Below are 57,671 nucleotides of genomic sequence, written 5' to 3'. Positions count from 1 at the left end.
TATAGAGGCTCTGATTTGTGCCATTCATTTAAAACTGCTTCTGATAGTTTCCTTTGTTAATTCTTTTGACAGTTGTTTTAAAGTCTGCTTGCCGTAATCTGCCCGATCGTTGTTTCCTTGTTCGTGCTCCACAATAATTTTTCCTATATTCCAGTAAGTAGATAGTAATTCAGTATAACACAAAAATAAAGTTAAAAATAATGATACGTATTTCTCTTCCGCACAATAAATGTCACAGTAACGCACAGTGTCAGCAGTTCCGCAACGGTAATGGAATACCAGATTCCGTTGATGCCAAAGATCAGCGGCAGAATCAGAATGGCTGCCATCTGGAATACCAGTGTCCGCAGGAAAGAGATTAATGCGGATAGCAGACCATTGTTCAATGCGGTAAAGAACGCAGAACCGTAGATGTTAAATCCGTTGATCAGGAAAGCAAAGCAGTAGATTCGGAATCCCATGCGTGTCAACTCGAAGAGTGCCGGATCATAGCCAACGAACAGGGATGCCAGTGGTGATGCGATCAGCTGAGCCAGTACAAATAGCGATATTGCCCAGGTGCTGATCAGACGGACACTTTTGTGGAACAGATTCTTCAATTCATCGTGGTTTGCAGCACCGTGATGATAGCTGACCAACGGTGCACTTCCGATAGAGTAACCAAAATAAATGGCGGCGAAGATGAAATTAACATACATGATCGTACCATAGGCAGCAACGCCGTCCTCACCTGCGAATTTCATAAGCTGTAGATTATACAGCGAGTTGACTAGCGAACTTGACAGGTTAGTCATAAGCTCGGAAGAACCATTGGTACAGGTCTTTAATAAAACTTTTGGGTAAAAATGTGTTTTTCCAAGCTTCAGCAGGCTGGAATTTTTGTGCCCAAAGTAGAAAATCGGAAAGATACCTCCGATCAATTCGCCACAGACAGTAGCAATCGCGGCACCTGCAAGTCCCCAATGCAACACGGCTACGAACAGAAAATCCAGAAGCATGTTGGTAACACCGGCAATTACAACAACGCGCAGACCGAGGTGCGGCTTTTCGGCAGCTACAAAGAAGCTCTGGAATACATTCTGCAGCATGAAACAGGTCAGTGAGATGCAGAGAATTCTTCCGTACAGAACACAGTTTTTCAGTAGCTCACCGCGGGCTCCAAGGATAATTGCGACAGGACGCATTGCAAATGCACTGAGTATGGCGATGATCAGCCCGCCGGCCAGTGTAATATAGACCAGCATGGAAAAATATTCATTGGCTTTTTCTTTTTTACCTTCTCCAAGAGTTTTCGCAACGAGAGCACTGCCTCCGGTACCGATCATGAATCCAAGCGCACTGATACCCATAAGAAACGGCATCATCAGATTGATTGCCGCAAAGGCACTTTTCCCAACAAAGTTGGATACAAACAGACCATCCACAACGCTGTAAATGGATGTAAAGATCATCATTACGATGGATGGCAATACAAAGCGTAATAATTTGCGATAAGTGAAATGTTCCGACAATTGGATGTTCATAATTATAAATCCTCCGAATATGAAGATAATCCCTGGCGTAAATACTGTAAATTATAGTCCGAAATCGTATTCGCGTCAATGGAAAAATAATAAAAGTGAAATTGAAAATGGTTTTCACATTTAGTTGACAAAAGTAATTGTTGTGATAAAATAAGGACTGTTTTCAAGAAAAAGCTATATGAGGAGCGGATATGAAGAAGAAATATTATATATTTGGCATTTTGTATTTGGTAGCGATTGTTTTTATAATGAATGATACCTGGCTGTATACTACTCCAATTGCAAAGTTGACGAAAGTTGAGACAACCAGAGAAGTAGAAGGAAAAAGCACCCGGGGAACAGCAGAGAAGAAATATAGCCAAAAGATGCAGGGGATTATTTTAAATGGTGAAAAAAAGGGAAAAACAGTGCATTTTTCCAATGAGTATACATATACAGAAATGTTAAAGCAGAAATATCACAAAGGAGATAAAGTATTTGTAAGTGGTTCTGGAATCAAGGGAGTAAAACGGGATACAGAGCTTGTAATGCTGTTGGGAATTTTGATTTTCGTACTTGTGGAAGCGGCAGGACGAAAAGGGATATTAACGATAATAACAGTTGGAATCAATATTATGATATTTGCGGTGTTTTTCCTGAAAGCAGATAATACATCAAATGTGGTGGCAATCTGTAATAAAATCGTTATTCTATTTGCCATAGTGACATTAGTTGGTTTGAATGGCGTGAATAAGAAGACGTGGGCGGCATTGTTGTCAACCTTATGTGTGCTTGTATTGATCATGGGGATGTTTGATTTGGTTATCAGACATGTACAGGAACTGGATTACTCAACGATGGAATATCTGGGAAGCATTGATAATCCGGATGATATGTTCCATGCGGAAATATTGTTATCCGGATTGGGTGCCATTATGGATGTTGCCGTCGCTATAGCAGCGGCGTTAGGTGAAATCGTAAAACAGAAACCGGATGTCACATTTCTTGAACTTTTTAAATCAGGAAGAAAAATAGGCTATGATATTATGGGGACGATGATTAATGTGTTGCTATTTGTATTTGGCAGTGGTTTGATTCCCACTTTTCTGATTCGAATGAATAATGATATCCGGTTTGTAACGATTGTTAAATTGTATATTCCCTGTGAGTTGTGTCGCTTTTTGGTTGAAAGTATAGGAATTGTATGGACGATCCCGGTTTCGATATTTATTACAGCCATTTTTATGAAACTGTCTGTGAAAAAAAGGAGAAAATCATGATAGGTATACTTGGTTTGATTTTATTGTTTTCTGTTATAATTGTTGGAGGCGAGAGAGGTGCGATATCATTGATTGCTCTATGTGGTAATCTCCTGCTTCTTAGCTTGAGCATTTTTCTTATGGCAATTGGTGTACCTTCACTGTTGGTTACAATCGGAGCGAGTGGAGCCGTTTCTTGTATTACCTTATTTTACCAAAATGGTTCGAATATAAAAACGTGGAGTGCATTTGTTGCTGTTGTGGTCACAATGAGCGTGTTATTTGTTTTTATTTATGGTGTTGTGTGGAGAACGGAAATTGGAGGTCTGAATGAGATACAGGCGGTAGGAGAAGATGTGCTTTATTATTACAATGTAAATTTAGGTATTAGCATGAAAAATGTTATGGCATCTATCATCATATTAAGTACATTGGGAGCGGTACTGGATATGTCTCTTACAGTTACGGTATCTGTATATGAGGTGAAGAACCATAAACCGGATATTACGATTACAGAAATGATTAAAAGTGGCATGCATATTGGTAGTGAAGTGATTGGAACGACGGTGAATACGTTACTTTTTGCATATCTTGGTGAATCATTACTTCTTTTTTCATATCTGAAGATGCAAAAGTACTCAATGGAGCTGCTGTTGAATTCGAAAATTTTGTTTCAGAATTGCGTATCTATGTTTTTCGGAGCGATTGCGTGTGTGCTTGTGATGCCAATTTCCGCAATATTACTTGCTAAAATGGCATGGTTAGAAGAGTTAGAATAGAAGTTTAAAGTGTGACAGGAGGTCGTGGTTTATGATAGACGGACATATTCATTATATAGAATACATGGGAGCAGACCGGTTAAACCAGATTGTGGAAGAATATCATTATGACGGAATCGCATTGCAATGCATTCCGGACAGTGCGGGACGTGAGACACTGGATGATGCATTCCGTTATCGGGAACAGTGTCCGATGCCGGTCTATATATTTGGAGGAATCAGAAGAGAACTATACCGACTGCCTGAAGATGAACTTAAGACAGCACTTGTGTCGGAAGCGCGAAATCTTATGACAAAGGGCTGTACAGGAATCAAGATGTTAGAAGGTAAGCCAAATATTCGCAAATATTATCCAATTCCGGATTTTGATCAGTCGGTGTGGGAGGATTACTGGGCATATCTGGAACAGGAGCAGATACCGGTGTATATGCATGTGAATGATCCGGAAGAATTCTGGGATGCGTCGCAGGTAACAGAATTTGCGAAGAAGGCGGGTTGGTTTTACGATGAGACCTATGTGAATAATGAAGATCAATACCGGCAAATGCAGAACGTATTGGAGCGGCATCCAAAGCTTCGTATCTTATTCCCGCATTTTTATTTTATGTCCAGGCAGTTACCGAGATTATCAGAGTTATTGGATCAATTTGAGAATGTAAGGATTGATATTACACCGGGAAGTGAACTGTTCTATAACCTGTCGGAGGACAGAGAGCATGCAACCCGATTTTTTGAAAAATATCAGGACAGGATCTGCTACGGATCTGATATCGGAGCCAGGGTACTGGTAGCAGAAGAACCGAAGCTGTTATCTATGGAAGAAAGCCGGTCAAGAATACGGCTGATCACGGAATTTCTGGAGACTAAGGGTGACTATCCGCTGAGACCAGACGGCTACTATATCAGTGCAACAGACCGCACCATGCATGGACTGGGACTGGATAACAAGATGTTGGATAAGATTTATAATGAGAATTTTTTACACTTTATCAAGGTAGAATAAGGCAGAAAACATTGGATAAAATAGCTGCTGCGAAAGAGGCAGATGTATAAAAATAGAAAATCATTCCATACTAAGCCATAACACAAGGCTTAAGCTATGGAAGGTGGACAGATATGATTCAGAGAACAAAGGGAGCCCAGAGCATAGTATTTGCCGAGGCTCCTTATATTATGAGCAGTGCATCAGTAGTGGGAAAGAAAGAGAGTGAAGGGCCATTAGGAGAGTTATTTGATACATTTGATGAGACCAACCTTTTTGGGGAGGAGACCTGGGAACTGGCAGAAGGCGTTATGCAGAGGGAAGCGTGTGTGCGCGCACTTCATAAGGCTAATGTAACACCAGAGCAGGTACGCTATCTTTTTGGCGGTGATCTGCTGCGTCAGGGGATTGCTACATCGATGGGAGCAGAAAGTTTGCAGATTCCGTTGTTTGGATTGTTCGGAGCCTGTTCTACATCCGGCGAGGCACTGGCACTTGCGGCTATGTGCGTGGCAGCTGGATATGGAGAACGGATGCTCGCTGTGACATCCAGTCATTTTGGAACGGCAGAGAAGGAATTTCGGTTTCCATTAAGCTATGCAAACCAGAGACCCTTGTCTGCACAGTGGACGGTGACCGGAAGCGGTGCATTTCTGGTCGGCAATAAGAAAAGCAATGTGAAAATCGCAGGACTTACGATAGGGAAAATCGTGGACTATGGGTTAAAAGATTCCCAGAATATGGGAGCCTGTATGGCTCCGGCAGCTGCGGATACGATTGCAGTGAATCTGAAAGATATGGGACGCAGTCCAGAAGATTATGACCGGATTATAACAGGAGATCTGGGATACGTAGGGCAGAGCATTCTGCTGGATCTGATGCGGAAGCGGAAGATTGATCTGACGCAGAATCATATGGACTGTGGCATGACAATCTTTAATCAGCAGACCCAGGATACGCATTCCGGCGGCAGTGGATGTGGCTGCGCAGCAACGACGCTTGCAGCATATATTTTACCAAAGCTCAGAACCGGAGAATGGAAACGTGTATTATTTGTTCCGACAGGTGCGCTCATGTCAACTGTCAGTTACAATGAAGGCGAGAGCGTGCCGGGAATCGCTCATGGAATTGTACTGGAACACGAGCCGTCCGGTAAGAAACAGGAGGTGGAGTAAATGGATTATGTAAATGCATTCTGGGTGGGTGGACTGATCTGCGCATTCGTTCAGATTCTGCTGGATCGAACCAAGCTGATGCCGGGACGCATTATGGTACTGTTAGTGTGCAGTGGAGCAGTACTCGGATTCTTTGGCGTATATGAACCATTTCAGAAATATGCGGGAGCAGGTGCAAGCGTACCGTTGCTGGGATTTGGCAATACGCTGTTTTGTGGTGTAAAAGAAGCGGTAGAAAAAGATGGCGTGATCGGGATCTTCACAGGAGGATTCAAAGCCAGCGCAGCCGGAATCGCAGCCGCGCTGATCTTTGGGTATCTGGCATCCTGGGTATTCGAGCCACAGATGAAGAAATAAAAACGACCCTAATCCATGATCAGATGTCCTTTTTTCATGAGTGAAAAGGTCAGATCTAACAGAGCTTTTGCAGAAACGAGTGCTGAATCGGCACCTTCTGTGAGGGCTTCTTTTATTTTACTCGCAAATGTATCCCGCATATCTCCGGAAATATCCGATGGAATGCATTGTCCCTGTTCCAGCAGGAGCCACAGAAAAGCAGTGTCTGCGGAAACAGGCTTCTGATACAGGATATCAACCTGTAGTTCAGCATTCAGCCCCGGAATAGCAGACTGGTGAGGCATGAAATAAGTCCTGCCATTAAAAATGCCGAGCTTTGCGCGAGTAATCAGTTTCTGCTTCTCAAGCACCAGTCCGATTTCGTTGGAAAGTGCATTCAGATGTCGGTCTGACCAGCTACTGCAATAATCCTGCAGAAGTGAGGAGAGGTCGTTTGGTTCCATTTCCCTGATGTGTTCATAGAGCGGCTGAAACCATGCTCTGGTAAAATGGTCGACATCGTTTAGCCGGATCCGGCTATCGGTGATCGTGAGCAGTCCATTCTGTGTCATTTCCCAGAGGGCGGCTGTGAGCAGTCCGGTTACTTTTCGACAGTCATTGCCTGAAAGTTTACCTTTGCCCCGGACACTGTATACAAAATAAGCTTCGGTTATGGAAATATCATTCATAAGAGCATCTCCGTTCGTTTTTTGATTACTTTCATCATAACAGTTAGGTGAAGGATTGACAATCGGGAAAAATTCATAGAATATTAAGAAAATACTACCAATATTCTTTGGTATTTATCTGTATACTGGTGATATTCAATGGGGAGAGGAGGAAGTTATGAGGAAGGTTATAGAAGTGAAGCATCTGTATAAGCTGTACCGACTGGGTAATGAAGTAGTCCGTGCGCTGGATGGCGTGGATTTTAGCATATATGAAGGAGAGTTTTGTGCAATCGTCGGAACTTCCGGTTCCGGCAAATCCACATTATTAAATATGCTTGCAGGTCTGGAGAGACCCACAAAAGGAGAAGTGATCATCAGTGGTCATCATATTGAGAAGCTGAACGAAGAGCAGCTGGTTACATTTCGACGGGAGCATGTTGGCTTTATCTTTCAGTCCTTTCATCTGTTAGGAACGATGGATGCGCTGGAAAATGTAGCATTACCGCTTAGCTTTCGAGGGGAATCGAAAGAAAAAAGGCTGAAAAAGGCAGAAAAGATGCTGCGGTTAGTAGGACTTGAGAAGCATGCGAAGCATTTGCCGAAGCAGATGTCCGGCGGACAGCAGCAGCGAGTAGGTGTTGCAAGGGCATTGGTTGTAGAACCGGATATTATCTTTGCGGATGAGCCAACGGGAAATTTGGATTCTCATACATCAGAAGAAGTACTGCAGCTTATGCAAAAGGTGGTAAGAGAACAGCATATGACGCTTGTCATGGTGACTCATGATAATCATCTGGCGTCTTACGCGGACCGGGTATTTCATATTATAGATGGTAAGATTGTGAAGGTGGAGGACAATCGGGAATTGGCCGAAGCCGGGGGAGAAAAAGAAACGGAGGGTAAAGAGTAATGAAGAGAGTAAGCAGATGGCTGATGAGTTTGTGTATTGCAGCAATGCTTGTGGGGACAGTGGGGATACTGCCGGCAAAAGCAGCAGATGCAGTACTTAAAGTAACTACACCGGGGAATAAAGTACAGACCTATCAATATCAGAAAGCGCAGGATTTTGTACTGAATGTAGCGAACAACAGTGATCAGACACTGAAGAATATCAAGGTAGAACCGGTATTGAAAAAGAATACAGATAAATGGCCGTTCAAGACAGAGTATCAGAGCTATGAGGCATCCATCCCGGAGCTGAATGCAGGTGATAGCGGAAGCGTAAAGTTTAATTTCACGCAACGTGATGATGCGGGAGATAAGACATACCGTCTGACATTTGCAGTGACAGCGGAAAATGAAAGCGGCGAAAAAGTCTATGATGATAAAGTAACCTACAGTGTGAATACCAGTGCAAAACCGGAATCTCAGAAGGAGGATTCGAAGAGCGATAATTCAGGACAGTCAGCAGGTGGTTCCAATGATGGCGGAAACATGGATGCATATGCCGGCGGCGTAGACAATGGAGATGCGGTGTACAGTGGCGGCGGAGGCGGCGAAGCTTCCGGCAATGGTTCTGTTCCGAGAGTTATCGTGACCGGATTTACTACCAATCCTGCTGATGTAAAGGCAGGAAGTGATTTTACACTGACACTTCATCTGAAAAACACATCCAAATCCAGCAGAGTCGGCAATATGCTGTTTGAGCTGGAAGCACCGACAGAAGGCAGTGATGAGCAGACTACTGCACCTGCATTTTTACCATCGTCTGGTTCGAATTCCATTTATCTGGATGGAATTGCTGCAAATGGCACCGCAGATATATCAATCGATCTGAATGCGAAGGCAGATCTGGTACAGAAGCCATACAGCATTAATGTGAGTATGAAATACGAAGATTCCAATGCATCACAGATCGAGGCTTCTTCGAGCATATCCATTCCGGTGAAACAGGATGCAAGATTCGAATTCAGCGAATTTGAGATTACTCCGGAGAGCATAGCTATAGGTGAAGAGGCAAATGTATCCTGCAATCTGTATAATCTGGGACGAATTAAGCTGTATAATGCAAAAGCTATTTTCGAAGGCGAGGATATCAAGAAAAATGAAACATTTCTCGGCAATCTGGAGCCGGGTTCCAGTACTTCAATTGATGTGATGCTTGAGGGAATACAGGCAACACAGGGAGATGGACAGGTGAAGATGACACTTTCTTATGAAGATGAAGCAGGAACAGTGTCTACAACGGAACAGACATTTAATCTTACTGTAACTGAGGCGACAGATGATGCGGTGGTAGACGAGATGCCGGAAGAGAATACAACCGGTGGACTTCCGATTGTTCCGATCATTCTTGTGATTTTGATCATTGCAGGCATTGTGGCAGCAGTAGTGATCAAAAAGAAAAAGAAATCTCAGAAATTAGCAGAGGAAGAGGAGGATTTGCTGGATGAACTGGATGGACCTTCTGAGGATGAGCATCAATAATCTGAAGCGGAGAAAGCTCCGGACATTTCTGACCGTTCTCGGAGTCATGATCGGTACAACTTCTATTGTCGTTATGATCTCACTGGGGCTTGGGCTTCAACAGGCTATGCTGCAGGAAATTGAAGATGCCGGAGGGATGAATACGATTAATGTAACTGGTATCGCAAGCGGTGAAAGCATGTTTTATTCCGGTGATTCTTCCGATGAAGCCTCTGAAAAAAGGTTGAATGACAGTGCGGTTGCAGAACTAGCCAAATTGGATCATGTGACAAGTGTTTCACCGGAATATGATATGTCTGTGCTGCTGCTCAAAGGCGGCTATGAAGGATGGGCAGAACTGGTTGCTATGAAACCGGAGGATTTAAAGGCTTTGAAGCTGGATCTGAAAGAAGGCGGTCGACTGCCGAAATCGAACAGCGGCAATTTAGAGTTGATATATGGAAATGGAGTCATTACGAATTTTACAGATAAAAGTGGCACCAACAGCTATTATGAAACAGGAGAACTAGCAGATATTGATCTGGAAAAAGACAGCGTATTTCTGGTGTTAGATCAGGACGGATATTATGCAGCGCAGAATACACAGGCTTTTGGGACGACAGACGGTTCTGCTGACAGTGGCAGCAGTGATGGCAGTCAGACACAGAAGGCTGTCCAGAAACATGCGGTGAGAGCCTGTGGCGTGATAGCAGGAGATCCGGAGAACTATAAAACAGGTTATCAGAATATTTATTGTGATCTGGATACCTTGAAACAGGTACTGAAAAAAGAATTTAACGGTCGTGCAATTCCTGGTCAGCCAACGACGAAAAATGGGAAACCTTATAAAGATTTCTGCTACAGTTCGGCGAAAGTTAAGGTTGATGATCAGGATAAGCTTGACGAGGTTGTGTCCGGCATCCGGTCAATGGGATATAATGCAAGTACCAATGCAGAGTATATGGAGAGTGCCAAGAAGCAGATGGGCATGATCCAGGCTGTGCTTGGCGGCATCGGCGCAGTATCACTGTTAGTGGCTGCTATCGGTATTGCCAACACTATGATGATGTCCATTTACGAACGTACCAAAGAAATCGGAATCATCAAGGTACTGGGATGCAGTCTGAAAAATATCCGGGAAATGTTTCTGATAGAAGCTGCTTCTATCGGACTGATCGGTGGGGTGGCAGGTATGGTACTGAGTTATATTCTGTCAGCGATCATTAACTTTCTGACAGGTCATGGAGCGGCTATGGGAATAGAAGGCAATCTGTCGTATATTCCGATATGGCTGGTGCTGGTAGCGATTGCATTTGCTACATTGATCGGTACGCTGGCCGGATTCTTTCCGGCACTCCGGGCGATGAAGTTAAGTCCGTTAGCAGCAATAAAAACAGAATAAAGATAAAAGCGGGAAGAAACTCCAATAAATGCGGAAGCTCTTCCCGTTTGTTGTTTAATCTTCTTCAATTACCTGAATCTCCAGATAATCAAAATCAATGGAATCTACAAAATTATCCTGATAGAATCTTGCCTTGGCGTGGCGCTTGAATTCCTGGATGGTGCTGTCCAGCCAGATCGGCTTACTCAGGTCAAACTCATAACAGACCTCGTCCAATGCATGAAATACCTTATGTGTGCGGGTGTCCTCAGATTCATCACAGATTGTGGTGTCACGGAGCATTCGGTTGTCTTTAAATTCTTTCGCCCATAATCGAAACATATGTCCATCCTCCCTGTTCGTATCATAAGAGGAGATTCTGTAAATGTCAAGACTTGCATTTATGGATAGGAGTGTGTAACAATGTAGCAAGAGGTGAAAAATATGGACGGAGATAAGAGAAGAAAAGAAATCATGGAACTCTTGAATACAGAAAAAGATCCATTGTCCGGTACAAGCCTTGCAAAGAGACTTGGTGTCAGCAGACAGGTAATCGTGCAAGATATCGCACTTCTGCGTGCAACGAATAAGAATATCTTATCTACTAACAGAGGCTACATTTTATATGGTAAGCAGGAGGATAAGATGACCTGTAAGCGGGTGGTAGCAGTGAAGCATACGGATGAGCAGATGCGGGATGAGCTTTACTGTATTGTGGATGCCGGGGCGAAGGTGCTGGATGTGATTGTTGAGCATGAATTATATGGTCAGATATCGGTGGATCTGTTTATCAATAGTAGACGGGATGTGGATGAATTTATGGAGAAGCTTCTTGGCAATACAGCCAGACCGTTAAAAGAACTGACCGGGGATATTCATTTTCATACGATTGAAGCGGAATCGGATCGGATCCTGGATCTGGTAGAAGAAGGGTTAAAAGAAAAACAATTCTTGATTTCATAAAGTTCATATGTTAGACTTTCCACGTGACAAGACAACTGTAATTTGCTGTAAATGCAAATATAGAGAGTAGATATGAGGAGATTTTGTTATGGGAAAGTGCAGAAAAATATTTGACAGAATATTTATTGACGGTCTGAGCGGTATGGCGCAGGGATTATTCGCGACGCTGATCATCGGAACCATCATTCAGCAGATTGGCACGCTGATTGGCGGTTCTATCGGAGATATGATCTTTGTGATCGGAAAGGTAGCTGCGTCGTTGACAGGAGCGGGCATCGGTATCGGTGTGGCTTATAAGTTCGGATGTAGTCAGCTTGTAGTGGTATCTTCAGCAACAGCCGGAATGGTTGGAGCATTTGCAAGTAAACTGCTGGCTGGTACCGTATTAGTGGAAGGTACGATGGTCTATGCAGGACCGGGAGAGCCGCTCGGTGCATTTCTTGCTGCGTATGTCGGCATTGAACTCGGACAGTTAGTAACAGGTAAGACAAAGGTAGACATTCTGGTGACACCGTTAGTGACGATTGGTGCAGGCTCACTGGTAGGACTGATCCTGGGACCACCGATTACAGGATTTATGACGTGGCTTGGATCGCTCATTAACTGGGGAACTGAACAGCAGCCATTCATTATGGGGATCGTAGTATCAGTACTGATGGGAATGATCCTGACGCTGCCAATCAGTTCAGCGGCACTCGGTATTATCCTGAATCTGTCCGGTCTGGCAGCTGGAGCTGCAACTGTAGGCTGCTGCTGCAATATGGTAGGATTTGCAGTAGCAAGTTATCGTGAGAATAAAGTAGGGGGACTTCTGGCACAGGGAATCGGTACTTCTATGCTGCAGGTTCCGAATATCGTACGTAAGCCGGTGATCTGGCTTCCGGCCATTTTGTCCAGTGCAATACTTGGACCGGTAGGAACTATGCTGCTTCACATGACAAGTAATGCAACTGGTTCCGGAATGGGAACAGCAGGGTTAGTCGGTCAGATCATGACATGGCAGACAATGATTGCCACAGAGGCACCGATGGTAGTACTGATCAAGATTCTGGTGATCCAGATTGTACTGCCGGCAATTGTGACTCTGGCAATCTCAGAATTCATGCGCAAGAAAGAATGGATCAAGTATGGCGATATGAAGCTTGACTTATAAGAAATAACCCCCTAAGATATATGATGCTAGGGTTAAACGTTCCAAATCCATATGAGTCTGCTCATCAGTGGAGAAAAGGCGTTGAATAATCCGAAAAATCAGATAAGTAAGAAAGAGCAACATAGAGAAAGTAGGGGGAAATATGCTGGGAACAGGACTCGTTCACATTTATTACGGAGACGGAAAAGGAAAGACAACAGCTGCCATGGGACAGGCAATACGTGCTGCAGGAAGCGGACTCAAGGTACTTGTATTCCAATTTATGAAAGATAATTCATCCAGCGAGCGTAAAGCACTGGAGATGATTCCGAATATCACATTACTTCCGGGCAAACGCCATACCAAGTTTTATAATCAGATGAACAGCGAAGAGAAAGCAGAGTACAGACATTACAACACCAAGGCACTCGATGAGATTGCCAAATTCTGCATCAACTTCGATGTATTGGTTATGGACGAAGCAGTCTGTGCAGTAGATCTTGGACTGTTAAGCGAAGAAAAACTGGTAAAATTCGTAAAACACAAACCACGCGGACTCGAGATCGTCATGACAGGTCATCACATGACCGACGCACTCTTCGAATGCGCCGACTACGTCACCGAAATGACCAAAGTAAAACATCCATACGACACAGGAAGATCCGCCAGAGAAGGAATAGAGTTTTAGCGTTAAAAGAAGAGGAAAAGGTTAGATACCGGGGTGCTTGCACACCAAGGTATCTAACCTTTTTCGATTCTCACGGAAATGAGCATGAAGCAACGTAGTTGCGGAATGCGAATTGCCGTGACAGAGCGCGAAGCGATCTGTTTTAACGCGAAGCGTACAAAAAACGGTGTCCACGGAAATCAAGCTATAGCTGCACTTAATGTTTTTTCAATATAGCTGTTTAATGACATATTATTGGCAATAGCTTGTATTGCCAGTTTTTTGTGTAAATCTGGTGAAATCCGAATGTTGAAACTTCCTTTATATGCTTTTTCAGGCTTCACTTTTTTTTCTTTGCACATCGCAAGGTAATCATCAATTACACCGTGGAAATCATTGATTAATTCTTCTCCGGTTGTGCCTTCATAGGATAGTAATGAACGGATTCCCAATACTTTTCCGAAAAATACCCGATCTTCTTCTGAAAATTCTACTGTACCAACATATCCTTGATATTCCATTGTGTTTTTCAAATTAATCCCTCCTGTTCCAGATAATCGGCTAATTGCTTGATTTGATAAGTTTTTAAATCTTTTTGTAGATGCGGTTTATGTAATAAGATGGAATCATGAGTTTTGCTGACAAACATTATACGTGAACCGCTGGTTCTCCCTTTGTCGGAACGTACAAAATCTAAATAATTTAATAGGCTCTCGGCATCTGCAAAAGCAAATGTTTTTGGACGTTTTTTTAGTTCTTTAATTAATTTTTCTTTTCTCCCCATTTGTACTCCTAATTATAATAATATATGTGTATAGAATGTTTTGCAACTAAAAATAGTCGCAATTATATAGATTATTATAATGTTAACATATAAAAGATAATATGTAAATAAAATGAACAGAATAAATACGAAAAACAAAAATAAATCAAACTTTTCCGTCGGAGCATATTCATAATATTCCTGAAAAGCTTTATAAAAATTACTTGGATTAATGTAGACAAACATATATGAGATTTCATCAATGGAAAGAGTGCTAACTGACGTGTATCCTGCATTAAAAACGAGCACAGTGTTTACTTTAACTGTGCCCGTTCGGGTTGCTTTATGCCATAAGCTTTTCGGAAAAGCGTATGATTAGATAGACTGAAACTGAATATGTTTGTGTGCAGAATCATTCTTCACGTCCTTTCTTTTCTCTTTTGCTTCCTTTGCCTCTCTGTCTTCTCTGATTGCAAGGGCAATATACATAACTGCCTGTAATATGGTATATCCTATAAGTAAAACGTTGATAAATTCTGTCATGGTGAGTTCCTCCTGTTCTGTAGTTAAGTGTGTTAATAAGGGTTACTTTTTTGTGTTAGGCACAGTATATACCGTTGTAACGGATTCGCCAATTAATGAAAAATTATAGATAAAATTCAAAATTCTTATAATAAAAAAATCCCCTGTAAAAATAACGGTAATATTCGTTATTTTTATAGAGGTAATAAAAATTACTTATTAAGTTACAGCGATTTCTTCCCAGTTTCTTACATATTCCAGTAATTTTTGAACGGCTGGGGAGATGTCAGTGTCATTACGGAATGCCACTCCCAGTGTCCGTTTAAAATGTTCTGTAAATGGGCGGACACAGATATCAAATGGCGTATGATAGAGTAATAGCTGTGGTAAAATGGAAATTCCAAATCCGGCTTCTACCATTTTCTGAACGGCAAAATCATCATTCATATAGAAACGGATCTGTGGCTGTATTCCATATTTATCTAATATTTCTCCTGCTTCAAAGTCCAGTTTATCCACATCTGATATATATTCTTCGTTTGCAATATCCTGAATGGACACAGACAGGTGTTCAGAGAGTGGATGGGTTCTGGAGGTCAGAACCATCAGTTCGTCAGACCCAAGGGGATAAAAAGACACATTCGATGCGAGCTTATAATCTGACGAGAATATGATATCAAGTTTGTTTTGTTGTAGCTTGTCTTGAATTTTTTTAGAACCACCTACAGTTATTTCAAAAGTAATATTCGGATATTCTTCAGAAAATTCCTGCAGGATGTCCGGAAGCCAGTGATAAGAGATACTTTGGAGTGTACCAATCCGGATATGACCATTTTCCAGACTGGTCAGACGAGAAGCAATTAGTTTGATATTGTCTTCTTCATAGCAGATTTTACGGAGAGAAGAAATGATACCTTCTGTTCCGGGGAGAAGCTGCATACCACCTTTGGTTCTGGTAAAGAGCTGCATGCCAAGTTCCTTTTCAAAATTTTTTACGATCTGGCTGACTGCCGGTTGGGAATAACTGTATTTTTCAGCAGTAGCTGAAAGACTGTGTGTGTTGCAGATGTCCAGTATAATATCATATTTTAACAATGTATATCACTCCTGTAGATGAATATGGAAATTATTGAGTTTTGTGGATATTATAAACATAATGGAAGTAAAAGGCAAATACTTTTCTGAGAAATGACAGGAAATGACATTCTTAAAAAAGTGTGAATTTTATGACAAACTCCAACAATTGTGCTATACTAAAACCAAGTAAGTACGTTAAGACTCTTCCATAGAGAGGAGAGGATTATTACAGTATGGAGACAGCGATTCGTAATTATGAGGATGTAGACAGCTGGAAGACGGTGATGTTTTTATATACGTCAGCGTTGAAGGAAGTGGGTACAAAGCTGGAGATTTTAAATGATGAATTTCAGCATGTACATAGTTACAATCCAATAGAACACATCAAGACAAGAATTAAGACCCCGGAGAGTATTGTTAAGAAGTTAAAGCGCAACGGACACGAGACATCAATTGAGAACATGGTGAAGTATGTGAATGACATTGCAGGTGTGCGTCTGATCTGTTCTTTTACTTCTGATATATATAAGTTGGCAGAGATGATAGGTAATCAGACAGATCTCAAGGTGTTGTCAATCAAGGACTACATTAAGAATCCGAAGGAAAGCGGATATAAGAGCTATCATATGCTGGTGTCAGTGCCGATTTTCCTGTCAGACAGTGTTGTCGATACGAAAGTAGAGATCCAGATACGGACGATTGCAATGGATTTCTGGGCAAGTCTGGAACATAAGATATATTATAAGTTTGAAGGCAACGCGCCGGATTATATCAGCAGAGATTTGAAAGAGTGTGCTGATATGGTAGCAACATTGGACGATAAGATGCTTCAGTTAAATGAAGCAATCCTTGCGTGTGTCGCCAACCAGGAGACGCAGGAAAAAGTGGCTTATAATAAGCTGAAAGAGCAGGAAGAGTTATTAAAACGTACAGAAAGTGTCTAAGGGCATAGGCTCCCGTTTTACATTTTGTAGAGCGGGAGTCTATTTTTACTTTCATTTAACATTTCTTAGATTTCAGATTTAACATAGCACCTGTATGATTCTAAATGTGAAGTGAAGAACACAAAAACACAGAACAAAAGGAGTATGGAAAAGATGAAATTGAAAAAAGTTATAGCAGTAGCTGGCGTATGCGCCATGGTGACAGGAATGATCGCAGGATGCGGAAATAATAGTAGTGATACATCGTCTGACAGCAGCTCAGACAGTAAAACAGAAGCTTCTTCTGACTGGGATGCATCAAATGACATCAGTGTAGTATCCAGAGAAGATGGATCAGGAACAAGAGGAGCGTTCATTGAACTGTTCGGTATTGAAGAAAAAAACGGAGATGAGAAGGTTGACAATACTACCGATGAGGCTCAGATCACTAACAGTACATCTGTTATGCTGACAACAGTAGCCGGTGATGATTATGCAATCGGTTATGTATCACTCGGAGCTCTGGATGACAGCGTAAAGGCAGTTAAGATCGATGGAGCTGAAGCAACTGCTGATAATGTAAAGAGTGGAGATTACAAAGTGTCAAGACCATTCAACATTGCAACAAAAGAAGGAAGCGAAAGCGAACTTGCAAAAGACTTTATCTCATTTATCCTCAGCAAAGAAGGCCAGGCTGTTGTAGCTGAGAACGGATATATTTCTGATGACAATGCAGAGCCATTTTCAGGATCTAACCCTTCAGGAAAAATCGTAGTTGGCGGATCTTCTTCTGTATCACCTCTGATGGAGAAACTGATTGAGGCATACAAAGAGAACAATCCGGATGCAGAGATTGAACTTCAGACAACTGATTCTACAACAGGTATGACATCAGCAATCGATGGAACCTATGACATCGGTATGGCATCAAGAGAACTGAAAGATACAGAACTTTCTGAAGGACTGAAAGCGCAGGTAATTGCTACAGACGGTATTGCAGTCATCGTAAACAAGAATAACACGATCGATGAGCTGAGCAGCGATCAGGTAAAGAGCATCTACACTGGTGAAACACTTACATGGGATGAGGTAGCTAAATAAATGAAACATAATGCATGGAAAGAATCTTTCATGCGGGGCGTATTCTTCATTGCCGCCTGCGCTTCGGTGCTGGCGGTAGCGCTTATTTGTATATTTCTTTTTGCAAATGGGTTCCCGGCAATGAAAGAGATCGGATTTGGAAAATTTTTAAGCGGAACGCTATGGAGACCGAAAAACAATATCTTCGGTATCCTGCCAATGATCGTAGGAAGTCTGTATGTGACCGCCGGAGCGATTATTTTTGGGGTGCCGATCGGTATCCTGACATCCGTATATATGGCACATTATTGTCCGAAGCAGATCTATCGTCCACTGAAGATGGCAACAGAACTTCTGGCAGGTATTCCTTCCGTAGTATATGGATTTTTTGGATTGGTCGTCCTGGTGCCGTGGATAAGGAACATTGCCAAATCCCTGCAGCATGCAGGCATTATCAGACAATCAGGAAATGGTAACAGTATTCTGACAGCATCCTTGCTTTTGGGAATGATGATTCTGCCGACGATCATCGGAGTTACAGAGTCTGCAATCCGTGCTGTGCCACCACAGTATTATGAAGGTTCACTTGCGCTTGGTGCAACACACGAAAGAAGTATATTTCGCACAGTACTGCCGGCAGCCAAGTCAGGTATTCTGGCAGGAGTTGTATTAGGTATCGGACGTGCGATCGGAGAGACCATGGCAGTTATCATGGTTGCCGGTAACCAGCCAAGACTTACAGGAAGTATATTCAAAGGTGTGCGAACCCTGACAGCCAACATTGTCATTGAAATGGGATATGCGGCAGATCTTCACAGAGAAGCATTGATCGCGACAGGAGTTGTACTTTTTGTATTTATTCTGATTATTAATGCAGCGGTAGCAATATTAAAGAGGAGGGCAGATCATGAATAAGAAAAATGATTTTTCACAGAAGATGCATTCTTATCTGCGCCATCCGGCTTCGCTTATTATGATGATTCTGGTAAAACTGGCGGCATTTATTACATTTACGGTATTGATTTTTTTAATTGTATATATTCTGGTACATGGTGTGCCGTACCTGAAACCGTCGTTATTCTCTTTACACTATAATTCAGAGAATGCATCATTGATGCCGGCACTGATCAATACTGTCATTATGACATTGCTGTCATTGCTTCTGGCAGTACCGATCGGTATTTTCTCAGCGATTTTCCTGGCTGAATATGCTGGGAAGGGCAATAAATTTGTGGATATTATCAGACTTACTACAGAGACTTTGTCAGGAATTCCGTCTATCGTATATGGGTTATTCGGAATGCTGTTCTTTGTAAGCACATGCCATTGGGGATTTTCGCTTCTGGCCGGAGCATTTACGCTGGCAATCATGATTCTTCCTCTGATTATGCGTACAACGGAAGAAGCGCTTCTGTCTGTTCCGGATTCTTACCGGGAAGGAAGCTTTGGACTTGGAGCAGGTAAATTGCGTACCGTATTTTATATTGTTCTGCCGTCTGCCGTGCCTGGTATTCTGGCGGGCGTGATCCTCGCAATCGGACGTATAGTCGGAGAGACAGCAGCACTTATTTATACGGCCGGTTCGGTAGCCCAGGTACCTTCAAGTGTACTGGGATCAGGAAGGACACTGGCAGTGCATATGTATCTGCTTGCGAGCGAAGGTCTTTATATGGATCAGGCGTATGCAACAGCAGTCATTTTGCTGGTGCTGGTAGTAGTGATCAATACATTATCAGGTATGGTGGCGAAGAAGCTGACAAAAGCATAGAAAGGAAAGTATAATTTCGAAATGGGAAAGATAGAGATTAAGGATCTGGATTTATATTACGGTGATTTTCATGCGCTGAAGAACATTAATCTGGATATCGAAGCAAATAAAATCACAGCATTTATCGGACCGTCAGGATGTGGTAAATCTACACTTTTGAAATCATTAAACAGAATGAATGATCTGGTAGAAGGATGTAGAATTGAAGGAGAAGTAACACTGGACGGTGAGGATATTTTTCATAATATGGATGTGAATCTTTTGAGAAAACGTGTAGGAATGGTGTTTCAGAAGCCGAATCCATTTCCGATGAGCATCTATGATAATATTGCGTATGGACCAAGAACACACGGTATCCATTCAAAGGCAAAGCTTGATGATATCGTGGAGAAGTCTCTCCGTGATGCGGCAATCTGGGATGAATGCAAAGATCGTCTGAAGAAGAGCGCGCTTGGTATGTCAGGCGGACAGCAGCAGCGACTCTGCATCGCGAGAGCATTGGCAGTGCAGCCGGAAGTACTTCTGATGGATGAACCAACTTCTGCACTGGATCCTATTTCTACTTCTAAGATTGAAGACCTTGCGGCAGAACTGAAAAAAGACTATACTATTGTCATGGTAACACACAATATGCAGCAGGCAGTCCGCATATCTGACAATACTGCATTTTTCCTGCTTGGAGAGGTTATTGAATACAACGACACAGAGAAATTATTCTCAATTCCTTCTGACAAGAGAACGGAAGATTATATCACAGGGAGGTTCGGATAAGATGCGGAACAGATTTGACAGACAGATGGAGTCATTGAACAGCCAGCTGACCCACATGGGTGAATTGTGTGAGGTCGCAATCAGCAGAGCAGCGATGGCACTGCGTAACGGAGACTCGAATCAGGCGATGAATGTGGTTGAGGCAGACCAGGAGATCGATCATATGGAGAAAGACATCGAACGTCTTTGCCTGCGTTTATTATTACAGCAGCAGCCGGTAGCGAGAGATCTGAGACAGATCTCAGCGGCACTCAAAATGATTACTGATATGGAGAGAATTGGAGATCAGGCATCTGATATTGCAGAGATTATTATTTCTGCAGGAATGAATGAGACCAATGAGATTCCTGAGATTGACAAGATGGCATCGGCTGTTTCGAAGATGGTGCATGACAGCGTAGCATCTTATGTTCAGCGGGATCTGGAACTAGCACGTGAAGTTATTGAGCAGGATGATGCGGTAGATGAGTTGTTTGAGACAGTGAAGAGGAAGCTGATGCGCCTGATCAGTGCCGGGGACGAAGATGGAAGTACGGCAATTGACCTGATCATGGTATCCAAGTATCTGGAGCGAATCGGAGATCATGCGACCAACATTGCAGAATGGGTAGAATTTTCAATTACAGGAGTGCATAAGGAGAGTCATATATGATCTATTGTGTAGAGGACGACGCGAATATCAGAGAATTGGTAGCATACACCCTTCAGACGATGGGATTTGAAGCAAAAGAGATTGAGGATGGTAAAGCATTAAAGAAAGCTTTGGCAGTTGAACTGCCAGAGCTTATTTTGCTAGATATCATGCTGCCAGGTGAGGATGGATTGACGCTTTTAAAGCAGTTAAAGGCAGATACATTGACCCGGAATATTCCGGTGATCATGGTGACAGCTAAAGGAGCAGAATACGATAAAGTAATCGGTCTGGATCTGGGGGCCGATGACTATGTAAGTAAGCCTTTCGGTATGATGGAACTGATTTCCAGAGTAAAGGCGGTACTCAGACGTGTAGAGAGACAGAGGGATGAACGCCCACAGAAAGTCGTACATGGCGCGATTGAGATGGACGTGAAGAAGCATGAGATTCTGGTAAATGGAGAGCCGGTGCAGCTTACATTAAAGGAATTTGAATTACTGCGGAGATTATTGGAGCATCCGAATATTGTACTTACCAGAAGTCAGCTGCTGGAAGAGATCTGGGGGTATGATTTTGATGGTGAGACACGTACCGTAGACGTACATATCCGTACATTGCGCCAGAAGCTTGGTACAGCAGGAGATATGATTGAGACAGTCCGGGGTGTAGGTTACCGGATCAGCGAATAAAGGAAGAGTTTTATGACACAGAAAATACAGCCTATGAGACAGAAGATGCAGCACAGTATGGTATTTGTTCTCACTGCGACACTGGTTATTGCATATATATTTTTAACAGGAATTATGTACCGTCAGACGGTTACCACGGTAGAAGAAGAGATTCACCGTGAGGCGGATTATATTAGCAAGGCAGTGCAGATTTCCGGTACGGAATATCTGAATCAAATGGATGAAGTGCGGGCCAATACGAGAATTACATGGATCAGTGCAGAGGGAACTGTACTGTATGATTCAACAGAAGATGAGCACACATTTGAGAATCATAAGAATCGTCCGGAGGTAAAGAAAGCATTTGCAAAAGGAGAGGGAGAGGATATCCGTAAGTCGGATACGATCGGAGAAGAGATGTGCTATTATGCGGAAAAGATGCCAGACGGCACCGTACTTCGTGTATCGAGGACGATGAATTCAGCTATGAAATCAGCGTTTCATATTCTTCCATTTATGATATTTCTGGCATTGATTATGATTGTAACAGCATGGCTTCTGTCTAAATGGCAGATAGAACGTCTGATTCGTCCAATCAATACACTGGATCTGGAGAATCCGCTGGAACAGGAAATGTATCCGGAACTTCAGCCACTTCTTGAGAGAATCGAACAGTCCAACAAGGAGAAGGAAGCAATGGCAGCAATGCGTCGCGAATTTTCAGCGAATGTATCTCACGAACTTAAGACACCACTGACTTCTATATCCGGTTATGCAGAGATTATGAAAGATGGTCTGGTAAGACCGGAAGATATGCAGCATTTTTCAGAAAAGATCTATCAGGAAGCAAGCCGTCTGATTACGCTGGTAGAAGATATCATCAAGTTATCCAGACTGGATGAGGGGCGTGTGGAACTGGAGAAAGAAGAGGTAGATCTGTACGAACTTTCACGTGAGATCATCAGTCGTCTGGCACCGCAGGCGGCAAAGAATCAGGTGCGTCTGGAGCTGACAGGAGAAAGTGTAAAATACACAGGTATCCGTCAGATATTGGATGAGATGATCTATAATATTACTGAGAATGCGATCAAGTATAATAATCCCGGCGGTAAAGTAAGTGTCTGGGCGGGCAATACCCTACAGGGGAAAAAGGTCGTTGTCACAGATGATGGTATTGGCATTCCCGAGGATCAGATAGACCGGATTTTTGAAAGATTCTATCGGGTGGACAAGAGCCATTCAAAAGAACGAGGTGGTACGGGACTTGGACTTTCTATTGTAAAACACGGAGTGATGCTTCATCATGGCGAGGTACATGTAGAGAGTAAATTAGGTGAAGGAACCAGGATAGAATTGGTATTTCCATAATATTATTATAGCGAGTACGTTCTATAAGGTTAAAACGTTGACACATAAGGATCGGCACTGTATAGTAACAGTGTCGATTTTTTACTATGTAAGAGCATAGTAATTAACTAATAAAGGAGCAAACAAATGGTTAAGAAGATAGCAGTAATACAGGATTTATCCGGATTTGGGAAATGCTCACTGACCGCAGCAATTCCGGTGATATCCGTAATGGGAGTGCAGCCGTGTCCTTTGCCGACAGCGATATTGAGTGCACAGACCGGTTATCCGAGTTATTATCTGGATGATTATACTGATAAGATGGAATATATACGCAGCGAGTGGGAGAAGCTTGGTGCACATTTTGATGGAATCTATACTGGATTTGTGGCGAGCGAGGCTCAGATAGATCGGATTTTTGATTTCTTAGATACCTTTCGTAAGGAAGATACATTCCTACTGGTAGATCCGGTTATGGGTGATGATGGAGTGAAGTATGATATGTTTACGGATGGGTTGCTGGAGAAGATGAAAGAACTTGCCTGTCAGGCAGATGTGCTCACGCCAAATCTGACAGAACTCTGTCTGCTGACAGAAGCAGATTATGAGACAGTATGCAGCCTGCCGGGAGAATTAAAGATTGAGATTATTCATCAGATGGCAAACAGTCTGGTGGAAAAAGGAGTAAAAAATATCCTTGTAACGGGGATCCATCTAACCGAAAATGGTGAACAAAAGATTGGAAATCTGATCATTGCGGAAGAGCAATGCGAACTGACCGCATTTCCGTATATCGGAGGAAGCTATTCAGGAACCGGGGATATCTTTGCTTCGATCATTGCCGGAGGCATGGTGCGTGGAGATAGCTTAAGAGATCTGTGTGTGTTGGCAGGAAGATTTGTGGAGGCAGCCATGCGGGATTCTGCAGCAGATCAGGTGGAAACGGTTGCCGGAACAGAATTTGAGAGGCATCTGGGAATGCTGCTCCCGAAAAATATTACATCAGGTTAAGATTGACAGAAAGTCCACATATCTCTATAATAATATCATATAAAACAAGGGCGTTTTTCTTAGGTGAAGAATGCCCTTATTTGGTATTTGGAAATATTCTTAATATATCACGTTATAAAATCACGGCAACATGAGTAAAAATCAATATAGGAGGTATCCATTATGAATAATTATACGAGAGAAGATATCCTTCGTCTGGTAGAAGAAGAGGATGTGGAGTTTATCCGTCTCCAGTTTACGGATATTTTCGGAACTATGAAGAATGTGGCGGTTACTACCAGCCAGCTGGAAAAAGCATTGAATAATAAGTGCATGTTTGACGGTTCATCTATTGAAGGATTTGCAAGAATTGAGCAGTCTGATATGTATCTGTACCCCGATCTGAATACATTTGAAATCTTTCCATGGAGACCGCAGCAGGGCAAGGTTGCACGTATGATCTGTGATGTACACCGCCCGGATGGAACACCGTTTGACAGTGATCCGAGATATGTACTTAAGAGAGTGTTGGAGGATGCCAGGTCAGACGGTTATGAATTTAATGTAGGCCCGGAGTGCGAATTTTTTCTGTTTGAAACAGATGAGGACGGACAGCCGACAACCAGGACACATGAGAATGCCAGCTATTTTGATCTGGGACCTCTGGACTTTGGCGAAAATGCAAGACGTGACATGGTGCTGACTCTGGAAGATATGGGATTTGAGATTGAGGCATCTCACCATGAGGCTGCACCGGGACAGCACGAAATCGTGTTCCGCTATGACGAAGGACTTGCTACAGCAGATAATATCATGACATTTAAGCTGGTAGTTAAGACCATCGCCAAGAGGCATGGACTTCATGCAACATTTATGCCAAAGCCGAATCTGGGAGCCAATGGTTCCGGTATGCATCTGAATATGACTTTGAACCGAGACGGAGTGAATGTGTTTACCGATAACTTCGATGAGAAGGGACTCAGTAAAGAGGCATATTACTTCATCGGCGGTATCATGAAGCATATGAAAGCGATTACATTTATTACCAATCCAACGGTAAATTCATATAAGAGACTGATTCCGGGTTATGAGGCACCGGTATATATTGCATGGTCCGAGACCAACCGTACACCGCTGATCCGGATTCCGGCAGCTGGCGAGGAGAGCAGAATTGAACTCAGAAGTCCGGATCCGTCAGCGAATCCATATCTGGCACTGGCAGTGTGTCTGGCAGCAGGACTGGACGGCATCCGCAATGAGATTATGCCGCCGGAGAGTGTGGATACTAACATTTACAAACTGACACAGAAGGAACGTGAGAGGATGGGAATTGACTCATTGCCGGGAAGTCTCCTGGAAGCGGCCAGAGAATTTGAGAAGGATACATTTATTAAAGACGTGCTTGGAAAAGAGCTGGCTGAGAAATATATTGCGGCGAAGAAAGAAGAGTACAGACAATACCGCGCTCAGATTACAGAATGGGAAATTCAGAAATATCTCCGTGTGATCTAATCTGCCCTTATCAGATAATAATGAGGACAGCAGAGTAGATCGACAGGGGGTGTAAGTGTGGCAGATGTTATTGTTGTATTTCCAAATAAAGATAATGCAATCAATATTCGTAATATTCTGACCCGTGGCGGCTGTGAAGTCATCGGAGTATGTACTACGGGCGCTCAGGTACTGCACTATACGGAACTTCTGGATGAGGGAATTGTGGTATGCGGCTATAAGCTGGCAGATATGCTGTATACCGAATTACGGGAATACCTTCCGAAGGAATTTGAGATGCTTCTGGTAGCGTCACCGGAAAAATGGCAGGGAGATAATATGGAAGGTGTAGTAGGATTGAATATGCCGATTAAGGTGTATGATCTTCTTAACACTATGAATATGATGCTTCAGGCGATGGATCGCAGACGAAGGAAACGAAAGAAAGAGCGACCACAGAGAGATCCGAAGCAGCAGAAACTGATCAAAGATGCGAAGGAACTTCTGATGGCCCGTAACAATATGACTGAAGAGGAAGCACACAGATATCTGCAGAAGTGCAGTATGGACAGTGGTAATAATATCGTAGAGACGGCTGAGATGGTACTCAGCATCATGTCAGAATAAGTATATAATATAGAAGGAATGTGCTGCGGATGTATTTTACGAAGATGCATGGACTTGGTAATGATTACATCTATGTAAATGGAATCACAGAGCACATCAGAGAACCGGAAAGGCTTGCGGTAAGGCTTAGTGACAGGCATTTTGGCGTTGGGGCAGATGGGCTGATCCTTATTCTGCCATCAAGAAGAGCAGATTTTCGAATGGAGATTTATAATGCAGATGGATCCAGAGCTGAAATGTGCGGCAATGGAATCCGTTGCCTTGCAAAGTATGTCTATGACAGAGGACTGATGAAGAAGAAAGAACTTATCATTGAGACAGATGCAGGTATGCGCAGACTGCGGTTGGAGACGGATGAAGAAGATAAAATTTCTCAGGTAACCGTAGATATGGGATATCCCATTTTCCAGGCAGATAAGATTCCTATTATATCGGAACACACCAGAGTGGTGCAGGAGCCAATCTCAATCCGGCATATGGAATATCGGATGACGGGGGTATCCATGGGCAATCCGCATGCAGTAGTCTGGGTAAACAGCGTAAAACGACTGGATCTTGCACAGATTGGTCCGGAGTTTGAATATCATGGACGTTTTCCGAGACGGGTAAATGTGGAATTCGCTCAGGTGGTGGACAGAGAGCACATTATTGTGCGGGTATGGGAGCGTGGAGCCGGGGAAACCCTTGCTTGCGGTACAGGAGCCTGTGCAGTAGCAGCGGCAGGTGTATTAAATGACTTGACAGAACGTCATGTTACGGTAAAATTAAAAGGTGGAGAATTATCCGTCTTATGGGATGAGGCTGATGGGAAGATTTATATGACAGGACCGGCAGTCACTGTATACGACGGAATAGTTACTGTATAAAAGAAATAAAAAGAGGAGATACACAAGATGTTTAAAGTGAACGAAGATTATCTGAAGTTACCGGGAAGCTATCTGTTTTCCACAATCGGTAAAAAAGTAGCTGCATATTCTGCGGTGAATCCTGATAAATCCATCATCCGTCTGGGAATCGGAGATGTGACACAGCCATTAGCACCGACGATTATTGATGCATTGCACGGAGCAGTAGACGAGATGGCTCATGCAGAGACATTTCACGGATATGCACCGGATCTTGGATATGAATTCTTAAGAACAGCAATGGCTAAGAATGATTATCAGGATAGAGGATGCGACATTAAGGCAGACGAGATCTTTATTTCAGACGGCGCAAAGGGAGATTCTGGTAATATCCAGGAGATTTTTGCCAAAGATAATAAGATTGCTGTATGTGATCCGGTATACCCGGTATATGTGGATACCAATGTTATGGCAGGACGTACCGGTACTTATGATCCAAAGACAGAAACATGGAGTGATGTAATCTACATGCCATGTACAAAAGAGACGAACTTTGCACCGGAACTTCCGAAGGAGACACCGGATATTATCTACCTGTGCTTCCCGAACAACCCGACTGGCTCTACGATCACAAAGGAACAGCTTCAGGAGTGGGTAGACTATGCGAATAAAGTAGGCGCAGTCATTATCTACGATGCAGCATACGAGGCATACATTTCTGAGGATGATGTACCACATACAATTTACGAGTGTGAGGGAGCAAGAACCTGTGCGATCGAGCTTCGCAGCTTTTCTAAGAATGCAGGATTCACGGGTGTACGTCTGGGAGCAACTGTTATTCCGAAAGATATCAAGCAGGGCGATGTGATGCTTCATTCTCTGTGGGCAAGACGTCACGGAACCAAGTATAACGGAGCACCGTATATCGTGCAGAAAGCCGGCGAGGCAGTATACTCAGAGGCTGGTAAGGTTCAGTTAAAAGAGCAGGTGGCTTATTACATGAACAATGCGAAGGTTATCTACGAAGGACTGAAGAGCGCGGGATACAATGTATCCGGTGGTGTGAATGCACCATATATCTGGCTGCAGACACCAGATAAGATGACTTCATGGGAATTCTTTGATTACTTATTGGAGAATGCCAATGTAGTAGGAACTCCGGGATCCGGATTTGGCCCGAGCGGAGAAGGATATTTCCGTCTGACAGCATTCGGTTCATATGAGAATACCGTAGCAGCAATTGAGAGAATTAAAGCATTATAATTAAGAAAAGGATTCCACAACTGGAATCCTTTTCTTAATCGCAAATATGAAATTATGCTTCTGTGCTTTCTTCAGCTTCCTCGTCGGCTTCAGGAGCATTGTGTACTTCCTGGATAGTTACAATAGTAGCTTCCGGATCTGTCAAAATGTCGATGTCTTTGTTCTGGTAGATTGGCAAATCTTTTACTTTGATAGATTCACCGACTTTCAACTCACCGACATTAATCTCAACCTTATCAACCAATGCAGCAGGAAGTGCGCGTAACTGGATTTCTTCAAGGAACTGCTCCAGTACTCCATATACTACCTTCTCATGGTCAACCAGTTCGATCTCTGCAACAGAATGAACTTTCTCGTCACTTACAAGTGCCTGGAAGTCAATCTCATCTACCTGACCTTTTAACGGGTTATATTCTACATCTTTGATCAGTACCTGATAAGACTCACCGTCGATATCTAACATAATCTGGCTACCTTTGTGGCTTGTCTTCAGTAACTTCTCAATTGCGGATTTCTCGATTTTGACTGGAATGGATTCTGCAAGCTTCTTGCCAAATACATTACCGGTAACGAAACCTTCTCTTCTTAATTTCTTTGCTTTGATGTCCATGCTTCTCTTTTCAGCTTTTAAAGTATTCATTTATCTTTTCCTCCAAAAATCTGATCTGCTTAGCATCCTTCAACTTTGCTGTTCAAAGAGGTGTGTTAAGTAGGTTTTCTTTGTTACAAGCACATTATAGCACCGAAGAAAAAGTATGATTAACCAAGAAATGAAAAAAATGATATATAAAATTGTGCATAATACACAAAAGGCGGTAGCCGAAGACAAGAAAAAACACGACATCAAAATGCCGTGTTTTTTCTTTTTGGTATGTCATTGAGAGGTTTTTGTTGCTCTGCAGTGCTATATACAAAGCTTGGGGAATGCTTCTCCCGAAGGAGAAAAGTATATATGAATTGGAGTTTGTCCGGAGATCATTCTTGGGGAAAATGATACTTCGGCGTTCCTGCAATAGCAACCTTTTTATTATACAAAACAAAAAAGGCAGTTTTCCTGTTGGAAAACCGCCTTTGGTTTGTACACATATAATATAACACTCGGATAAAAAGCTGTCAACAGATTTTTTCCGGATTTTATTCAATATCTTCAATCACGGTAAATTCTATATCCGGCAGAAGTTCAAAGTAGAAATCGGAATATTTGGAAGCCAGTGCCTTAATACACTGATCTTGTAATTGTTTAAATTTGGACAGAGATACGATGTCCTTTTCAAAACTGATGTAGACACTGATCCAGAGCTTTCTTCCGGTGCGGACGATATCGTAATACAGGTTTTTGTGTCCGTATACGCCGATGATCGGTTCGATGGTTTCTTTGATATCATCGATGGTCTCTTCTTCCGGTGGAATCAGCATCAGATCACGGATACCTGTGATTACAGTGTGGATCGGTGTTGGTATCATAACCAGTGAAAGTACAATGGTGATTAACTGATCAAGGTACGGCACGATATGTTGGAACCAGTCGAATGGGATCAGCATTGGCAACAGGAAAGCAACGGTCATACCGAGTGAGATAAAGCTGTCAATCCGCCAGCCTTGCATTTCCATATTGATGAGCGGTGATTCCATTTGTTTGTTTTTATAATAGAGATAAACGGTTACGATGATACCTAAGATGCAGGCAAATAATTCAAATCCGGCAACAGTGTGGAAGGACACAATATGACCGCCGTGCAGCATTAGGTTGATGTTGTTAAAGACCAGACCAAAGGTAACTGCTGTCATAGTAATCCCCTTAACAACAACGAAGATGGTCTCGATCTGCATATATCCAAATGGGTGCTCTTCATTAGAGGGCTTGTATAGTAATGGAATCAGAAAAATGGAAGGGAGCAGCATACAGAATTCTACACCATCATAGACGGCGTCCAGAAGTACGGCCTGAGAGTCAGTGACCAGTGCCATCATAAGTTCAATGACGACAAAGACCAGATTACCATATAGTGATACAGACATGGCAGACTTTTCTCTTTTTTGCATTTTCTTACCTACGTGCATAAATTGCCTCCTTCGGATGTTTATTTCATCATACCATATCGTTTACAGGGATTCCAGATAAGATGCGAAAAGCTATTGACAGAAATGATAGTAGTGCTATAATAAAAACAAATATATGAACAAGTGCTCATATATTCAAACAAATAATTCAATACCAGAAAGGAAGTATTTATTATGAAAAAGACTTACAAAATCGATGTCGACTGTGCAAACTGTGCAAATAAGATGGAGCAGGCAGCAAAGGAGACTGCAGGCGTTAAGGATGCAACTGTTAACTTCATGATGCTGAAGATGATCGTGGAATTCGAAGAGGGACAGGAGCCTAAGAAGGTTATGAAAGAAGTCCTGAAGAACTGTAAGAAGGTAGAAGACGACTGCGAGATCTTCTTGTAAGATACAGCTAGATGGTAACAGATATCTGCAGAGAATAAAGCGGAAAATGAATCGGAAAGGACAGGAGCAGATATGACAAAGAAACAGAAAAAGGTATTGATCCGTGTTATCGTTGCGGCAGTACTGATCATTGCATTCAGTTTTCTTCCATTAGAGGGATATATCAGATTTATCTGCTATATGGTGCCGTATCTGGTAATCGGATACGACGTACTGCGCAAAGCGTTCAAAGGTATTCTGAACAGACAGGTATTTGATGAGAATTTCCTGATGGCAGTAGCTACTGTGGGTGCGATTGCCCTGGGTGATTATAAAGAAGGCGTATCCGTAATGCTGTTTTATCAGATCGGCGAGCTGTTCCAGAGTTATGCGGTAGGCAAGAGCAGACGGAATATCAGTGAGCTGATGGATATCCGACCGGATTATGCGAATGTTGAAAAAGACGGAGAACTGGAACAGGTGGATCCGGATGAGGTAGAAGTTGGCACGGTGATCGTTGTACAGCCGGGTGAGAAAGTGCCGATTGATGGTGTGATCACAGAAGGCAGCAGTACACTGAATACCAGTGCACTGACTGGCGAAAGTCTTCCGAGAGAAGCAAAAGCCGGTGATGAGGTTATCAGTGGATGTATCAATATGACAGGTCTGCTGAAGATTCAGACGACCCGTGAGTTTGGGGAGTCTACCGTATCCAAGATTCTGGAACTGGTGGAGAATTCAAGTTCCAGAAAGTCGAGATCTGAAAACTTTATTTCGAAATTTGCAAGATATTATACACCGGCAGTCTGCTACGGTGCATTGGCACTGGCAATCCTGCCGCCAATCGTGCGTATGCTTGCATTGGGACTTGCGCCGGAATGGGGTGACTGGATCTACCGGGCACTGACATTTCTGGTTATCAGTTGCCCTTGTGCACTGGTTATCAGTATTCCGCTCAGCTTCTTTGCCGGGATTGGAGGAGCAAGTCATGAAGGTGTATTGGTCAAAGGTTCCAATTATCTTGAGACCATGGCGCAGACCAAATATGTAGTATTTGATAAGACCGGTACGATGACACAGGGCGTATTTGAGGTCAGCGGAGTACATCACAATACAATTCCGGAAGAGCAGCTTCTGGAGTACGCAGCATTGGCAGAGTGTTCGTCCTCACATCCGATCAGTAAGAGTCTGCAGAAAGCATATGGCAAGCCAATCGATCGTAATCGTGTAACGGATATCGAAGAGATCAGCGGACATGGCGTGAAAGCTAAAGTTGATGGTGTAGAAGTGGCAGCCGGCAATGCAAAGCTGATGAAGCAGATGGATCTCCCATACAGCGAATGTCATGAAGTAGGTACAATTGTACATGTGGCAGTGGATGGAACTTATGCCGGACACATTCTGATATCAGATCAGTTGAAGCCTCATGCAAAACAGGCAATCCAGGATCTGAAGCGCGCGGGTATCACGAAGACAGTCATGCTGACCGGAGATATGAAGCGGGTGGCAGATCAGGTGGCAGCAGAGCTTGGCATTGATGAAGTACACAGCGAACTACTTCCGGCAGATAAGGTTGCGAAAGTAGAAGAACTGCTGGCTAAGAAAGGCGAGAAAGAGAAACTTGCATTTGTTGGTGATGGGATCAATGATGCGCCGGTACTTTCCAGAGCAGATATCGGAATTGCCATGGGAGCTCTTGGATCTGATGCAGCCATTGAAGCGGCCGATGTGGTGCTGATGGATGATGATCCACAGAAGATTGCAAAGGCGATTAAGATATCCAGAAAATGCTTACGCATTGTATATGAGAACATTTATTTTGCACTTGGTATTAAAGCAATCTGCCTGATCCTTGGAGCACTTGGTATAGCGAATATGTGGATGGCGATTTTCGCAGACGTGGGAGTTATGGTGATTGCAGTTCTTAATGCGATCCGTGCACTTTTTGTAAAGAACCTCTAGGAGTGATAAGATGGAAAAAAAAGCAAATGATGTGGAGATCTGTGAATCTTGCGAGGTACATGAGAATCTCCTGAAAATAGTAAATGAGACCATTCCGGCTGAGACCGAGCTGTATGATCTGGCGGAATTATTCAAGATCTTCGGAGACTCTACAAGAATCCGAATTCTGTATGTGCTCTTTGAAGCAGAGGTATGTGTCTGCGATCTGGCAGAGGCATTGAATATGACACAGTCAGCTATTTCCCACCAGCTCAGGATACTGAAGCAGAACAAGCTGGTCAAGAGCAGACGGGAAGGTAAGTCTGTATTCTATTCACTGGCAGATGATCATGTGCGTACGATCATCGATCAGGGACGGGAACACATCGAAGAAGATTAAGAGAAGCAGTGTTATTGTCCAATAGAGAGACACTTCTGACGCCGGAGAAGACGATAGAATATTTTATATAATAAAAAACAGCATCCGCGGGAGGGTAAAAGCGGATGCTGTTTTGCACATATCGTGCAGTTTATTACGATAAATTAGAGCGCTTTGTGCTCTTTTGAAATAGACGTTACAACTTTCATACAAGCTAACAGTGCGATCAGGTTCGGCAGAACCATCAGACCGTTGAACATATCTGCCATATTCCATACCAGATCTACCTTTAATGTAGAACCAATGATAACGAAGATTACTACGATTACGGCATATACTTTTACTGCTTTGTTACCAAAGAGGTGGCGTACATTGACTTCTCCGAAGTAATACCAGCCGATGATAGTGGTAAACGCGAAGAACAGCATACATATGGCGATGAAGATATTTCCAAAATCACCAAATCCTACGTTAAATGCACTCTGCGCCAGTTCAGCTCCGGTCTGTCCATTTCCCAGAACTCCGGTAGACAGGATAACCAGTGCTGTCATAGTCAGGATGATAAATGTATCAATGAACACACCCATCATAGCAATGATACCCTGCTCACATGGGTTGGATACCTTAGCCGTTGCATGCGCATGAGGTGTAGAACCCATACCTGCTTCGTTGGAGAACAGACCTCTTGCAACACCGAAACGCATAGCTTTCTGTACGGTCACACCAAGCATACCGCCGGCGACTGACTGTGGTGAAAATGCACCTACAAAGATATCTTTAAATGCAGTACCTACACCTGGAAGATGTGTTACCAGAATGATCAGGCTTCCAAGTACGTACAGGAGAGCCATGATTGGCACGATCTTTTCTGTGAAGCTTGCGATACGGTTGATACCTCCGATGAAAATGATTGCTGCCACAATTGCTACAAAGATACCAACAGCGATAGTTGGTACGTGGAATGCATTGTTAAATGCAACTCCGATAGAGTTGGACTGTACCATGTTACCCATGAATCCCAGAGCCAGAATGATGGCTACGGAGAAGAATCCTGCAAGGAACTTACCGAATCCACCTTTGAATATGTATTTGATGTAATATACAGGACCGCCGATTACGGTACCGTTTTCTACTTTACGGGTGTGCTGAGCCATAACTGCTTCAGCATAAATCGTAGCCATACCGAAAAACGCGCTGACCCACATCCAGAAAATGGAACCGGGTCCACCGGATGCAATAGCGGTAGCGGCTCCGGCAATATTACCGGTACCGACCTGAGCAGCAATGGCAGTAGTCAGTGCCTGAAAAGAACTGAGACCTTCTTCGCTTTTTCCACCGTGCAGCGAAAAATTACCGAACAGTGAACGCATACCTTCGCCAAACTTACGTACCTGAATGAACTTCAGGCGGAAGGTAAAAATGATACCTGCGCCAAGGAGCAGCGCCAACAGTGCGTAGTCCCAGAGAAATGTGTTGACCAGATCAACGATTTTTGCAATGAATTCCATGTTTTTTTCCTCGATTCCTCTCAAAATTATTAAGCCATAGAAGATATGGGAAAAGCTCCGACTGAAAAATGGATAGATTGGGATAGATGAAAAAGATTCAAATAGATGTCTCAGATGTCTCCCCGGGATTTCAATTTGTGAAACAAAAAAATCCCGGGGAGAATCCACGAGATCTTGGTATATCAAAATAATAAAAACAACAAGGTTGTTTTAATATACTAGTCACACTGTCCTTTTGCCTGAGAGATTCGCGGGAACTATGTCCTGCTTTCACCTTCGGCACCCACTTAAGGGATTCTCCAGAGGGCCATCCAATTACAGTCTCGTCTCTAAATGAGACACCTGAGAGTATTATTCCTTCGGCGGGCATAATGCCTGCTTTCCTGCAATCTTCGATTGGCTTGATATTCAATTATCGTGGTCTATTATAAACATGTATACAATCCTTGTCAACCCCCACAAAAAATATTTCTGGTGGTTTCTGGAGTATTGACAAATGTAAGGAAAGAATACATAATATAGGTTATTAGTAGATTATTTAGAGACGATTTACAGGAGTTTAATATAGATGCTTACACAGTTTTCGAGAACAGAATTATTGCTGGGAAAAGAGGCGATGCAGCGGCTTGAAGGAGCCAGGGTTGCAGTCTTTGGTATTGGCGGTGTGGGTGGTTATGTATGTGAGGCACTGGCAAGAAGCGGTGTGGGCGCGCTGGATCTGGTTGATGATGATAAAGTGTGTTTGACGAATCTGAACCGCCAGATCATAGCTACGAGGAAGACCGTTGGCAGGTATAAGACGGAAGTTATGAAGGAACGTATTCTGGATATTAATCCTAAGGCGAAGGTTGAGATTCATAATTGCTTTTTTCTTCCGGAGAATGCAGATGAATTTCCATTTGAGGAATATGATTATATCGTAGATGCGGTAGATACTGTGACAGCGAAGATTTCCCTTGTGATGAAAGCAAAGGAGTGCAATGTGCCGATCATCAGCAGTATGGGAGCTGGGAATAAGCTGGATGCAAGTCAGTTCAAAGTGGCAGATATTTATAAGACTAAGGTATGTCCATTAGCGAAGGTTATGCGGAGGGAGCTTAAGAAGCGCGGAGTGAAGAAGCTGAAGGTAGTATACTCAGAAGAACAGCCTACGAGACCGAAGGAAGATATGTCGATCAGCTGCCGTACGAACTGCGTTTGTCCACCGGGAGCCAAGCATAAGTGTACGGAACGGAGAGATATTCCGGGAAGTGTAGCATTTGTGCCGGCAGTTGCAGGATTGATCATAGCAGGAGAAGTGGTCAAAGATCTGGGACAGATTGGATAAGTTAATTTTTAAAATTAAAGTAAATATATATGAGGTGAAAGAGTTGAAGGTACTGGAAGAGAAGATTCTGGTGGAAGGCCGGGCATTGAATGAAAACGTATTAAAAGTAGACAGTTTTATCAATCATAAGGTAGATCCTAAACTGATGCATGAGATTGGCAAGGAGTTTGCGGAGCATTTCAAGGATCAGGGGATTACTAAGATCGTGACGATTGAAAGTTCCGGTATTGCACCGGCACTTATGACAGCATATGAGATGAATGTGCCGATGGTTATTCTGAAAAAGCAGCCATCGAAGGTGTTGAATGATGATCTGTATCAGACACTGGTAAGCTCATTTACCAAAGGAACCAGTTATGAATTGACTCTTTCCAGCCATCAGATCAGTGAAGCGGATCATGTCCTGATCATTGATGATTTTCTTGCCAATGGTGAGGCTGCAACAGGTGCACTGAGACTGCTGAGAAAAGCACATGCCACGACAGCAGGTGTGGGTGCACTGATTGAGAAGTCTTTCCAGCCAGGACGTGAGAAGCTGGAAGCACAGGGTGTGCATGTATATTCCCTGGCACGTATTTCCAGACTTGGCAAAGGCGTTATCGAATTTGTACAGGAATAGGAAAAAGGTAGTCATAAAACTTGACGTATTTTGTTATATATGACAAAATATTGATAGACAATATTTTCGAATAATGAGGAAGCAATTTGAACAATATTTGTTGAATTGCTTCCTTTTGTATTATGAGGGAGTAACAGATGAAGAGGACAAAAACCTACCGCAGATTCGAGTGGGCGGAGTGGTGTATGAACTATACTGGTAATATATCCAGAGAAAATATGATGACTGAACAGGGTGCTGTTGTGACTGAGGCATGGAATGGAAAAGAAGTAGCAGATATCTATGAAAGTTGTGAGTCAGGTACGTTTGATGATGATATTGCACAAAGCCTGGCAGCGGGTATGAATATGCATCTGGCAAAACCTCTGGAATTTCAGAAAGTTATTGAGGCAATAGCTGCTCTTGTGGTACAATAATTGTTAAAGTATCAAAAAAGGGTAAAATGAATCGAGAGGAGAGACTATGGAAAAGCATGGTGAAAAGAGAAGTACGTTTTCCGGTAAGCTAGGATTCGTACTGTCGGCAGCGGGAGCTTCCGTAGGATTAGGAAATATCTGGAGATTTCCATATCTGGCAGCAAAGTATGGCGGAGGAATTTTTCTGTTGGTGTATATTATACTGGCACTGACATTTGGATATACGATGATCGTGGCAGAGACAACGATCGGTCGTATGACAAAGAAGAGTCCGGTAGGAGCGTATCAGTCGTTTGGTAAGGCGAGTTGGATAAAGTTCGGAGGCTGGATCAATGCTGTTATTCCGATTTTGATTGTACCGTATTATTCGGTGATCGGAGGATGGGTTATTAAGTATCTGGCAGGTTATGTGATGGGACAGGGCACAGATCTCGCATCTGACGGATATTTTTCAGCATTTATATCAGATGGAGTATCTACAGAGATCTGCTTTATTCTGTTTTCATTATTTACGGTAGCTATTATTTATGCCGGTGTTCGTAACGGTGTGGAGCGTGTATCCAAGTTTATGATGCCGATACTGGTGGTATTATCTGTAATTATTGCTGTTTATTCGGTAACAAGACCGGGAGCTATGGCCGGTGTAAAATATTTTCTGATTCCGAACATGGATAATTTTTCGTGGATGACAGTGGTTGCTGCAATGGGACAGATGTTTTATTCCCTTTCCATTGCAATGGGTATTCTGGTGACATTTGGTTCTTATATGAAGAGAGACGTAGCGATTGAGGATTCTACAAGAAATGTGGAGATTTTTGACACGGCGATTGCGATTATGGCGGGACTTATGATTATTCCGGCGGTATTTGCATTTTCAGGCGGAGATGCAACAAGCTTGCAGGCAGGACCGTCACTGATGTTTATTACGATTCCGAAAGTATTTGAAAGCATGGGACTTGGAAGACTTGTTGGTATTATGTTCTTTCTGCTGGTACTCTGTGCAGCAGTGACCAGTTCTATCGCATTGACAGAGAGTGCGGTATCTACATTCCAGGATGAACTGAAATGGGGACGTAAGAAAGCAACCGTAGTTGTCGGTGCTATCATGATTGCACTGGGAAGTCTGTCTGCTCTTGGTTATGGACCGTTAGCAGGGGTGAAGATTATTGGAATGCAGTTTCTGGATTTCTTTGACTTCCTGACTAATTCTGTTATGATGCCAATCGCAGCATTTACAACCTGTCTGCTGGTATCTAAAGTAATTGGAGTAAAGAAGATTGAGGAAGAAGTTCTCCACGGAGAAGGAACTTTCCGTAGAAAGAAGATCTTCAATTTTATGATCAAATATCTCTGCCCGATTTTTGCAGCCATTATTCTGCTTAGTTCGGTGGCTAATGCATTTGGGTGGATTTCCATGTAATGATTGATATTGAATGTGTGAACCCTCGTCAGTAATCTACTGGCGTGGGTTCTTTTGAAGAGGTGCTATAGAAGAATGAAACAACAACACATGTTCACGAATCGTATGATTCGGAGCCTTCTGATTCCGGTTGTATTGGAACAGTTACTTAATTCCATCATGGGTACAGCAGATACGATGATGGTAAGTAATGTTGGCTCAGCAGCAATCTCAGCGGTTTCGTTGGTGGATTCGATCAATATTTTAGTAATTCAGGCATTTTCAGCACTTGCAGCGGGCGGTGCGATCGTCTGCGCACAGTACATAGGACAACAGAATCAAGAACGTGCTAATGAATCAGCGAGACAGGTATTATTTATTATTACCCTGATTTCAATTGTTGTCAGTGCAATCTGTCTGGGGTTTAAGAAGCCATTACTCCGGTTGATATTCGGGTCGGTGGAAGCTGATGTCATGAGGGCATCAGAGATTTATTTCTTTTATACGGCACTGTCATTTCCATTTATAGCGTTGTATGATGCGGCGGCATCTATTTTCCGGGCGCAGGATAATACTAAGGGACCGATGACAATATCTATGATTTCTAATATCATGAATATTGTAGGCAATGCAATCATGATCTGGGGCTTTCATATGGGAGTAGCAGGAGCAGCAATTGCGACGTTGATTTCTCGTATTTTCTGTGCACTAGTTGTATTGATCCAGCTCAGAAGAGACAGGCAACCGATTGTTGTGCGTGATTACCTGAAGATCCGTCCGGATTGGCCGATGATTGGAAGAATACTTGGAATCGGGATTCCGTCAGGTGTTGAGAACAGTATGTTTCAGCTGGGAAAACTTGCAATACAGTCTACGGTATCTACGCTTGGAACTGTTGCTATTGCAGCACAGGCAATGACGAACATTCTGGAGAATCTGAATGGAATCGCAGGTATCGGTGTCGGAGTAGGTCTGATGACGATAGTTGGACAGTGTATGGGGGCAAATCGCAAAGACGAAGCAGTCTATTATATTAAAAAGCTCTCTGTCATTGCAGAAGTTACGATTATCGTAAGCTGTCTACTGGTATTTATACTGACGAGACCGGTTACGATGCTTGGAGGCATGGAGAAGACCAGTGCAGATATGTGCTGGCATATGGTTATGTGGATTACCATAGTGAAACCAATTATGTGGGTTTCGGCATTCGTTCCGGCATATGGTCTGCGAGCAGCGGGAGATGTAAAATTTTCGATGATAAGCTCCTGCGCAGTTATGTGGCTGTGCAGATTCTGCCTGTCTGTATTGCTAATCCGCGGATTGGGATTCGGTCCGATGGGTGTCTGGATTGGAATGTTTGCTGACTGGACAGTGCGTGCAGTGCTCTTTACATGGAGATTCCACAGCAGAAAATGGTTGGAACATAAGGTGATATAACGGTATAGGAGGAACGATATGAACGAATTATACGAAATTATTGAAGCGAAAATCAAGGCATCCGGTTATCCACGAAAGATATCAGGTGCAGAGGTGTATGATGATATCTGTGATCAGATTGATGGTAAGGAGAATGGAGAATACCTGTTGCTTTCACATTTTGAAGAGGGTGTGATATTTGAATATCATATTACGATTCATGATGAAGACTTTAATCTGGGAGTTTTGACGATGAAAACTCCCGAGGGAGTCTTTGAAGTAGATTTTGATGCTGAATAATATTAGAAACACAGAGCTATGATTAATCAAACAGATTTGATTAATCATAGCTCTTTCTATATTATATGGCAGAGGGTATTATTTACCCCATACCTCTTCTGCGATTTCTTTTACAAGACGAAGCTTATTCCACTGTTCTTCTTCGGTAAGCTTGTTACCAATTTCACAGGAGGCAAAGCCGCATTGCGGACTGAGATACAGTCTGTCCAATGGAATGTATTTGGCAGCTTCGTGGATTCTTGCAATGACATCTTCTTTATTCTCGAGAGCAGGAGTCTTGGTAGTGATAAGTCCAAGTACGACTTTTTTGTCTTCGGATACTTTTGCAAGTGGCGCAAAACCGCCGGATCTTTCATCATCATATTCCAGATAGTATGTATTTACGTGTTCTTCTCCGAATAGCAGATCTGCAACACCATCATAAGCACCGGAACTGAAAAATGTGGAATGATAATTTCCGCGGCATACATGAGTGTTGATAATCAGATCGGTCGGTGCAAGAGTAACTACACGATTGTTTAAGTCGAGAATCAGTTTCTTATATTCTTCCAGCTGTTGACCGCTTCGGCCGGTGAGCGCAACGGCAAGTTTTGGATTTACCATGCCGCCCCATACGCAATCATCAAATTGTAGATTACGGCATCCGGCTGCATAAATTTCAGCGACAAATTCACTGTAGGCTTTTACTACATCGTCAGCGAAAGCTTCCTCTGTTCCATAGATATCCAGCGTAGTGGTGAGAAGTTCAGCACCCGTAAAGTAAGCATAGAATTGTCCCGGTGAAGGAATGGTTTGCTTTGCAATGGTATTCTCGTCCTCCAAAGCCTTGATGAATTTGAAATGTTCTACGAATGGATGCTCTTTGACAGAAATCTTACTGATCATATAAGTATCATCAATCATAGCTGCTTCTCCGTCGAAGGTGGTATTACCGGCTAAGGTCTTTTTGTGCTCAATTCCATTGAATCCCCACATGAAGTCCAGATGCCAGGTGGAACGGCGGAATTCACCATCTGTAATTACGTGATATCCCAGATCTTTGATCTTGCTGACCAGATCAAGGATGCATTCGTCCTCAACTTCTTTTAACTGTGACGGATTAATCATGCCTGATTCAAAATCAGCTCTGGCTTTTTTTAACCGCTCCGGGCGGAGAAAGCTTCCTACATAATCGTATCTGAAAGGTGTCTGTAATAAACTCATTCTAATGTCCTCCATATATTGTGTTTTACAAGTTTCAAGTGATGTTTCTCATTATATATGGGCAGAAGAAGATTGAAAAATACATAAAAATTCTGGTTATCCATAGTTTTAAACTATGGATAACCAGATCAGATGAAATATTTTTTTAGTGCTTCCAGATAAGAACATCCCAGTCTGCTGAGCATTCCTCGTTTGTGTGTGATGTATCCGATACGCATATCATCATCGACAGCCAGAGGAACTGCAATAATATCACTTCCATTCAGATTCTCGTCGATGACACCACTACATACAGTATAGCCATTTAAACCAATCAATAGATTGAATAAAGTTGCTCTATCCCTAACGCGGATATTTTTTCTGCGTTCAGAGGAAGAAAAGATTTCTTCCGAAAAATAAAACGAATTGTGTTCTCCCTGCTCAAAAGAGAGATAAGGATAGGCTTCCAGTTCTTCATTGGTAATGATTGTATTCTGCGCGAGTGGGTGTGAACGGCTGACAAATACATGCGGCCTGGCAGTGAATAATGGATGAAATGAAAGATCATGCGATTTTAGGATTTTGGTTAAAACGACTTCATTGAATTCATTTAAAAACAAAATGCCAAGTTCGCTGCGCATTTTTGCTACGTCGTCAATGATCTCATATGTCTGGGTTTCACGAAGGCTGAAATCATAATTATCTTGTCCGTATTCTTTGATGAGATCAACAAAAGCATTTACTGCGAAAGAATAATGTTGCGTTGATACACAGAAGTTTTTTTTGCCACCAGGTGTATGTTTGTATTTATCCTCCAGAATTGCTGCTTGTTCCAGTACTTGTCTGGCATATCCGAGGAAATCATCGCCTTCCTTAGAAAGTGTGATTCCCTTGTTAGTCCGGTTAAAAATGATGATATTCATTTCCTTTTCCAGTTCATGTATTGCATTGGTCAGACTGGGCTGGGAAATATAAAGCTTGTTAGCAGCTTCTGTGATTGTACCGGTCTCAGCTACAGTAATGACATATTTTAACTGTTGAAGAGTCATGTGAAAAACCTTTCTGTAAACGACTGTGTTATTTGTTACTGCATCACATGATAGTATATCTCAGAAGAGAATGCAATTAAATTAACTGAAATACTGCTCCATAATTGTCAATAGAATCTTCTGTACTGCCTTTGAAGAAAAAGATGTGTTGCTAGTGGCGGCTCCTTGAAGAGAGCAGCCTGGGAAACAATAATTTACATATGGAACGTCGCGTGCTATACTGACAATCAAGAAAAAGAAAAGGGATGAATGTCAATTGAAACGAATAGATTTCGAACATGGAACAGTAACTGGCAATATTCTTGGCGCAGCACTTCCAATGCTGGTTGCCCAGATACTGAACCTGTTGTATAACATCGTAGACCGTGTTTATATTGCACGGATTCCGGAAGTAGGAACAGCTGCGCTTGGAGCAGTTGGACTATGCTTTCCATTGATTGTAATTATTAGTGCATTTGCCAATCTGTTTGGAACTGGTGGTGCACCGCTTTTTTCTATATTCAGAGGAAAAAAAGAGGAAACAAAAGCAGTTGGTGTAATGAATACATCATTTTCACTGGTATGCGTCAGTGCTATTCTGTTGATGATGATCGGACTTGTATTTGCACGTCCATTGCTTGTGCTGTTTGGAGCATCTGATACGGCTATGATTTACGCATATCCATATATGATGATATATCTGACCGGTACTTTGCCATCGATGATTGCAATTGGAATGAATCCATTTATCAATGCGCAGGGATATTCTCTGATCGGTATGCTTTCAGTTGCTATCGGAGCATTGACGAATCTGATATTGGATCCTGTGTTTATATTTCTGTTTGGATTAGGCGTGCGTGGCGCGGCAATCGCAACGGTTCTTTCGCAGTGTCTTTCAGCAATGTTTGTATTATTTTTCCTTATGAAAAAAGCAGAACTGAAAGTGCGTTTCTTACATAGAGATGAATTGGCAGATTGCAGAGGATATGCGCAGAATATTGTAAGTCTCGGAACTTCGGGATTCATTATGCAGTTGACGAACAGTCTGGTTACGATCTGCTGTAATAATGTGCTTTCTGTTGTTGGTGGAGACATCTATATTTCAGTTATGACGCTCATATCCAGTGTCCGGCAGCTGGTAGAAACGCCAATTCATGCAATGAATGAGGGAACATCACCAATCTTAAGCTATAATTACGGGGCGCGTAGACCGGCAAGGGTGCGCAAAACAATGGTGGTTATGGGACTTATGGTTCTTGGATATACAGCTGTTATGTGGGGTGCGATCATACTTGTTCCGGAGACATTGATCGGAATATTCAGTTCGGATACAGAACTTTTGAAGGATGCGGTGCCGGCTCTTCATCAGTATTTTGCTGCATTTATTTTCATGGATCTGCAGTATATTGGTCAGACGGTATTCAAGTCAATGAATAAAAAGAAGCAGGCGATATTCTTTTCCCTGCTCCGTAAAGTAGTTATCGTAGTTCCGTTGACCTATCTGATGCCATACGCACTGGACATGGGACCAACCGGTGTATTTATAGCAGAGCCGGTGTCCAATGTAATCGGTGGAAGTGTGTGCTTTATTACGATGCTGTGCACGGTGCTGCCGGAATTGAAACGAATGGAACACTGAAGAACTGGAGAAAGGATATGCGGAGTCCGGACGGTCAAAAAATGCAAGCAAAATTTTATTTGACTTTTTGAAAAAGAGACAATATAATTACAACGAACGAGTAGCAAGTAAGCGTAAATCCAGTTTGCCGGCTACTCGTTTTTATTTTGTTGAAAAATTAATATCGTCACGAAAAAGTGTGTAGCCTGTCAGCGTAAGTCCAGCTTATAAGACAGGGTGCGCACTTTTTTGTGTCAAAAAGAGAGGAGCTAAAACAAAATGGCGGAAAGTAACAAGATGAAGAATATGCCGGTGAATAAGCTGATGATACAGATGGGAATCCCAATGATCTTATCCATGGCACTGCAGGCAGTCTATAACATTGTAGACAGTGCATTTGTAGGAAATATGAGAGTGGGCAGTGAAGCAGCATTAAATGCTCTTACCTTGGTGTTCCCGGTTCAGATGCTTATGGTTGCGGTGGGAGTTGGAACGGGAGTCGGAACCAATGCACTTCTTGCGAGAACACTTGGACAGGGAAACAGTAAAAAAGCTGCAAAGGTAGCAGGAAATAGTCTGTTTTTAGGTGTGATCATTTATGTGGTCTGCTTATTGTTTGGTGTTTTGGGCGTGAAAGCATACATTTCGTCGCAGACAGTAGATACAGAAGTACTTGCGATGGGAGTCAGTTATCTGAGAATATGCTGCGTGATCTCTTTTGGGATTATTTTCTTTTCCTTGTTTGAAAAGTTATTACAGGCAACAGGGCGATCACTTTATTCTACAATCGGACAGGTGGTTGGTGCACTGATAAATATCATCCTGGATCCGATCATGATCTATGGCATTGGACCTTGTCCGGAAATGGGAGTAAATGGTGCAGCCTACGCAACTGTAATTGGTCAGGTAGCATCCGCAGTGTTACTGTTTATTTTTCATATGAAGCTGAATAAAGAATTTGAACATGATGCAAAATACATGAAGCCGGATTCCGGTATTATAAAAGAAATTTATGCAATCGGACTTCCGGCGATTATTGCGCAGGCTTTGATGTCCATTATGGTTTATGTGATGAATCTGATCTTGAAGTTCAATCCGTCAGCACAGACAGCTTATGGCTTGTTCTATAAGGTACAGCAGTTTGTTTTATTCCTTGCATTCGGTCTGCGAGATGCGATCACTCCAATTATTGCATTTGCCTATGGAATGAGGAATAAAAAGAGAATTTTGGATGGCATTAAGTATGGACTTATTTATACCATTGCATTAATGATTCTGGGAATTGCAATCACAGAGATTTTCCCCGGAGCATTTGCAACGTTGTTTAATGCAGGACAGTCAAGAGAATATTTTATCAGTGCGATGAGAGTAATCTCGGTCAGCTTTCTGTTTGCTGGAATTAATGTGGCTTATCAGGGTATTTATCAGGCACTGGATAGTGGTATGGAATCCTTGATTGTTTCTCTTTTGAGACAGCTTATCATCATACTGCCGCTAGCCGGAATTATCTCTCTGTTTGTCCGAAGTGGTCAGATGGGAGTTTCAATGATCTGGTGGGCATTCCCCATTACTGAAGTGATTGCATGCCTGGTTGGATATGTATTTTTAAAAAGAATCAGAAAAAATAAAGTGAATACGTTAAATTAAGGAGGAGTCAGAGATGACAAAAAGAATCATTACAATTAGCAGAGAATTTGGAAGTGGCGGTCGCTTTATCGGAGAAGAAGTCGCAAAGAACCTTGGGATTGCTTATTATGATAAAAATATTATTGATGAGATTGCAGAACAGTTAGGTTTATCACCAGATTATATTCAGGAAAGCGCAGAGTTGTCTCCGAAGAAGGGATTGTTTGCCTATGCACTTGTCGGACGCGACATTACAGGAAAATCAGTAGAAGATATGGTGTATGAGGCACAGAGAAAAGTTATTTTGGATCTAGCCGAAAAGGAACCTTGTGTGATTATCGGAAGAAATGCCGATTATATATTGAGAGACAGGGACGATGTCTTGAATGTATTTATTCATGGGGATATGCCAGAAAAAATACATCGTATCATTGGCTTATATAATGTAGAAGCGAAGGAAGCTGTCAAAATGATGGCTGACACAGATAAAAGACGTATGACAAATTACAATTTTTACACGGATCAGAAATGGGGAAAAGCCAGCAATTATACGTTGTGTCTGAATAGTTCACAGCTCGGATATGACAGATGTGAGAAGATCATTATGGAATGTTAAAACATTGAGTGAAAGAAAATAGTTCGAAAGAGTCGGCTCTTGCAATTTTTGTGATATAATGTAGCAGATTGATTTGAAAGGAATAAGGGATTAATATGCATACATTAAAGAAATTTATTCAATATTACGCTCCGTATAAGGGGGTATTTTTTCTGGATTTGATTTGTGCCGCTGTGATCAGTTTGGCCGATCTGGCTTTTCCACAGATTTTACGAACATTGACGAAGACATTATTTACAGAGAGTTCTGATGTGATTTTGCGGGCATTGATTCCGATCACACTTGTGTTACTTGTTATGTATGTGATTCAGGCAGGATGCAAGTACTATGTTAGTTATCAGGGACATATGATGGGAGCACATATGGAACGAGATATGCGCCAACAGTTATTTGATCATTATGAAAAATTATCATTTTCATATTATGATCAGAATAACTCGGGACAGATGATGAGTAAACTGGTATCGGATTTATTCGATATCTCGGAGTTTGCGCATCACGGACCGGAGAATTTATTTATCTCGTTGATTAAAATCGTTGGATCTTTTGTATTTCTGTTCCTGATCAACTGGAAACTGGCGATTCCGCTTCTGGTGCTTGTGGCATTTATGCTGTTTTTTTCTTATGGGCAGAACAAGAAGATGCAGGCAACATTTATGGATAACAGACGTAAGATCGGAAATCTGAATTCCAGCCTTCAGGATACGCTGGCAGGAATCCGTGTGGTACAGTCTTTTGCGAATGAAGATATTGAACGGGAGAAATTTAAAAAGAGCAATCAAAGTTTTTTGATCTCAAAGGATGCAAACTATCGTTGTATGGGTAGTTTTACAGGAGGCAATTTATTCTTTCAGGGGATGATGTATCTGATGACGCTGGTATTTGGAGGTTGGCTGATCGCACATGGACAGATGGAGCCGGCAGATCTGGCGATGTATGCGCTTTATATTGGCATTTTTATCAGTCCGATCCAGATTCTGGTAGAGCTTACGGAAATGATGCAAAAAGGGTTGTCCGGATTTAGGAGATTCTTAGATGTCGTTGAGACAGAACCGGAGATTGTAGATGCAGAAGATGCGGAGCCACTGGAAAATATCAAAGGGCATGTGCGTTATGAAAATGTTTCCTTTCATTATAATGACGATGACTCACTGGTTCTTGATAATGTTTCTTTTGATATCCCGGAAGGAAAATCGATTGCGTTGGTCGGACCATCCGGAAGTGGAAAGACAACCATCTGTTCTCTGCTTCCGAGATTTTATGATGTATTTGGAGGACGTATTACAATCGATGGGAAGGATGTACGGAAACTGACATTACAGAGTCTTCGTAATCAGATTGGATTGGTGCAGCAAGATGTATATCTGTTTTGTGGAAGTATTCGTGAGAATATTGCGTATGGCAGACCAGATGCATCAATGGAAGAGATTATTGAGGCGGCAAAGAAGGCTAATATTCATGAATTCATCATGGGGCTTCCGGATGGGTATGAGACATTCGTTGGTGAGAGAGGAACCAGATTGTCCGGCGGTCAGAAACAGCGCATTTCTATTGCAAGAGTATTTTTGAAGAATCCATCTATCCTGATTCTGGATGAGGCAACGAGTGCTCTGGATAATGAAAGCGAGAAATTTATCCAGCAGAGTCTGGAAGAACTGGCAAAAGACAGAACTACAATTACTATTGCACACAGATTGTCAACGATCCGTAATGCTGATGAAATTCTGGTGGTTGCAGAAAACGGGATTGCAGAACGCGGGACGCATGATGAGCTGTTGGCAAAAGGTGGGATTTACGCACACTATTATGAAATGTCATAAAGTGATGAGGTGTTACCATTGTGGAAATTTATATGCAAGGATTGAACCAGATGTCAAAGAAAAAGCAGAAAGTATCCTGTCTACACTTGGCATCCCTGCTTCCAGTGCTATCAATATGTTTTATAAACAGATTATCTTACATAGAGGACTTCCGTTTGAAGTAAAAATACCATCTGCCAGACCTGTTGACATCAGCACATTATCAGAAGCAGAGTTCAATGAAGAATTGGAGAAAGGATATGATTTAAAGCAGTCTTTCATTTATGATCGACTGCTTTTTTCATACTCAAAATTAAAAAGAAAGGACTGAATTACGATGTAACAATGCACCAAAAATAAAAAATTGGTGTCAAAATGGTGTCAAATCAAGAAAAAGTGATGATTATAAGGAAGAAAAAGTGTTGCAAACCCCGGAAAATCAAGGTTTGCAAAAAAAATCTCAAAAAATTAGCACTCACCTCTTGACAGTGCTAATAATAGGTGCTATAGTACAACTAGAACAAAGGAAGAGGGATAAGGAATCAGAGATATGAAGCCGACAGCATTCATACAGTATTCCGGATTACAATTCCAGAAGTTCCAGCAATCAACACCTCGGAATTTTCCGATTGTGCTAAATATATTATTTATCATTTGGAAGGAGATATGACTTATGATGATGCCTAGTATTTTTAGAGAGAACTTATTTGATGATTTTATGAATGATTTTGCATTTCCAGCATTTCCGAATGTGGATAAAGAGCTGTATGGTAAGCATGCAAAAAACCTTATGAAGACTGATGTGAAAGATACAAAAGAAGGATATAAAGTAGATATTGATCTGCCGGGATTTACAAAAGATGAGATCCAGATGCATTTGAAAGATGGTGTACTGACTGTAAGTGCAGCCAAGGGTCTGGATAAAGATGAGGAAGACAAGAAAGGTAACTATATCAGAAAAGAGCGTTATGCCGGAAGTCTTAGCAGAAGCTTTTATGTTGGCGAGTACCTTACAGAGGAAGATATTCATCCGAAGTATGAGAACGGTATTCTGTCCTTCGTAGTACCGAAGGAAGAGGAGAAGCCGGTAGAAGAAAAGAGCCATTATATTACCATTGAGTAATTGTAAAATTGTAGATGTAAGTATCAGATACCCCGCAGGCACCCGAACCTGCGGGGTATTCAAATACAGTAACAGAGTAATAATATGTATGGTGCCTGCGGATTTAGACTTTTTGACCCTGGCATCATAAGATAAATATATAGATGGGAGGGAGAGACATGTCAGCGAAGCGGGATTATTACGATGTCCTTGGTATAGACAGGGCAGCCGATAAGAATACGATTAAGAAAGCTTATCGTAAGCTGGCGAAGAGATATCATCCGGATACGAACAAAGACAATCCACAGGCAGAAGAGAAATTCAAGGAAGCAACAGAAGCTTACAATGTCCTCAGCGATCCGGAAAAGAAGAAAATGTATGATCAGTTCGGTCATGCAGCATTTGATGGCACGGCAGGAGCGGGAGGCTCCGGAGCATATGGATACGGCGGACCGGGTGGAGGAACATATACGTACAGTGATCCGAATGGCACCTTCCATGAGTATCATTTTGAAGGCGGAGATATGGGAGACATGGATGATATCCTGAAGAATATCTTCGGCGGAGGCTTTGGCAGTGGTGCAGGACGGAGGAGCCACAGCAGTTACAGCGATTTTGGAAACGGCTTCCACAATGGAGGCTTCCATAGCGGAGGGTTCCACAGTGGAGACTTCGGTGGCGGATTCCAGGGAGGTTTTGGAGGTCAGTATCGAGAGAATGGCTCTGATACAAGAGCAGAGATAGATGTAACATTTGATGAAGCTGCATTTGGTGCAGATAAGATTATCCATCTGACGGATCCGAATAATGGTGGACGTGAGACATCACTGAAGGTGCATATCCCGGCAGGTATTGATAACGGTAAGAGCATTCGTTTGAAAGGAAAAGGAATGCCAGGTATCAATGGCGGCAAATCGGGCGATTTGTTACTGAAAGTAAGAGTAGGCGAGAAACCAGGATTTGAAAGAAAAGGAATGGATGTATACACCACTGCTCGGGTACCATTTACAACAGCGGTACTCGGTGGCGAAACCATTGTGCCTACATTGACCGGAAAGGTTATGTGTAAGATCAATCCGGGAACTCAGTCCGGTACTAAGATCCGGCTGAAAGGCAAGGGCATTGTGGCAATGAAGGATTCTGGCAGAAAAGGAGATCAGTATGTGACAATACAGATTGATGTTCCGAAGAATCTGACAGAAGAAGCCAAACGGAAATTACGAGAATTTGAAGCAGCATGTGGCGGCAGAACAAAGGGCGCAGCATGATAATAATAGATAAAAAGAATTAGCACTCGACTATTGACTTGGCTAATAGTCGGTGCTATATTGTGAATAGAACAAAGAGAAGTGCGACTGGTTCGCATGTCAAAGGAGGCATGTTTTATGAATATAAATAAATTTACGCAGAAATCACTTCAGGCAGTTCAGGACTGCGAGAAGATTGCAATGGACTATGGTAATCAGGAAATCGAGCAGGAACATTTGCTGTATGCATTGCTTACACAGGATGATGGGCTGATCCCGAAGATGATCGAGAAGATGGGCCTGGACATAGGTGTGGTAACGCAGTGTGTGGAACAGGCAATCGCCGGTCGCACTAAGGTGCAGGGCGGTAAGCAGTATGTTGGACAGGATCTGAATAATGTCCTGGTGCACGCAGAGGATGAAGCAAAGCAGATGGGTGATGAGTATGTATCAGTTGAGCATCTGTTCCTTGCAATGCTTCGTTATCCAAGCCGTGCAATGAAAGGAATCTTCCGGGAGATGGGTATCAGTAAGGAAGGGTTCCTCCAGGCACTTTCTACAGTGCGTGGCAACCAGCGGGTAACCAGCGATAATCCGGAAGCCACCTATGATACATTGAACAAATATGGTACAGATCTGGTGGAAAGAGCCAGAGATCAGAAGATGGATCCGGTCATTGGTCGTGATGCAGAGATCCGTAATGTGGTTCGTATCCTGTCTCGTAAGACCAAGAATAATCCGGTGTTGATCGGTGAGCCTGGTGTAGGTAAGACTGCAGTCGTAGAAGGTCTGGCACAGCGTATCGTGAAAGGCGACGTGCCGGAAGGATTGAAAGATAAGACGATATTCTCATTGGATATGGGGGCACTGGTAGCCGGTGCCAAATATCGTGGAGAATTTGAGGAACGTCTGAAAGCTGTTCTGGAGGAAGTTAAGAACAGTGACGGCCACATTATCCTCTTTATTGATGAGTTGCATACGATTGTAGGTGCAGGTAAGACAGATGGTGCCATGGATGCGGGCAATATGCTGAAGCCGATGCTAGCGCGAGGCGAGTTGCATTGTATTGGAGCAACTACACTGGATGAGTACAGACAGTACATTGAGAAAGATGCCGCACTGGAACGTCGTTTTCAGCCGGTACTTGTGGATGAGCCAACGGTTGAGGATGCCATTTCTATCTTGCGTGGTCTGAAAGAACGTTATGAAGTATTCCACGGAGTTAAGATTACTGACAGCGCACTGGTAGCAGCGGCCACATTATCTAACCGTTATATCTCTGACCGGTTCCTTCCTGATAAGGCAATTGACCTGGTGGATGAGGCATGTGCCCTGATCAAGACAGAACTTGATTCCATGCCGACAGAACTGGATGAGATGAATCGTCGTATCATGCAGATGGAGATCGAGGAAGCTGCACTTAAGAAGGAAGAAGATCGTCTCAGCAAGGAGCGTCTGGAGCATTTGCAGCAGGAGCTGGCTGAACTCCGGGAAGAATTTGCCGGACAGAAAGCTCAGTGGGATAATGAAAAGAAAGCTGTAGAGCGTATTCATAAGGTACGTGAAGAGATTGAAAATGTCGGTAAAGAGATTCAGAAAGCACAGCAGGCATATGATCTGAATAAGGCAGCAGAGCTTCAGTATGGTAAGCTGCCGCAGCTCAAACAGCAGCTGGAAGAACTGGAATCACAGACAAAGGATGAAGATCGATCCCTGGTACACGAGTGTGTAACAGATGAAGAGATTGCCAGAATCGTATCCAGATGGACCGGAATTCCAGTTGCCAAACTGAATGAGAGTGAACGTAATAAGACATTGCATCTGGCAGATGAACTGCATCACAGAGTTATTGGACAGGATGAAGGAGTAGAACTTGTGACAGAAGCAATCATTCGTTCCAAAGCAGGCATTAAAGACCCAACTAAGCCGATCGGTTCTTTCCTGTTTCTTGGACCTACTGGTGTAGGTAAGACGGAACTTGCCAAGGCACTTGCAGAGAGCCTGTTTGATGACGAGTCCAATATGGTCCGTATAGATATGAGTGAGTACATGGAGAAACATTCTGTGTCTCGTCTGATCGGAGCGCCTCCGGGATATGTGGGATATGATGAGGGTGGTCAGCTTACAGAGGCTGTTCGTAGAAAACCATATTCAGTTGTTTTGTTTGATGAGGTGGAAAAAGCACACCCAGATGTATTTAATGTACTTCTTCAGGTACTGGATGACGGACGTATTACAGATTCTCAGGGACGTACGGTAGATTTTAAGAATACGATACTGATCATGACATCAAATATTGGTTCCTCTTATCTGTTGGAAGGAATTGATGAGAACGGTAATATCAGTGAAGCAAGTAAGGATGCTGTTATGGCAGATCTGAGAGCACATTTCCGTCCGGAGTTTCTGAATCGTCTGGATGAGACAATTATGTTTAAGCCGTTGACGAAGGATAATATTCATGGCATTATTGACTTGTTGATAGCTGATTTGAACAAACGTCTGGAAGAGAAGGAGATTTCCATCAGGCTGACAGATGCAGCGAAGAATTACGTGGTAGAAGGCGGATACGATCCGATGTATGGTGCACGTCCGCTGAAGAGATTCCTGCAGAAACATGTAGAGACACTGGCTGCTAAGCTGATGCTGCAGGGTGGCGTCGGTGCAGATCAGACCATTGTAATTGATGTGGAGAATGGTAGTCTGACGGCAAGAAGCGAATAATAGATCAATGACCATAATATTTCATATTGATGTTAATTCTGCGTTCCTAAGCTGGAGCGCGGTAGAAGAACTGAAGAATGGCGCAGACCGGGATTTGCGTAAGATCAATGCTATTGTAGGCGGTGACCAGAAGTCGCGTCATGGCATTGTGCTTGCCAAGTCCCAGTCTGCTAAAAGATATGGCATCCGTACGGGGGAACCTGTTGCGAATGCCTTTCGTAAGTGTTCGGATCTTGTGGTGGTACCTCCGGATCACAGGCGCTATCAGGAATACAGTAAAAGGCTTATGGAGCTTCTGCGGGATTATACACCAGATATAGAACAGGTCAGTGTAGATGAATGCTTTATGGATTTTACCGGTATTGCGCATCGATTTCATTCGCCAATAGATGGTGCTATGGAGATTAAAAATGCAGTACGCGATAAGTTTGGTTTTACCGTAAATGTAGGAATATCCACGAATAAACTGCTGGCTAAGATGGCATCTGATTTTGAAAAACCAGATAAAGTGCATACGCTTTTTCCGGAAGAGATTCAGGCAAAAATGTGGCCGCTTCCGGTGGAAGACCTGTTCATGGCAGGCAGATCCAGCGTAGAGACACTTCATAAGCTGGAAATGCGGACAATTGGTGATGTGGCACAGGCGGATCCGGCAATTCTGGAGCTGCATTTGAAAAGCCATGGAAGAATGCTTTGGGAATCGGCTAATGGTATCGGAGATGATGTAGTGCGACCGGTGAGGGCAGAGTCAAAAGGAATTGGTAATTCTATGACTCTTGCAAAAGATGTTACCACTGAGGAAGAAGCTGGAAAAGTTCTTTTTAATCTGGCAGAGAGTGTGGGCAGGCGTCTTCGCAATGCCGGGATGAAAGCAGGTATGCTGAGTGTGGAGATCCGTTATCATACATTTCGGGATAACTCGCATCAGAAGCAGCTTTTTCGATCAACCAATAATGATATGGAGATATACGATATAGCGATGGAACTGTTTCGGGAATTTTGGAACGGAGAACCGATCCGACTCCTTGGACTTCGAAGTTCCAAGCTGGTGCATGAAGATGAACCGGAGCAGATGAGTCTTTTTGATATGCCGATACTGCATAGCAGTGCAGGGAAAGACACGCATAGTACACAGAAAATACATAGTATACTATCGACTGAACATACATCACGTAGTGATAAATTACGCAATTTGGATGAGGCACTGGATCAGATACGAAAAAAGTATGGCGATGATGCTGTGAAACGTGGAACACAATTGTAAGTGCTGGCGGGTATGTTATTGTCGGAAACCGGGGATGGAACCTGTCTGTGAGTCAGTAACATCAAGTTGATTAGAGACTTCCAGGTCAAAGGAAATGTGAAAGACATCTTCCCGGTCAGTCACATATTCTAATATAATTCCATTTTGGTCGTAAGTATGTGTTTCGGTAACACAGATAGGTGATTCTTTTGGAAGATTCAGATGCAAAGCAATATAATCGTCTGCATGCTGTACGGTAATGTGACGCTTTGCTTTAAAAGGTATATGCCCGTGAGCGGATAATGTATTGTGTAGAGAACCGATAGTGTAATCGCAATCTACAATCTTGGGGCAGAGGGCATAGTCAAGATAGGCATCTGAATGAAGCCAGAGGTCACCGTTAATATAACGCAGCCGTTCCAGATGAAAGATTTTGGATCCTTTCTGGATAGAGAGATTTTCGGCAATTCTGTCATTTGCAAGTTCAATCCTCTGCGTCAGAACCCGGCTGTGTGTGTAATTACCGCGGAGCTTTGCCTGGTTATACAGCGCAATCGCAGAGGAAACAACTTTTTTCCCGTTTTCTATTTTGCATTCGCCGATAAAGAAAGCACCTTTTCCAGGAAAGCGTGTAATACAGCCGTCTTCTTCCAGAAGTTCTAGTGCTTTGCGGACGGTAGGACGGCTTACATGGTAAATGTCGCACAGTGCCCGCTCACCTGGAAGCGGTGTGTGATAAGGCTGATTTTTATAATCTTCTAATATATGTTCTTTTAGCTGCTGATAAAGCAGCTTTTTTTTATTGGTCTCAGACATTGCGTTTCTCCATTTCATCATATGAATTTACCATAACATGTATTACCAGCTGTTTCAATTGTTTTGAAAATATATTACCACTGGTAATATAAAAGATTGACAAAAATAGTTACCAATGGATATACTTGAAGAAGTGAAACCAAAGTAGATATGATAATATATGGAGGAAAAAGTACATGAGCGAAACAAATGAAAAAAGAGTAATTTCTTATAACAAAGAAGAAATGGATGCGATTGAGAACTATCCACATAATAATTCCAAGACGGGAGTATTAATGTATGAGCATAAGTTGGTCGTAGATCCTGAGACCGGGATGATGATTAAACAGATCCGTTATCCTAAGGGATGTATGATTCCATTGCATACACATCATTGTGCCCATGGTATCTATGTGTTGAAAGGAACACTGGTGACTTCACATGGCACTTTTGGACCGGGCGAATTCGTATGGCATGATGAAGGCATAGAGATGACACATGGTGCATCGGATGAAGAAGATGTGGATATCTTATTCATTACGAATAAGACATTGGATATGAATTATCTGTAGAAAGATTCGTTATAAAAGATTTGTTGCAGAAAATATAGAAAGTTCTTGACGAGATTTAGGGGTGCGGGCGTATAATAGTAAGTAATAGAAATAAAGCGGATGATGACTGCTCTAGACACCGAAAGGGGCCGAAGAAGCAAACCGGAGGATGCATCGTTCCTCTGCGGAAACTGACAGGCAAAAGGAAGGCAGTCGGACGAATCTTTGGAGAGAATGCATTAGCATCGCCTACGTGGCAAGAACCAACTGGCAAATGGACAGAGAGATAGATGTACAGGGAAACTGTATGTTTATCTCTCTTTTTGTGTTACGACGAGTCAAAACCAGGAACATCCGAATTGAATGAGGAGAGAAATGATTATGAAAATGATGCTTGTGGGAGCCGGAGCGGTCGGTGAAAGTATAATGAAAGTATTGAAATGGAGAGACCCGTCACATAAATGGCTGGAATATGGATTAATCTGTGATTATGACGAAGCGCGCGCAAAGGAGATAGCTGATACATTGGATGAACCGGATTATTTTCAGGCGGCAAAGGCAGATGCGACCAGTAAAGAAGAGTTGATCGGCTTGATTCGACAATATGAAATTGATTTTGTGATGGACGCAGCACCACCTTTTGCGAGTAATATAATCTTTGATGCGGCTTATGAGACTGGGGCAAATTACGGAAGCATGGGTACCTGGTCGGTGCCGATGGAACATCCGGCTTATGGGCTCGGCATTGAAAACAGTTATACAGAGCCTATGACCAGATATAATTTTGACCGTCACGAAAAATGGAAAGAACGTGGTAATATGGCAGTAATCTGTATGGGTATAGATCCGGGTGTGGTTAATGTATTTGCTAAATATGCTGCAGTGGAATTATTTGATGAACTAACTGAGGTACATGTAAAAGATGGTGGCAACCTTACGATCCCCGGAGCTGATCCGGATGATATTACATTCGGGTTTAATGTATGGACTGTGCTTGACGAAGTGATGAATCCCAATGTGGAATATGATGAAGAACGTGGTGGATTTATCGTAGAGAAACCTTTTGCCGGAAAAGAGGTATTCCAGATGCCGGATGGAGTGGGAACTAATACATTAGTAAAAGTAGAACATGAGGAAACCGTAACTATGCCAAGATATCTGGGTGAATATGGATTAAAACGTGCGACCTTTAAGATCAGCCTGGATGAGAATCTGATCACGGCGTTAAAGGTATTAGATCACCTTGGACTACGCAGCCTTCATCCGGTGCAGGTAGGAGATGTGTCAGTAGTGCCGCGAGATGTAGTAGCAGCCTGTGCACCTCAGCCGAAGGACATAGGGGATGAAATGACAGGACGTATGCTGGTAGGTGTGCATTGCATTGGCAAGAAAAATGGAGACAAGAAAGAGTACTTTATCTATCAGCCATTTGATAATCAGGCTTCCATGAAACGGTGGCATTCACAGGCAGTAACTGCGCAGACGGGTTTTGGGGCAGCACTTTCTATAGAATTAATCGGGCGTGGTATATGGAAAGAGTCGGGAGTATATTCTCCGGAATATTTTGATCCGATGCCATATATGGAATTAATGAAAGAAACAGGCTTTGAATATCGTATACTCGCAATGTAATGTAGACAAATGAGTAAATGTAGACAAAAATGAAAATAAATGAAAAAGCTGTTGACAGTGGTGTGACTGCTGTGCTATATTATACAAGCTGTCGCGTGAGACAGGGCTGAGAAGCACCGCTGTCCATGAGGCACAACCGAAAATCCGGAATATATGAAATGAAAAAAGTTGTTGACAAATGTCGATGAACATGATATTCTAGATAAGCTGTTTCGAGCGAGTACACATCGCTGAAACAACAAAAATAAAAAAGTTGTTGACAAGCGACGAAAGATGTGATAATCTATTAAAGCTGTCGCAAACGACAACACAAAGAACTTTGATAACTGAACAATAGACAACAACCCTGAAGATTCTTTAAGAGAAAATTCAGAACAAGACATTTAATGTCGACCTAAAACAGTAATAACGGGATAGGAAAGCTAGTAGTTTTCCTGAACGGAATTAAACTTGATTTTAACTCACGCTGAGGTGTGAGGGAAAATATTTTTTACGAGAGTTTGATCCTGGCTCAGGATGAACGCTGGCGGCGTGCTTAACACATGCAAGTCGAACGAAGCGCTTAAGTTTGATTCTTCGGATGAAGACTTTTGCGACTGAGTGGCGGACGGGTGAGTAACGCGTGGGTAACCTGCCTCATACAGGGGGATAACAGTTAGAAATGACTGCTAATACCGCATAAGACCACAGCACCGCATGGTGCAGGGGTAAAAACTCCGGTGGTATGAGATGGACCCGCGTCTGATTAGCT

At 42.7% G+C, this 57,671-nt stretch carries 58 protein-coding genes, 1 rRNA gene and 1 riboswitch; of the genes, 45 read left to right on the top strand and 14 right to left on the bottom strand.

Annotated features, from left to right (window positions below):
* Window positions 1-24 precede the first annotated feature (24 nt).
* Both OCV65_RS13490 and OCV65_RS03880 read right to left on the bottom strand, forming a co-directional pair.
* The gene (locus OCV65_RS13490; protein WP_330666874.1) at window positions 25-246 is read right to left on the bottom strand and encodes a DUF1016 N-terminal domain-containing protein; all 222 of its coding nucleotides are present in this window, start codon (window positions 244-246) and stop codon (window positions 25-27) included.
* Complete coding sequence (locus OCV65_RS03880) at window positions 192-1,523, bottom strand: MATE family efflux transporter (RefSeq protein ID WP_262581022.1); 1,332 nt, start codon at window positions 1,521-1,523, stop codon at window positions 192-194. The genes OCV65_RS13490 and OCV65_RS03880 overlap by 55 nt, the downstream gene beginning before the upstream one ends.
* 191 nt (window positions 1,524-1,714) lie before the next feature.
* Between OCV65_RS03880 and OCV65_RS03875 the strand changes: the two genes are divergently transcribed.
* The 5 genes from OCV65_RS03875 to OCV65_RS03855 all read left to right on the top strand — a co-directional run bounded on the left by OCV65_RS03875 (window position 1,715) and on the right by OCV65_RS03855 (window position 6,054).
* Complete coding sequence (locus OCV65_RS03875; RefSeq protein ID WP_262581021.1) at window positions 1,715-2,782, top strand: YibE/F family protein; 1,068 nt, start codon at window positions 1,715-1,717, stop codon at window positions 2,780-2,782.
* Window positions 2,779-3,540, top strand: coding sequence for a YibE/F family protein (locus OCV65_RS03870; RefSeq protein ID WP_262581020.1), 762 nt, complete (start codon window positions 2,779-2,781; stop codon window positions 3,538-3,540). Before OCV65_RS03875 ends, OCV65_RS03870 begins: the two co-directional genes overlap by 4 nt.
* Before the next feature lie 31 nt (window positions 3,541-3,571).
* Window positions 3,572-4,543: an amidohydrolase gene (locus tag OCV65_RS03865; RefSeq protein WP_262581019.1), complete on the top strand. Its 972-nt coding sequence runs from the start codon at window positions 3,572-3,574 to the stop codon at window positions 4,541-4,543.
* Between the two features lie 113 nt (window positions 4,544-4,656).
* Entirely contained in the window at window positions 4,657-5,697 is a 1,041-nt protein-coding gene (gene spoVAD / locus OCV65_RS03860; protein ID WP_330666873.1) for a stage V sporulation protein AD, read from the top strand.
* Window positions 5,698-6,054, top strand: coding sequence for a SpoVA/SpoVAEb family sporulation membrane protein (locus OCV65_RS03855; RefSeq protein ID WP_262581018.1), 357 nt, complete (start codon window positions 5,698-5,700; stop codon window positions 6,052-6,054).
* Window positions 6,055-6,062: 8 nt separating this feature from the next.
* Here OCV65_RS03855 and OCV65_RS03850 read toward each other — a convergent pair whose 3' ends face one another.
* Window positions 6,063-6,722 (bottom strand): hypothetical protein, encoded by a 660-nt coding sequence (locus OCV65_RS03850; RefSeq protein WP_262581017.1) that lies wholly within the window; start codon window positions 6,720-6,722, stop codon window positions 6,063-6,065.
* A gap of 157 nt (window positions 6,723-6,879) precedes the next feature.
* Between OCV65_RS03850 and OCV65_RS03845 the strand changes: the two genes are divergently transcribed.
* The 3 genes from OCV65_RS03845 to OCV65_RS03835 are packed head-to-tail and all read left to right on the top strand — an operon-like array spanning window position 6,880 to window position 10,512.
* Window positions 6,880-7,614, top strand: a complete 735-nt coding sequence (locus OCV65_RS03845; RefSeq protein WP_262581016.1) for an ABC transporter ATP-binding protein — start codon at window positions 6,880-6,882, stop codon at window positions 7,612-7,614.
* Window positions 7,614-9,131 carry a COG1361 S-layer family protein gene (locus OCV65_RS03840; protein WP_262581015.1) on the top strand — a complete coding sequence of 506 codons (1,518 nt, stop codon included), beginning with the start codon at window positions 7,614-7,616 and terminating at the stop codon, window positions 9,129-9,131. Before OCV65_RS03845 ends, OCV65_RS03840 begins: the two co-directional genes overlap by 1 nt.
* A complete protein-coding gene (locus OCV65_RS03835) occupies window positions 9,094-10,512 on the top strand; it encodes an ABC transporter permease (RefSeq protein WP_262581014.1) in 1,419 nt (472 codons plus the stop codon). The genes OCV65_RS03840 and OCV65_RS03835 overlap by 38 nt, the downstream gene beginning before the upstream one ends.
* A 54-nt stretch (window positions 10,513-10,566) precedes the next feature.
* Here the strand turns inward: OCV65_RS03835 and OCV65_RS03830 are convergent, their stop codons facing one another.
* Window positions 10,567-10,833 carry a hypothetical protein gene (locus tag OCV65_RS03830; protein ID WP_118383409.1) on the bottom strand — a complete coding sequence of 89 codons (267 nt, stop codon included), beginning with the start codon at window positions 10,831-10,833 and terminating at the stop codon, window positions 10,567-10,569.
* A gap of 102 nt (window positions 10,834-10,935) precedes the next feature.
* On the opposite strand from OCV65_RS03830, the gene OCV65_RS03825 reads away from it, so the two are divergent.
* The 3 genes from OCV65_RS03825 to OCV65_RS03815 all read left to right on the top strand — a co-directional run bounded on the left by OCV65_RS03825 (window position 10,936) and on the right by OCV65_RS03815 (window position 13,274).
* Window positions 10,936-11,454 (top strand): transcription repressor NadR, encoded by a 519-nt coding sequence (locus OCV65_RS03825; RefSeq protein WP_262581013.1) that lies wholly within the window; start codon window positions 10,936-10,938, stop codon window positions 11,452-11,454.
* An 88-nt stretch (window positions 11,455-11,542) separates the two neighbouring features.
* A complete protein-coding gene (locus OCV65_RS03820; protein ID WP_262581012.1) occupies window positions 11,543-12,607 on the top strand; it encodes a PTS sugar transporter subunit IIC in 1,065 nt (354 codons plus the stop codon).
* A 142-nt stretch (window positions 12,608-12,749) separates the two neighbouring features.
* Window positions 12,750-13,274, top strand: coding sequence for a cob(I)yrinic acid a,c-diamide adenosyltransferase (locus OCV65_RS03815; RefSeq protein ID WP_118452930.1), 525 nt, complete (start codon window positions 12,750-12,752; stop codon window positions 13,272-13,274).
* 179 nt (window positions 13,275-13,453) lie between these two features.
* On the opposite strand, the gene OCV65_RS03810 is transcribed toward OCV65_RS03815, so the two are convergent.
* The 4 genes from OCV65_RS03810 to OCV65_RS03795 form a co-directional block, all read right to left on the bottom strand.
* Window positions 13,454-13,786 (bottom strand): type II toxin-antitoxin system HicB family antitoxin, encoded by a 333-nt coding sequence (locus OCV65_RS03810; protein WP_262581011.1) that lies wholly within the window; start codon window positions 13,784-13,786, stop codon window positions 13,454-13,456.
* Window positions 13,783-14,037, bottom strand: coding sequence for a type II toxin-antitoxin system HicA family toxin (locus OCV65_RS03805; protein ID WP_262581010.1), 255 nt, complete (start codon window positions 14,035-14,037; stop codon window positions 13,783-13,785). The genes OCV65_RS03810 and OCV65_RS03805 overlap by 4 nt, the downstream gene beginning before the upstream one ends.
* Window positions 14,038-14,391: 354 nt before the next feature.
* On the bottom strand, window positions 14,392-14,559 hold the full coding sequence (locus OCV65_RS03800) for a hypothetical protein (protein WP_262581009.1): 168 nt from the start codon (window positions 14,557-14,559) through the stop codon (window positions 14,392-14,394).
* 198 nt (window positions 14,560-14,757) lie between these two features.
* Window positions 14,758-15,633: a LysR family transcriptional regulator gene (locus tag OCV65_RS03795; RefSeq protein WP_262581008.1), complete on the bottom strand. Its 876-nt coding sequence runs from the start codon at window positions 15,631-15,633 to the stop codon at window positions 14,758-14,760.
* 215 nt (window positions 15,634-15,848) lie between these two features.
* Here OCV65_RS03795 and OCV65_RS03790 point away from each other — a divergent pair, with 215 nt between their 5' ends.
* The 13 genes from OCV65_RS03790 (at window position 15,849) to OCV65_RS03730 (ending at window position 28,022) form a co-directional block, all read left to right on the top strand.
* Window positions 15,849-16,559, top strand: a complete 711-nt coding sequence (locus OCV65_RS03790) for a GTP pyrophosphokinase (protein ID WP_262581007.1) — start codon at window positions 15,849-15,851, stop codon at window positions 16,557-16,559.
* 153 nt (window positions 16,560-16,712) lie between these two features.
* On the top strand, window positions 16,713-17,639 hold the full coding sequence (locus tag OCV65_RS03785) for a substrate-binding domain-containing protein (protein ID WP_262581006.1): 927 nt from the start codon (window positions 16,713-16,715) through the stop codon (window positions 17,637-17,639).
* Window positions 17,640-18,533 (top strand): phosphate ABC transporter permease subunit PstC, encoded by an 894-nt coding sequence (gene pstC / locus OCV65_RS03780; RefSeq protein WP_262581005.1) that lies wholly within the window; start codon window positions 17,640-17,642, stop codon window positions 18,531-18,533.
* A complete protein-coding gene (pstA, locus tag OCV65_RS03775; RefSeq protein ID WP_262581004.1) occupies window positions 18,526-19,386 on the top strand; it encodes a phosphate ABC transporter permease PstA in 861 nt (286 codons plus the stop codon). Before pstC ends, pstA begins: the two co-directional genes overlap by 8 nt.
* A gap of 21 nt (window positions 19,387-19,407) precedes the next feature.
* Complete coding sequence (gene pstB, locus OCV65_RS03770) at window positions 19,408-20,157, top strand: phosphate ABC transporter ATP-binding protein PstB (RefSeq protein WP_262581003.1); 750 nt, start codon at window positions 19,408-19,410, stop codon at window positions 20,155-20,157.
* Between the two features lies 1 nt (window position 20,158).
* Entirely contained in the window at window positions 20,159-20,809 is a 651-nt protein-coding gene (gene phoU / locus OCV65_RS03765; RefSeq protein WP_262581002.1) for a phosphate signaling complex protein PhoU, read from the top strand.
* On the top strand, window positions 20,806-21,480 hold the full coding sequence (locus OCV65_RS03760; protein ID WP_118452921.1) for a winged helix-turn-helix domain-containing protein: 675 nt from the start codon (window positions 20,806-20,808) through the stop codon (window positions 21,478-21,480). The genes phoU and OCV65_RS03760 overlap by 4 nt, the downstream gene beginning before the upstream one ends.
* Before the next feature lie 33 nt (window positions 21,481-21,513).
* A complete protein-coding gene (locus tag OCV65_RS03755; RefSeq protein WP_262581089.1) occupies window positions 21,514-22,827 on the top strand; it encodes a sensor histidine kinase in 1,314 nt (437 codons plus the stop codon).
* Between the two features lie 126 nt (window positions 22,828-22,953).
* A complete protein-coding gene (locus tag OCV65_RS03750) occupies window positions 22,954-23,817 on the top strand; it encodes a pyridoxamine kinase (protein WP_262581000.1) in 864 nt (287 codons plus the stop codon).
* Between the two features lie 162 nt (window positions 23,818-23,979).
* Window positions 23,980-25,308, top strand: coding sequence for a type I glutamate--ammonia ligase (glnA, locus tag OCV65_RS03745; protein WP_262580999.1), 1,329 nt, complete (start codon window positions 23,980-23,982; stop codon window positions 25,306-25,308).
* Between the two features lie 57 nt (window positions 25,309-25,365).
* Window positions 25,366-25,914, top strand: a complete 549-nt coding sequence (locus tag OCV65_RS03740; RefSeq protein ID WP_262580998.1) for an ANTAR domain-containing response regulator — start codon at window positions 25,366-25,368, stop codon at window positions 25,912-25,914.
* A 29-nt stretch (window positions 25,915-25,943) separates the two neighbouring features.
* A complete protein-coding gene (dapF, locus tag OCV65_RS03735; RefSeq protein WP_262580997.1) occupies window positions 25,944-26,780 on the top strand; it encodes a diaminopimelate epimerase in 837 nt (278 codons plus the stop codon).
* A 27-nt stretch (window positions 26,781-26,807) separates the two neighbouring features.
* On the top strand, window positions 26,808-28,022 hold the full coding sequence (locus OCV65_RS03730) for an LL-diaminopimelate aminotransferase (RefSeq protein ID WP_262580996.1): 1,215 nt from the start codon (window positions 26,808-26,810) through the stop codon (window positions 28,020-28,022).
* A 52-nt stretch (window positions 28,023-28,074) separates the two neighbouring features.
* Here the strand turns inward: OCV65_RS03730 and OCV65_RS03725 are convergent, their stop codons facing one another.
* On the bottom strand, window positions 28,075-28,662 hold the full coding sequence (locus tag OCV65_RS03725; RefSeq protein WP_262580995.1) for a 50S ribosomal protein L25: 588 nt from the start codon (window positions 28,660-28,662) through the stop codon (window positions 28,075-28,077).
* Window positions 28,663-29,156: 494 nt separating this feature from the next.
* On the bottom strand, window positions 29,157-30,083 hold the full coding sequence (locus tag OCV65_RS03720) for a cation diffusion facilitator family transporter (RefSeq protein ID WP_262580994.1): 927 nt from the start codon (window positions 30,081-30,083) through the stop codon (window positions 29,157-29,159).
* A 174-nt stretch (window positions 30,084-30,257) separates the two neighbouring features.
* Between OCV65_RS03720 and OCV65_RS03715 the strand changes: the two genes are divergently transcribed.
* The 3 genes from OCV65_RS03715 to OCV65_RS03705 all read left to right on the top strand — a co-directional run bounded on the left by OCV65_RS03715 (window position 30,258) and on the right by OCV65_RS03705 (window position 32,796).
* Window positions 30,258-30,476: a cation transporter gene (locus OCV65_RS03715; RefSeq protein WP_118383427.1), complete on the top strand. Its 219-nt coding sequence runs from the start codon at window positions 30,258-30,260 to the stop codon at window positions 30,474-30,476.
* Window positions 30,477-30,548: 72 nt separating this feature from the next.
* The gene (locus OCV65_RS03710; protein WP_262580992.1) at window positions 30,549-32,417 is read left to right on the top strand and encodes a heavy metal translocating P-type ATPase; all 1,869 of its coding nucleotides are present in this window, start codon (window positions 30,549-30,551) and stop codon (window positions 32,415-32,417) included.
* Window positions 32,418-32,427: 10 nt separating this feature from the next.
* Window positions 32,428-32,796, top strand: a complete 369-nt coding sequence (locus tag OCV65_RS03705) for an ArsR/SmtB family transcription factor (protein ID WP_118383429.1) — start codon at window positions 32,428-32,430, stop codon at window positions 32,794-32,796.
* A gap of 143 nt (window positions 32,797-32,939) precedes the next feature.
* Here OCV65_RS03705 and OCV65_RS03700 read toward each other — a convergent pair whose 3' ends face one another.
* A complete protein-coding gene (locus OCV65_RS03700) occupies window positions 32,940-34,283 on the bottom strand; it encodes an alanine/glycine:cation symporter family protein (protein WP_262580991.1) in 1,344 nt (447 codons plus the stop codon).
* A gap of 217 nt (window positions 34,284-34,500) precedes the next feature.
* Window positions 34,501-34,596: riboswitch (glycine riboswitch) on the bottom strand.
* 255 nt (window positions 34,597-34,851) lie between these two features.
* Between OCV65_RS03700 and OCV65_RS03695 the strand changes: the two genes are divergently transcribed.
* The 6 genes from OCV65_RS03695 to OCV65_RS03670 all read left to right on the top strand — a co-directional run bounded on the left by OCV65_RS03695 (window position 34,852) and on the right by OCV65_RS03670 (window position 39,760).
* Window positions 34,852-35,610 (top strand): tRNA threonylcarbamoyladenosine dehydratase, encoded by a 759-nt coding sequence (locus OCV65_RS03695; protein WP_262580990.1) that lies wholly within the window; start codon window positions 34,852-34,854, stop codon window positions 35,608-35,610.
* Between the two features lie 43 nt (window positions 35,611-35,653).
* Window positions 35,654-36,229, top strand: coding sequence for a xanthine phosphoribosyltransferase (locus tag OCV65_RS03690; protein ID WP_262580989.1), 576 nt, complete (start codon window positions 35,654-35,656; stop codon window positions 36,227-36,229).
* Between the two features lie 137 nt (window positions 36,230-36,366).
* Complete coding sequence (locus OCV65_RS03685; RefSeq protein WP_262580987.1) at window positions 36,367-36,645, top strand: response regulator; 279 nt, start codon at window positions 36,367-36,369, stop codon at window positions 36,643-36,645.
* Window positions 36,646-36,691: 46 nt separating this feature from the next.
* A complete protein-coding gene (locus tag OCV65_RS03680) occupies window positions 36,692-38,065 on the top strand; it encodes a sodium-dependent transporter (protein ID WP_262580986.1) in 1,374 nt (457 codons plus the stop codon).
* Window positions 38,066-38,140: 75 nt separating this feature from the next.
* A complete protein-coding gene (locus OCV65_RS03675) occupies window positions 38,141-39,481 on the top strand; it encodes an MATE family efflux transporter (RefSeq protein ID WP_118383438.1) in 1,341 nt (446 codons plus the stop codon).
* 18 nt (window positions 39,482-39,499) lie between these two features.
* Entirely contained in the window at window positions 39,500-39,760 is a 261-nt protein-coding gene (locus OCV65_RS03670; protein ID WP_118383439.1) for a hypothetical protein, read from the top strand.
* A gap of 78 nt (window positions 39,761-39,838) precedes the next feature.
* Here the strand turns inward: OCV65_RS03670 and OCV65_RS03665 are convergent, their stop codons facing one another.
* Both OCV65_RS03665 and OCV65_RS03660 read right to left on the bottom strand, forming a co-directional pair.
* Entirely contained in the window at window positions 39,839-40,963 is a 1,125-nt protein-coding gene (locus OCV65_RS03665) for a 5-methyltetrahydropteroyltriglutamate--homocysteine S-methyltransferase (protein ID WP_262580985.1), read from the bottom strand.
* Window positions 40,964-41,091: 128 nt separating this feature from the next.
* On the bottom strand, window positions 41,092-41,991 hold the full coding sequence (locus OCV65_RS03660) for a LysR family transcriptional regulator (RefSeq protein ID WP_262580984.1): 900 nt from the start codon (window positions 41,989-41,991) through the stop codon (window positions 41,092-41,094).
* A 256-nt stretch (window positions 41,992-42,247) separates the two neighbouring features.
* On the opposite strand from OCV65_RS03660, the gene OCV65_RS03655 reads away from it, so the two are divergent.
* From OCV65_RS03655 to OCV65_RS03615, 9 genes are all read left to right on the top strand, one after another.
* A complete protein-coding gene (locus tag OCV65_RS03655; protein WP_262580983.1) occupies window positions 42,248-43,609 on the top strand; it encodes an MATE family efflux transporter in 1,362 nt (453 codons plus the stop codon).
* 258 nt (window positions 43,610-43,867) lie between these two features.
* The gene (locus OCV65_RS03650; RefSeq protein ID WP_262580982.1) at window positions 43,868-45,235 is read left to right on the top strand and encodes an MATE family efflux transporter; all 1,368 of its coding nucleotides are present in this window, start codon (window positions 43,868-43,870) and stop codon (window positions 45,233-45,235) included.
* Between the two features lie 13 nt (window positions 45,236-45,248).
* On the top strand, window positions 45,249-45,830 hold the full coding sequence (locus tag OCV65_RS03645) for a cytidylate kinase-like family protein (protein WP_262580981.1): 582 nt from the start codon (window positions 45,249-45,251) through the stop codon (window positions 45,828-45,830).
* A gap of 95 nt (window positions 45,831-45,925) precedes the next feature.
* Window positions 45,926-47,650, top strand: a complete 1,725-nt coding sequence (locus tag OCV65_RS03640) for an ABC transporter ATP-binding protein (protein ID WP_262580980.1) — start codon at window positions 45,926-45,928, stop codon at window positions 47,648-47,650.
* A complete protein-coding gene (locus tag OCV65_RS03635; RefSeq protein ID WP_262580979.1) occupies window positions 47,637-47,960 on the top strand; it encodes a type II toxin-antitoxin system RelB/DinJ family antitoxin in 324 nt (107 codons plus the stop codon). The genes OCV65_RS03640 and OCV65_RS03635 overlap by 14 nt, the downstream gene beginning before the upstream one ends.
* Window positions 47,961-48,302: 342 nt before the next feature.
* A complete protein-coding gene (locus OCV65_RS03630; protein ID WP_118383454.1) occupies window positions 48,303-48,752 on the top strand; it encodes an Hsp20/alpha crystallin family protein in 450 nt (149 codons plus the stop codon).
* Between the two features lie 158 nt (window positions 48,753-48,910).
* Window positions 48,911-49,999: a J domain-containing protein gene (locus tag OCV65_RS03625; RefSeq protein ID WP_262580978.1), complete on the top strand. Its 1,089-nt coding sequence runs from the start codon at window positions 48,911-48,913 to the stop codon at window positions 49,997-49,999.
* A gap of 117 nt (window positions 50,000-50,116) precedes the next feature.
* Window positions 50,117-52,699 (top strand): ATP-dependent chaperone ClpB, encoded by a 2,583-nt coding sequence (gene clpB / locus OCV65_RS03620; protein ID WP_262580977.1) that lies wholly within the window; start codon window positions 50,117-50,119, stop codon window positions 52,697-52,699.
* Window positions 52,700-52,706: 7 nt separating this feature from the next.
* Window positions 52,707-53,963: a DNA polymerase Y family protein gene (locus OCV65_RS03615; RefSeq protein WP_262580976.1), complete on the top strand. Its 1,257-nt coding sequence runs from the start codon at window positions 52,707-52,709 to the stop codon at window positions 53,961-53,963.
* A gap of 15 nt (window positions 53,964-53,978) precedes the next feature.
* On the opposite strand, the gene OCV65_RS03610 is transcribed toward OCV65_RS03615, so the two are convergent.
* Complete coding sequence (locus tag OCV65_RS03610) at window positions 53,979-54,758, bottom strand: GntR family transcriptional regulator (RefSeq protein WP_262580975.1); 780 nt, start codon at window positions 54,756-54,758, stop codon at window positions 53,979-53,981.
* Between the two features lie 176 nt (window positions 54,759-54,934).
* On the opposite strand from OCV65_RS03610, the gene OCV65_RS03605 reads away from it, so the two are divergent.
* From OCV65_RS03605 to OCV65_RS03595, 3 genes are all read left to right on the top strand, one after another.
* Window positions 54,935-55,309, top strand: a complete 375-nt coding sequence (locus tag OCV65_RS03605; protein WP_262580974.1) for a cupin domain-containing protein — start codon at window positions 54,935-54,937, stop codon at window positions 55,307-55,309.
* A 360-nt stretch (window positions 55,310-55,669) separates the two neighbouring features.
* Window positions 55,670-56,920 (top strand): saccharopine dehydrogenase family protein, encoded by a 1,251-nt coding sequence (locus tag OCV65_RS03600; protein ID WP_262580973.1) that lies wholly within the window; start codon window positions 55,670-55,672, stop codon window positions 56,918-56,920.
* 488 nt (window positions 56,921-57,408) lie between these two features.
* Window positions 57,409-57,671 (top strand): 16S ribosomal RNA (locus OCV65_RS03595); the annotation flags it as partial.

The sequence above is a fragment of the Dorea ammoniilytica genome (genome assembly GCF_025567415.1).
Taxonomy (GTDB): Bacteria; Bacillota; Clostridia; order Lachnospirales; family Lachnospiraceae; genus Claveliimonas; species Claveliimonas ammoniilytica.
The sequence above is the reverse complement of the archived record's forward strand: the minus strand, read 5'-3'. Positions and strand labels throughout refer to the sequence as shown.

Bases quoted from the DNA above. Each gene is read 5' to 3' on its own strand.
- OCV65_RS03880 (WP_262581022.1), bottom strand. From the start codon at position 1,523: ATGAACATCCAATTGTCGGAACATTTCACTTATCGCAAATTATTACGC.
- OCV65_RS03875 (WP_262581021.1), top strand. From the start codon at position 1,715: ATGAAGAAGAAATATTATATATTTGGCATTTTGTATTTGGTAGCGATT.
- OCV65_RS03870 (WP_262581020.1), top strand. From the start codon at position 2,779: ATGATAGGTATACTTGGTTTGATTTTATTGTTTTCTGTTATAATTGTT.
- OCV65_RS03865 (WP_262581019.1), top strand. From the start codon at position 3,572: ATGATAGACGGACATATTCATTATATAGAATACATGGGAGCAGACCGG.
- spoVAD (WP_330666873.1), top strand. From the start codon at position 4,657: ATGATTCAGAGAACAAAGGGAGCCCAGAGCATAGTATTTGCCGAGGCT.
- OCV65_RS03855 (WP_262581018.1), top strand. From the start codon at position 5,698: ATGGATTATGTAAATGCATTCTGGGTGGGTGGACTGATCTGCGCATTC.
- OCV65_RS03850 (WP_262581017.1), bottom strand. From the start codon at position 6,722: ATGAATGATATTTCCATAACCGAAGCTTATTTTGTATACAGTGTCCGG.
- OCV65_RS03845 (WP_262581016.1), top strand. From the start codon at position 6,880: ATGAGGAAGGTTATAGAAGTGAAGCATCTGTATAAGCTGTACCGACTG.
- OCV65_RS03840 (WP_262581015.1), top strand. From the start codon at position 7,614: ATGAAGAGAGTAAGCAGATGGCTGATGAGTTTGTGTATTGCAGCAATG.
- OCV65_RS03835 (WP_262581014.1), top strand. From the start codon at position 9,094: ATGAACTGGATGGACCTTCTGAGGATGAGCATCAATAATCTGAAGCGG.
- OCV65_RS03830 (WP_118383409.1), bottom strand. From the start codon at position 10,833: ATGTTTCGATTATGGGCGAAAGAATTTAAAGACAACCGAATGCTCCGT.
- OCV65_RS03825 (WP_262581013.1), top strand. From the start codon at position 10,936: ATGGACGGAGATAAGAGAAGAAAAGAAATCATGGAACTCTTGAATACA.
- OCV65_RS03820 (WP_262581012.1), top strand. From the start codon at position 11,543: ATGGGAAAGTGCAGAAAAATATTTGACAGAATATTTATTGACGGTCTG.
- OCV65_RS03815 (WP_118452930.1), top strand. From the start codon at position 12,750: ATGCTGGGAACAGGACTCGTTCACATTTATTACGGAGACGGAAAAGGA.
- OCV65_RS03805 (WP_262581010.1), bottom strand. From the start codon at position 14,037: ATGGGGAGAAAAGAAAAATTAATTAAAGAACTAAAAAAACGTCCAAAA.
- OCV65_RS03800 (WP_262581009.1), bottom strand. From the start codon at position 14,559: ATGACAGAATTTATCAACGTTTTACTTATAGGATATACCATATTACAG.
- OCV65_RS03790 (WP_262581007.1), top strand. From the start codon at position 15,849: ATGGAGACAGCGATTCGTAATTATGAGGATGTAGACAGCTGGAAGACG.
- OCV65_RS03785 (WP_262581006.1), top strand. From the start codon at position 16,713: ATGAAATTGAAAAAAGTTATAGCAGTAGCTGGCGTATGCGCCATGGTG.
- pstC (WP_262581005.1), top strand. From the start codon at position 17,640: ATGAAACATAATGCATGGAAAGAATCTTTCATGCGGGGCGTATTCTTC.
- pstA (WP_262581004.1), top strand. From the start codon at position 18,526: ATGAATAAGAAAAATGATTTTTCACAGAAGATGCATTCTTATCTGCGC.
- pstB (WP_262581003.1), top strand. From the start codon at position 19,408: ATGGGAAAGATAGAGATTAAGGATCTGGATTTATATTACGGTGATTTT.
- phoU (WP_262581002.1), top strand. From the start codon at position 20,159: ATGCGGAACAGATTTGACAGACAGATGGAGTCATTGAACAGCCAGCTG.
- OCV65_RS03760 (WP_118452921.1), top strand. From the start codon at position 20,806: ATGATCTATTGTGTAGAGGACGACGCGAATATCAGAGAATTGGTAGCA.
- OCV65_RS03755 (WP_262581089.1), top strand. From the start codon at position 21,514: ATGAGACAGAAGATGCAGCACAGTATGGTATTTGTTCTCACTGCGACA.
- OCV65_RS03750 (WP_262581000.1), top strand. From the start codon at position 22,954: ATGGTTAAGAAGATAGCAGTAATACAGGATTTATCCGGATTTGGGAAA.
- glnA (WP_262580999.1), top strand. From the start codon at position 23,980: ATGAATAATTATACGAGAGAAGATATCCTTCGTCTGGTAGAAGAAGAG.
- dapF (WP_262580997.1), top strand. From the start codon at position 25,944: ATGTATTTTACGAAGATGCATGGACTTGGTAATGATTACATCTATGTA.
- OCV65_RS03730 (WP_262580996.1), top strand. From the start codon at position 26,808: ATGTTTAAAGTGAACGAAGATTATCTGAAGTTACCGGGAAGCTATCTG.
- OCV65_RS03725 (WP_262580995.1), bottom strand. From the start codon at position 28,662: ATGAATACTTTAAAAGCTGAAAAGAGAAGCATGGACATCAAAGCAAAG.
- OCV65_RS03720 (WP_262580994.1), bottom strand. From the start codon at position 30,083: ATGCACGTAGGTAAGAAAATGCAAAAAAGAGAAAAGTCTGCCATGTCT.
- OCV65_RS03715 (WP_118383427.1), top strand. From the start codon at position 30,258: ATGAAAAAGACTTACAAAATCGATGTCGACTGTGCAAACTGTGCAAAT.
- OCV65_RS03710 (WP_262580992.1), top strand. From the start codon at position 30,549: ATGACAAAGAAACAGAAAAAGGTATTGATCCGTGTTATCGTTGCGGCA.
- OCV65_RS03705 (WP_118383429.1), top strand. From the start codon at position 32,428: ATGGAAAAAAAAGCAAATGATGTGGAGATCTGTGAATCTTGCGAGGTA.
- OCV65_RS03700 (WP_262580991.1), bottom strand. From the start codon at position 34,283: ATGGAATTCATTGCAAAAATCGTTGATCTGGTCAACACATTTCTCTGG.
- OCV65_RS03695 (WP_262580990.1), top strand. From the start codon at position 34,852: ATGCTTACACAGTTTTCGAGAACAGAATTATTGCTGGGAAAAGAGGCG.
- OCV65_RS03685 (WP_262580987.1), top strand. From the start codon at position 36,367: ATGAAGAGGACAAAAACCTACCGCAGATTCGAGTGGGCGGAGTGGTGT.
- OCV65_RS03680 (WP_262580986.1), top strand. From the start codon at position 36,692: ATGGAAAAGCATGGTGAAAAGAGAAGTACGTTTTCCGGTAAGCTAGGA.
- OCV65_RS03675 (WP_118383438.1), top strand. From the start codon at position 38,141: ATGAAACAACAACACATGTTCACGAATCGTATGATTCGGAGCCTTCTG.
- OCV65_RS03670 (WP_118383439.1), top strand. From the start codon at position 39,500: ATGAACGAATTATACGAAATTATTGAAGCGAAAATCAAGGCATCCGGT.
- OCV65_RS03665 (WP_262580985.1), bottom strand. From the start codon at position 40,963: ATGAGTTTATTACAGACACCTTTCAGATACGATTATGTAGGAAGCTTT.
- OCV65_RS03660 (WP_262580984.1), bottom strand. From the start codon at position 41,991: ATGACTCTTCAACAGTTAAAATATGTCATTACTGTAGCTGAGACCGGT.
- OCV65_RS03650 (WP_262580982.1), top strand. From the start codon at position 43,868: ATGGCGGAAAGTAACAAGATGAAGAATATGCCGGTGAATAAGCTGATG.
- OCV65_RS03645 (WP_262580981.1), top strand. From the start codon at position 45,249: ATGACAAAAAGAATCATTACAATTAGCAGAGAATTTGGAAGTGGCGGT.
- OCV65_RS03640 (WP_262580980.1), top strand. From the start codon at position 45,926: ATGCATACATTAAAGAAATTTATTCAATATTACGCTCCGTATAAGGGG.
- OCV65_RS03635 (WP_262580979.1), top strand. From the start codon at position 47,637: ATGAAATGTCATAAAGTGATGAGGTGTTACCATTGTGGAAATTTATAT.
- OCV65_RS03630 (WP_118383454.1), top strand. From the start codon at position 48,303: ATGATGATGCCTAGTATTTTTAGAGAGAACTTATTTGATGATTTTATG.
- OCV65_RS03625 (WP_262580978.1), top strand. From the start codon at position 48,911: ATGTCAGCGAAGCGGGATTATTACGATGTCCTTGGTATAGACAGGGCA.
- clpB (WP_262580977.1), top strand. From the start codon at position 50,117: ATGAATATAAATAAATTTACGCAGAAATCACTTCAGGCAGTTCAGGAC.
- OCV65_RS03615 (WP_262580976.1), top strand. From the start codon at position 52,707: ATGACCATAATATTTCATATTGATGTTAATTCTGCGTTCCTAAGCTGG.
- OCV65_RS03610 (WP_262580975.1), bottom strand. From the start codon at position 54,758: ATGTCTGAGACCAATAAAAAAAAGCTGCTTTATCAGCAGCTAAAAGAA.
- OCV65_RS03605 (WP_262580974.1), top strand. From the start codon at position 54,935: ATGAGCGAAACAAATGAAAAAAGAGTAATTTCTTATAACAAAGAAGAA.
- OCV65_RS03600 (WP_262580973.1), top strand. From the start codon at position 55,670: ATGAAAATGATGCTTGTGGGAGCCGGAGCGGTCGGTGAAAGTATAATG.